Source organism: Yoonia sp. (genome assembly GCF_030731595.1).
Taxonomy (GTDB): Bacteria; Pseudomonadota; Alphaproteobacteria; order Rhodobacterales; family Rhodobacteraceae; genus Yoonia.
Map to the genome: position 1 here is coordinate 36,280 of NZ_JANQTS010000088.1, position 51,564 is coordinate 87,843.

The 51,564-nt window shown below is 57.0% G+C and carries 50 protein-coding genes; 24 read left to right on the forward strand and 26 right to left on the reverse strand.

What is annotated here, in order from left to right; all coding sequences use genetic code 11:
- From hisD to NWQ23_RS10280, 3 genes are all read right to left on the reverse strand, one after another.
- On the reverse strand, positions 1-1,311 hold the full coding sequence (hisD, locus tag NWQ23_RS10270; protein WP_306166239.1) for a histidinol dehydrogenase: 1,311 nt from the start codon (positions 1,309-1,311) through the stop codon (positions 1-3).
- 63 nt (positions 1,312-1,374) lie between these two features.
- A complete protein-coding gene (locus tag NWQ23_RS10275) occupies positions 1,375-1,869 on the reverse strand; it encodes an ester cyclase (protein WP_306166242.1) in 495 nt (164 codons plus the stop codon).
- Positions 1,866-2,918, reverse strand: a complete 1,053-nt coding sequence (locus NWQ23_RS10280) for an ABC transporter ATP-binding protein (RefSeq protein ID WP_306166244.1) — start codon at positions 2,916-2,918, stop codon at positions 1,866-1,868. The genes NWQ23_RS10275 and NWQ23_RS10280 overlap by 4 nt, the downstream gene beginning before the upstream one ends.
- 228 nt (positions 2,919-3,146) lie before the next feature.
- Between NWQ23_RS10280 and NWQ23_RS10285 the strand changes: the two genes are divergently transcribed.
- The 4 genes from NWQ23_RS10285 to NWQ23_RS10300 are packed head-to-tail and all read left to right on the forward strand — an operon-like array spanning position 3,147 to position 7,336.
- Positions 3,147-4,376 carry an ABC transporter substrate-binding protein gene (locus NWQ23_RS10285; RefSeq protein ID WP_306166245.1) on the forward strand — a complete coding sequence of 410 codons (1,230 nt, stop codon included), beginning with the start codon at positions 3,147-3,149 and terminating at the stop codon, positions 4,374-4,376.
- 57 nt (positions 4,377-4,433) lie between these two features.
- A complete protein-coding gene (locus tag NWQ23_RS10290; RefSeq protein ID WP_306166247.1) occupies positions 4,434-5,459 on the forward strand; it encodes a carbohydrate ABC transporter permease in 1,026 nt (341 codons plus the stop codon).
- 4 nt (positions 5,460-5,463) lie between these two features.
- Positions 5,464-6,342: a carbohydrate ABC transporter permease gene (locus NWQ23_RS10295; protein ID WP_306166249.1), complete on the forward strand. Its 879-nt coding sequence runs from the start codon at positions 5,464-5,466 to the stop codon at positions 6,340-6,342.
- Positions 6,343-6,346: 4 nt separating this feature from the next.
- Positions 6,347-7,336 carry a nuclear transport factor 2 family protein gene (locus NWQ23_RS10300; RefSeq protein WP_306166250.1) on the forward strand — a complete coding sequence of 330 codons (990 nt, stop codon included), beginning with the start codon at positions 6,347-6,349 and terminating at the stop codon, positions 7,334-7,336.
- A 55-nt stretch (positions 7,337-7,391) separates the two neighbouring features.
- Here NWQ23_RS10300 and NWQ23_RS10305 read toward each other — a convergent pair whose 3' ends face one another.
- From NWQ23_RS10305 to coxB, 9 genes are all read right to left on the reverse strand, one after another.
- Entirely contained in the window at positions 7,392-7,976 is a 585-nt protein-coding gene (locus NWQ23_RS10305) for a GNAT family N-acetyltransferase (protein WP_306166252.1), read from the reverse strand.
- Positions 7,976-9,244 carry a pitrilysin family protein gene (locus NWQ23_RS10310; RefSeq protein ID WP_306166254.1) on the reverse strand — a complete coding sequence of 423 codons (1,269 nt, stop codon included), beginning with the start codon at positions 9,242-9,244 and terminating at the stop codon, positions 7,976-7,978. The genes NWQ23_RS10305 and NWQ23_RS10310 overlap by 1 nt, the downstream gene beginning before the upstream one ends.
- A complete protein-coding gene (thrC, locus tag NWQ23_RS10315) occupies positions 9,241-10,626 on the reverse strand; it encodes a threonine synthase (protein WP_306166305.1) in 1,386 nt (461 codons plus the stop codon). The genes NWQ23_RS10310 and thrC overlap by 4 nt, the downstream gene beginning before the upstream one ends.
- 5 nt (positions 10,627-10,631) lie before the next feature.
- A complete protein-coding gene (locus tag NWQ23_RS10320) occupies positions 10,632-11,309 on the reverse strand; it encodes an SURF1 family protein (protein WP_306166255.1) in 678 nt (225 codons plus the stop codon).
- 93 nt (positions 11,310-11,402) lie between these two features.
- The gene (locus NWQ23_RS10325; RefSeq protein ID WP_306166257.1) at positions 11,403-12,212 is read right to left on the reverse strand and encodes a cytochrome c oxidase subunit 3; all 810 of its coding nucleotides are present in this window, start codon (positions 12,210-12,212) and stop codon (positions 11,403-11,405) included.
- A 26-nt stretch (positions 12,213-12,238) separates the two neighbouring features.
- The gene (locus NWQ23_RS10330; protein WP_306166259.1) at positions 12,239-12,853 is read right to left on the reverse strand and encodes a cytochrome c oxidase assembly protein; all 615 of its coding nucleotides are present in this window, start codon (positions 12,851-12,853) and stop codon (positions 12,239-12,241) included.
- Complete coding sequence (locus NWQ23_RS10335; RefSeq protein ID WP_306166260.1) at positions 12,850-13,053, reverse strand: hypothetical protein; 204 nt, start codon at positions 13,051-13,053, stop codon at positions 12,850-12,852. The genes NWQ23_RS10330 and NWQ23_RS10335 overlap by 4 nt, the downstream gene beginning before the upstream one ends.
- Positions 13,050-13,985, reverse strand: a complete 936-nt coding sequence (gene cyoE / locus NWQ23_RS10340) for a heme o synthase (RefSeq protein WP_306166261.1) — start codon at positions 13,983-13,985, stop codon at positions 13,050-13,052. The genes NWQ23_RS10335 and cyoE overlap by 4 nt, the downstream gene beginning before the upstream one ends.
- Before the next feature lie 87 nt (positions 13,986-14,072).
- Positions 14,073-14,897: a cytochrome c oxidase subunit II gene (coxB, locus tag NWQ23_RS10345; protein ID WP_306166263.1), complete on the reverse strand. Its 825-nt coding sequence runs from the start codon at positions 14,895-14,897 to the stop codon at positions 14,073-14,075.
- A gap of 181 nt (positions 14,898-15,078) precedes the next feature.
- Here coxB and tldD point away from each other — a divergent pair, with 181 nt between their 5' ends.
- The gene (gene tldD / locus NWQ23_RS10350; protein WP_306166264.1) at positions 15,079-16,500 is read left to right on the forward strand and encodes a metalloprotease TldD; all 1,422 of its coding nucleotides are present in this window, start codon (positions 15,079-15,081) and stop codon (positions 16,498-16,500) included.
- A gap of 24 nt (positions 16,501-16,524) precedes the next feature.
- On the opposite strand, the gene NWQ23_RS10355 is transcribed toward tldD, so the two are convergent.
- On the reverse strand, positions 16,525-16,953 hold the full coding sequence (locus NWQ23_RS10355) for a hypothetical protein (protein ID WP_306166266.1): 429 nt from the start codon (positions 16,951-16,953) through the stop codon (positions 16,525-16,527).
- A 292-nt stretch (positions 16,954-17,245) separates the two neighbouring features.
- On the opposite strand from NWQ23_RS10355, the gene dprA reads away from it, so the two are divergent.
- The 5 genes from dprA (at position 17,246) to NWQ23_RS10380 (ending at position 22,800) form a co-directional block, all read left to right on the forward strand.
- Positions 17,246-18,373: a DNA-processing protein DprA gene (gene dprA, locus NWQ23_RS10360; RefSeq protein ID WP_306166268.1), complete on the forward strand. Its 1,128-nt coding sequence runs from the start codon at positions 17,246-17,248 to the stop codon at positions 18,371-18,373.
- Between the two features lie 105 nt (positions 18,374-18,478).
- A complete protein-coding gene (gene topA / locus NWQ23_RS10365) occupies positions 18,479-21,073 on the forward strand; it encodes a type I DNA topoisomerase (RefSeq protein ID WP_306166270.1) in 2,595 nt (864 codons plus the stop codon).
- A gap of 122 nt (positions 21,074-21,195) precedes the next feature.
- Positions 21,196-21,891: a CoA transferase subunit A gene (locus NWQ23_RS10370; RefSeq protein WP_306166271.1), complete on the forward strand. Its 696-nt coding sequence runs from the start codon at positions 21,196-21,198 to the stop codon at positions 21,889-21,891.
- Positions 21,891-22,517: a 3-oxoacid CoA-transferase subunit B gene (locus NWQ23_RS10375; protein ID WP_306166273.1), complete on the forward strand. Its 627-nt coding sequence runs from the start codon at positions 21,891-21,893 to the stop codon at positions 22,515-22,517. Before NWQ23_RS10370 ends, NWQ23_RS10375 begins: the two co-directional genes overlap by 1 nt.
- A complete protein-coding gene (locus tag NWQ23_RS10380; RefSeq protein WP_306166275.1) occupies positions 22,510-22,800 on the forward strand; it encodes a GNAT family N-acetyltransferase in 291 nt (96 codons plus the stop codon). Before NWQ23_RS10375 ends, NWQ23_RS10380 begins: the two co-directional genes overlap by 8 nt.
- Here NWQ23_RS10380 and NWQ23_RS10385 read toward each other — a convergent pair.
- Positions 22,797-23,633, reverse strand: coding sequence for a lytic transglycosylase domain-containing protein (locus tag NWQ23_RS10385; RefSeq protein ID WP_306166276.1), 837 nt, complete (start codon positions 23,631-23,633; stop codon positions 22,797-22,799). The genes NWQ23_RS10380 and NWQ23_RS10385 overlap by 4 nt on opposite strands.
- Before the next feature lie 353 nt (positions 23,634-23,986).
- Between NWQ23_RS10385 and NWQ23_RS10390 the strand changes: the two genes are divergently transcribed.
- Positions 23,987-24,199: a Flp family type IVb pilin gene (locus tag NWQ23_RS10390; RefSeq protein ID WP_306166277.1), complete on the forward strand. Its 213-nt coding sequence runs from the start codon at positions 23,987-23,989 to the stop codon at positions 24,197-24,199.
- Between the two features lie 26 nt (positions 24,200-24,225).
- Here NWQ23_RS10390 and NWQ23_RS10395 read toward each other — a convergent pair whose 3' ends face one another.
- Positions 24,226-24,480 (reverse strand): hypothetical protein, encoded by a 255-nt coding sequence (locus tag NWQ23_RS10395; RefSeq protein WP_306166278.1) that lies wholly within the window; start codon positions 24,478-24,480, stop codon positions 24,226-24,228.
- 466 nt (positions 24,481-24,946) lie between these two features.
- Here NWQ23_RS10395 and cpaB point away from each other — a divergent pair, with 466 nt between their 5' ends.
- The 13 genes from cpaB (at position 24,947) to pdeM (ending at position 39,646) form a co-directional block, all read left to right on the forward strand.
- Positions 24,947-25,768 (forward strand): Flp pilus assembly protein CpaB, encoded by an 822-nt coding sequence (gene cpaB, locus NWQ23_RS10400; protein WP_306166279.1) that lies wholly within the window; start codon positions 24,947-24,949, stop codon positions 25,766-25,768.
- Between the two features lie 211 nt (positions 25,769-25,979).
- Positions 25,980-27,431 (forward strand): type II and III secretion system protein family protein, encoded by a 1,452-nt coding sequence (locus NWQ23_RS10405; protein WP_306166280.1) that lies wholly within the window; start codon positions 25,980-25,982, stop codon positions 27,429-27,431.
- A 15-nt stretch (positions 27,432-27,446) separates the two neighbouring features.
- Positions 27,447-28,100 (forward strand): OmpA family protein, encoded by a 654-nt coding sequence (locus NWQ23_RS10410; RefSeq protein ID WP_306166281.1) that lies wholly within the window; start codon positions 27,447-27,449, stop codon positions 28,098-28,100.
- Between the two features lie 246 nt (positions 28,101-28,346).
- Positions 28,347-29,594 (forward strand): AAA family ATPase, encoded by a 1,248-nt coding sequence (locus tag NWQ23_RS10415; protein WP_306166282.1) that lies wholly within the window; start codon positions 28,347-28,349, stop codon positions 29,592-29,594.
- Positions 29,595-29,605: 11 nt separating this feature from the next.
- A complete protein-coding gene (locus NWQ23_RS10420; protein WP_306166283.1) occupies positions 29,606-31,069 on the forward strand; it encodes a CpaF family protein in 1,464 nt (487 codons plus the stop codon).
- A 5-nt stretch (positions 31,070-31,074) separates the two neighbouring features.
- Positions 31,075-32,040 carry a type II secretion system F family protein gene (locus NWQ23_RS10425; protein WP_306166284.1) on the forward strand — a complete coding sequence of 322 codons (966 nt, stop codon included), beginning with the start codon at positions 31,075-31,077 and terminating at the stop codon, positions 32,038-32,040.
- Positions 32,041-32,050: 10 nt separating this feature from the next.
- Positions 32,051-33,019: a type II secretion system F family protein gene (locus NWQ23_RS10430; RefSeq protein WP_306166285.1), complete on the forward strand. Its 969-nt coding sequence runs from the start codon at positions 32,051-32,053 to the stop codon at positions 33,017-33,019.
- Between the two features lie 6 nt (positions 33,020-33,025).
- Positions 33,026-33,586 carry a tetratricopeptide repeat protein gene (locus NWQ23_RS10435; protein ID WP_306166286.1) on the forward strand — a complete coding sequence of 187 codons (561 nt, stop codon included), beginning with the start codon at positions 33,026-33,028 and terminating at the stop codon, positions 33,584-33,586.
- Between the two features lie 27 nt (positions 33,587-33,613).
- Positions 33,614-34,471, forward strand: coding sequence for a lipopolysaccharide assembly protein LapB (locus NWQ23_RS10440; RefSeq protein ID WP_306166287.1), 858 nt, complete (start codon positions 33,614-33,616; stop codon positions 34,469-34,471).
- A gap of 13 nt (positions 34,472-34,484) precedes the next feature.
- Entirely contained in the window at positions 34,485-34,970 is a 486-nt protein-coding gene (locus NWQ23_RS10445) for a prepilin peptidase (protein WP_306166288.1), read from the forward strand.
- Between the two features lie 127 nt (positions 34,971-35,097).
- Positions 35,098-36,408: an ATPase gene (locus NWQ23_RS10450; protein ID WP_306166289.1), complete on the forward strand. Its 1,311-nt coding sequence runs from the start codon at positions 35,098-35,100 to the stop codon at positions 36,406-36,408.
- A 148-nt stretch (positions 36,409-36,556) separates the two neighbouring features.
- On the forward strand, positions 36,557-38,962 hold the full coding sequence (locus tag NWQ23_RS10455; protein WP_306166290.1) for a ligase-associated DNA damage response DEXH box helicase: 2,406 nt from the start codon (positions 36,557-36,559) through the stop codon (positions 38,960-38,962).
- A gap of 39 nt (positions 38,963-39,001) precedes the next feature.
- A complete protein-coding gene (gene pdeM, locus NWQ23_RS10460) occupies positions 39,002-39,646 on the forward strand; it encodes a ligase-associated DNA damage response endonuclease PdeM (protein ID WP_306166291.1) in 645 nt (214 codons plus the stop codon).
- Here pdeM and folD read toward each other — a convergent pair.
- From folD to tolQ, 11 genes are all read right to left on the reverse strand, one after another.
- Positions 39,643-40,536 (reverse strand): bifunctional methylenetetrahydrofolate dehydrogenase/methenyltetrahydrofolate cyclohydrolase FolD, encoded by an 894-nt coding sequence (gene folD, locus NWQ23_RS10465; protein WP_306166292.1) that lies wholly within the window; start codon positions 40,534-40,536, stop codon positions 39,643-39,645. The genes pdeM and folD overlap by 4 nt on opposite strands.
- A 98-nt stretch (positions 40,537-40,634) precedes the next feature.
- Positions 40,635-42,311 (reverse strand): formate--tetrahydrofolate ligase, encoded by a 1,677-nt coding sequence (locus NWQ23_RS10470; RefSeq protein ID WP_306166293.1) that lies wholly within the window; start codon positions 42,309-42,311, stop codon positions 40,635-40,637.
- A gap of 143 nt (positions 42,312-42,454) precedes the next feature.
- Complete coding sequence (locus NWQ23_RS10475; RefSeq protein ID WP_306166294.1) at positions 42,455-43,033, reverse strand: MOSC domain-containing protein; 579 nt, start codon at positions 43,031-43,033, stop codon at positions 42,455-42,457.
- 128 nt (positions 43,034-43,161) lie between these two features.
- Entirely contained in the window at positions 43,162-45,060 is a 1,899-nt protein-coding gene (gene ftsH / locus NWQ23_RS10480; protein ID WP_306166295.1) for an ATP-dependent zinc metalloprotease FtsH, read from the reverse strand.
- A 97-nt stretch (positions 45,061-45,157) separates the two neighbouring features.
- A complete protein-coding gene (gene tilS, locus NWQ23_RS10485; protein WP_306166296.1) occupies positions 45,158-46,438 on the reverse strand; it encodes a tRNA lysidine(34) synthetase TilS in 1,281 nt (426 codons plus the stop codon).
- A complete protein-coding gene (gene ybgF / locus NWQ23_RS10490; protein WP_306166297.1) occupies positions 46,429-47,241 on the reverse strand; it encodes a tol-pal system protein YbgF in 813 nt (270 codons plus the stop codon). Before ybgF ends, tilS begins: the two co-directional genes overlap by 10 nt.
- A gap of 20 nt (positions 47,242-47,261) precedes the next feature.
- Positions 47,262-47,786 carry a peptidoglycan-associated lipoprotein Pal gene (gene pal / locus NWQ23_RS10495; protein ID WP_306166298.1) on the reverse strand — a complete coding sequence of 175 codons (525 nt, stop codon included), beginning with the start codon at positions 47,784-47,786 and terminating at the stop codon, positions 47,262-47,264.
- Between the two features lie 83 nt (positions 47,787-47,869).
- The gene (gene tolB / locus NWQ23_RS10500; protein ID WP_372340124.1) at positions 47,870-49,186 is read right to left on the reverse strand and encodes a Tol-Pal system beta propeller repeat protein TolB; all 1,317 of its coding nucleotides are present in this window, start codon (positions 49,184-49,186) and stop codon (positions 47,870-47,872) included.
- A 106-nt stretch (positions 49,187-49,292) separates the two neighbouring features.
- Entirely contained in the window at positions 49,293-50,411 is a 1,119-nt protein-coding gene (locus NWQ23_RS10505) for an energy transducer TonB (protein WP_306166300.1), read from the reverse strand.
- A 3-nt stretch (positions 50,412-50,414) separates the two neighbouring features.
- On the reverse strand, positions 50,415-50,891 hold the full coding sequence (locus NWQ23_RS10510; RefSeq protein WP_306166301.1) for an ExbD/TolR family protein: 477 nt from the start codon (positions 50,889-50,891) through the stop codon (positions 50,415-50,417).
- A 2-nt stretch (positions 50,892-50,893) separates the two neighbouring features.
- On the reverse strand, positions 50,894-51,564 hold a 671-nt coding region (tolQ, locus tag NWQ23_RS10515; protein WP_306166302.1), incomplete at its 5' end, for a protein TolQ.

Genomic DNA, 51,564 nt, shown 5'->3' on the forward strand with positions numbered 1-51,564 from the left:
TTACTCTGCCGCCGTACCATAGGCCACGTTCTTGCCGCCATACCGGCGCACGCGGATATTGCATTGCTCTGCGTGGCCCACGAACCCTTCGAGCATACACAACCGCGAGCCATATTCACCGACAAGGGCCGCCGCTTCATCGGTCAGGATTTTCTGATAGCTGTGCGTCTTGAGGAACTTTCCGACCCAAAGACCGCCAGTATAGCGCCCGGCCTTCTTGGTTGGGAGCGTATGGTTTGTCCCGATCACCTTGTCGCCATTCGCCACATTGGTCCGCGCCCCGAGGAACAGCGCGCCATAGCAGGTCATATGCTCCAAGAACCAATCGTCGCGGTCGGTCATGACCTGCACATGCTCAGAGGCGATATCATCGGCAACGGCCAGCATTTCGTCATAGGTATCGCAAAGGATGACCTCACCGTAATCAGCCCAAGAGGTTCGCGCGGTTTCGGCGGTCGGCAGAATAGCAAGGATCCGGTCGATCTCGGCCAATGTTGCCTTGGCCAGCTTTTCGGAATTTGTGACCAGAACAGCGGGCGAATTGTACCCGTGTTCGGCCTGCCCCAGCAGGTCGGTTGCGCAAAGTTCGGCATCCACAGTGTCGTCAGCGATCACCATGGTTTCGGTCGGGCCAGCAAACAGGTCGATCCCGACGCGGCCAAACAACTGGCGCTTGGCTTCCGCGACAAAGGCATTGCCTGGACCCACGATCATATGCACCGGTTCGATCGTTTCGGTGCCCAGCGCCATCGCTCCCACCGCCTGCATGCCGCCCATCACGTAAATCTCGTGCGCACCGCCCAACTGCATGGCCGCGACAATCGCGGGATGCGGCGCACCGTTCTGTGGCGGGGCCGCTGCGATGATGCGCGGCACGCCCGCGACCGAGGCTGTCAGGACAGACATATGGGCCGAGGCGACCATAGGGAATTTGCCACCGGGCACATAGCAGCCGACCGATTGCACAGGGATATTCTTGTGACCAAGGATCACACCGGGCAGGGTTTCCACTTCGATATCCGTCATCGAGGCGCGCTGCGCCTGCGCAAAGCCCCTGATCTGGTTCTGCGCAAAGCGGATATCATCCATATCACGGGCCGATACTTTTGACATAGCAGCTTCGATCTCGGAGGGGCTGAGCCGGAAGCTGGGCGGATCGTATTTGTCAAACTTGACGGAAAGTTCGCGGACAGCGGCATCGCCGCGCGCACCGATATCGGCCAGCGTTGTTTCCACGACTGCGCGGACTTTCGCATCGTCTTCGTCCCGCTCGGCCTGCGCCTTGCCGGTTTTCAAGTAAGTGACCGTCATTTCGTTTCCTCCGCGTCCCGGATATCTTGCGGGACTTGTTCCTTTCGTGGCGTCACTCTGGCATTAATCCGGATGCGCTGGTGTGGCAGTTCCGTTGTCGTAACTTTCCCACCCTTGTCCGCCAAAAACATCGACCCCCAGTTGCATCATGACCGATGCAAAGTCGACCGATACAGGATTGTCGGCAATCCGCCCATCCTCGATCCGCCAGAAATCCATATACGGGATCCTGACCCGCTTGCCCGTGGCAGGAATGCCCATGAAGGTGCCAGAATGCGTCGCTTCGATATGTCCGAAACAAGAGGCCCAGGCACCATCAGCCATGAAATGTTCAGTGATATAGTCCCTGTCAGTGAAAGCGGCACGCAAGGGAAACTGCCAGTTGCGCTGAAACTCCGCGATGCCTTTCTTGGTGCCGCAGCCCTGATTGCCGCGCCACAGGAAATCGGGCGTGAAATAGGGTGTCATATCCATTTCACCCGCAGCAAGTCCGGCTTCCATGCGTTTGACCGCAGCAAGCGAGGCCGCAGTTTGGCTGGCGTGGTCTGGAGTGTTCATTTGCTCAGCCTTTGCCCTGTGTCCTTGTCGAAGAGATGGCAAATCGCGGCAGGGATATGCGCATGGACGGGATCGTCAATTTCGACACGGTAGTCCTTGCCCGATTTCACCGACACGATTGTGCCGCCGATCCGCATCGTGACCATTGTGGCCTCGCCCAGCAGTTCCAGTGAATAGACTTTGGAATTCGCCTCGGCAGGACCAGTAGCAACACTGGCATCCTCTGCGCGAAAACCGAGTGTGACAGGACCGTTATGCTGTGACGGCAGGCCGGACACGGTGATCTTGTCTGCGGTGAAGGTGCCACCCGAAATCTGCCCATCGACCAGATTCATCGCTGGCGAGCCGATAAATCCCGCCACAAAAGTGTTGGCGGGATTGTCATAAATGTCGGTAGGGGTGCCGACCTGTTGCACCACGCCTTTGCTCATCACCACGACACGATCAGCAAGGGTCATGGCCTCGATCTGATCGTGCGTGACATAGATTGTCGTGACCTTGAGTTCGTGGCTCAGATTCTTGATCTGCGCGCGGGTGGAAACCCGCAGCTTTGCGTCAAGGTTCGACAGGGGTTCGTCCATCAAGAACACATTGGGTTCGCGCACGATCGCGCGGGCCAAGGCCACACGTTGTCGCTGCCCGCCCGACAATTCCGCAGGCTTGCGGTGCAGAAACTCGTCCAGTTCGACCATCGCTGACGCGCGCATGACCCGCTCTTTGTGTTCGGACTGCGGAACGCCGCGCACTTTGAGCGGAAAGCGGATATTGTCGTAGACGTTCAGGTTGGGATAAAGCGCGTAGCTTTGAAACACCATCGCCACATCGCGATCTTTTGGATCAAGATCGTTAACACGCTTGCCATCAATCAGAATATCACCGCCCGATGCATCCTCGAGCCCCGCGATCATCCGCATCGTTGTGGTCTTGCCGCAACCCGAGGGCCCCAGCAGCACCAGAAATTCCTGATCGGCAATGGTCAGATCGAACCCTTCAACCCCGACAAAGGAGCCCCAGCGTTTGGATACATTGCGCAGCTGAATTTCGGCCATCGGACGCCCCTTGCATACGTTTGCAAAAACTTTCGCCTGATTCCTAATCTCTCGCAAGGGCTAAAGCGGCGAATGCATAAATCTTTGGCATTTCACGGCAAAATGCTTGCGTCATGATAGACCTTCGCGGTTAAATTGCAAACGTATGCAAAACCGTCGCGATTCGCAGATGGTAGAAAATCAGACCGGTCAAAACCGGACCATGAGAACAACTGGGAGGTTCTTGAAATGAATATCTTGAAATCGGCTTTGCTGGGAACTGCGGTTGCAGCCTTGACGGCCACCGGTGCTTTGGCTTGCGAGGCCACAGGCCGCGTCAGCATCATTGGCAATGAATTCCCCGCGATCCAGACGGTCGCCGCAAATGCCGGTGCCTGCACAGGGATCGACTTTTCCTCGAACCTGACGGCTGACCACCAGACGCTGAACGTTGCCGGCATGTCGGGCAACCCCGCCGAATATACAACGGCCATTGTTGCGAACTCGTCCATCGTGGCGCTGATCAACGAAGACGTCATTCGCCCGCTGGACGATCTGGTTGCAACCTATGGCGCCGACATTCCCGCCCGCCAGTTGATCACCGTCGATGGTCAGATCATGGCCGTAGCGTTCATGGCCAACGCGCAGCACCTGGTCTATCGCGGTGACGTGCTTGAACAGGTCGGCCTCGATGTGCCGACCTCCTATGAAGAAGTCCTTGCCGCTGCCGAGGCGATCCGCGCTGCTGGCATTATGGAGTATCCGGTCGGTGGGGCCTATGCGGCCGGTTGGAACCTCGCGCAGGAATTCATCAATATGTATATCGGCACCGGTGGTGAATTCTTTGTGCCAGGGACTGCACAGGTCAGCATTAACAACGCACAAGGCGTTGAAGCGCTGGAGATGATGAAAGCGCTGACAGAATACATGAACCCCGATTTCCTCACCCACGACAGCAACGCAACATCCGCTGAATGGGAGGCAGGAAACGTTGCCCTCATGAATATGTGGGGCAGCCGGACAGGCGTGCTGATGGACGCAGAGGGCTCCGAGCCCGTCGTCTATGAGAACACAATGGTTTCTGGCCCACTCACCGTTGGTGATAGCGGCACGCCTGCAACGACTCTTTGGTGGGACGGCTGGACCGTCGCCAAGAATATCAGCGATGAAGACGCCGCTGCGACTTTCATTGCGATGGCCAATGGCGTATCGCCCGCAATCCTGGATGATGCGACAATGGGACAGGCTGTCTGGCTGATGGAAGGCTATACGCCGGCCCCCGTGAACGAAGGCGTCTTGGCCTCTGTTGCTGCAGGCTCCACCCCTTACCCGATGCGGCCGTATCAGGGTTTGTTGCACACAGCGCTGGGTGACAATATCGCCGACTTCCTGCAAGGCAACGAAAGCGCAGAGCAGGCGCTGGCCGACATCGAAGCAGCCTATACTGCTGCCGCGATTGAAAAAGGGTTCCTGCAGTAAGGACCTTCGGGGAAGGCGCATGCCGCCTTCCCGCTCCGCCAGTTCGGGACAAGACATATGAAACATGCTTCATTCTTTTGGTTTGTCCTGCCCTCGTCCCTGATGATGCTTTTGTTCATTGCTTTCCCGATCGTTTCGGTCGTGACGCAATCGCTGTACCAAGCCCACGAACAGGTCATCATCGAGGTCGAGAACTGCGGCCCCTTTGGCTGCACCACCGAAACCGCCGTTGATACGCAAGCAACCGCCGCCCTGCGCGAAGCAGAGCCTTTGGGCCAATGGGCCGGTCTGAACATCTACAAAGACCGCAACCATCTTGCCGTGGACGAGGTGACTGCGGCCTGGGTCAATGCCGACGGGTTACCCGACTTTGGCCGCGCCTTGATGAACCTGCCCTTTTACAAGGCGATGGCCTTTACGCTGACCTATACGGCCGTGGTCACCCCGCTCACGATCATTCTGGGCTTTATCATCGCGATTGCTGTCAATGCCGTCGCCCGCAGTCTGCGCGGGCCGACGATCTTTTTCTCGCTTTTGCCGATGATCGTCACGCCGCTTGTCGGTGCGCTCATCCTGTTCTGGATGGTTGATGCGCGCGGCATTCTGGGCACCGCGCTGCAATGGCTGGCCGATGATCCCAGCCTTTCGGTCAAGGCCTCGACCCCGCTGATGTGGATCATGCTGATGGTCTACGGAGTATGGAGTTCGGCCCCTTTCGCTTTCATCGTCTATTATGCAGGGTTGCAGACGGTGAATACCGACACACTCGAAGCCGCGATGATCGACGGGGCAAGCCGCTGGCAGCGGATCCGCTATGTGGTCATTCCGCATCTGGTTCCGTTGACGACCTTTATCGCGCTGATCCAGCTGATGGATAACTTCCGCGTCTTTGAACCCATCGTCAGTTTCAGCGCACAGGCCCATGCGACCTCGTTGTCTTATGCGATCTTTAACGATCTGGGCGGCGAAACACGGCTGCTGTCCTCTGCCGCTGCAACATCGGTGCTGACAATCATCGGCGTTGCGATCCTTTTGTCCCCCGTTCTTGTGCGCACATGGCGCGAATTCGGCAGCCCGAGGTAAGCCCATGTCAGTTGCCACCCGTCGCTCTCCTGCCGCCAACACACTCGCCTACGGGTTCATCATCATCTGGCTGATCATGGCCGCCTTTCCGTTCCTGTGGACCCTTTGGGGGTCCTTCAAGGTGGAAGGCGATTTCTTTTCCAAGGCCGACTGGGCCAATTCGATCTTTGGCACGCTGACCGTTGTGGAAACAGGGAGCAGCTTTACCGGCGACGGCTATTACGGCGCATGGGTGCAAGAAGAATTCTGGCGCGCGGCGCTGAACACCACAATTGTCTGCGTCTGTGTGGTGACGATCTCGCTGACCTGCGGGACGCTGGGAGGCTATGCCTTGTCACGCTCGACCTACCGTTATGCCTTCTGGTTTCTGATCTGCGCGCTCATGTTTCGGGCGATGCCGCCGATCACCTTGGTGTCCGGCTACCTTTTGCCCTTCTTTGAATGGAACCTCTGGGGGCATCTGAGCACCACGATCATCGTGCTGGTGGCGATCAACCAGCCTTTTACACTGTGGATGCTGCACGCTTTCTTCAAGAACATCCCCAAAGACCTTGACGAAAGCGCCATGGTCGATGGCTGCACCCGTTTCCAGGCTTTCCGCCATGTGATTATTCCGGTGATGTGGCCGGGCGTGATCACGACCGGTTTGTTCAGCTTCCTTTTGGCCTATAATGATTTTGCGGTCACCTCGATGCTGCTGAGCAAGGACAACCAGACGATGGTGCCGAAACTCGCCAGCTTCCTTGGGACGACCCAAACAAAGGGCAACGTGATGTTTGCGGTTTCGGCTGTGGTTTCGGTGACGGCACCGCTTTTCGTGATGATCATTTTCTTCCAGCGCCAGATCGTCTCTGGCCTGACCGCAGGGGCAGTGAAGGGCTAATCAAATGCGCTATCAATCCGAGAAAGCGCTGGTGCGCGCCCATTATGATGCGTTGGCGAAAGCCACGCCAGAGACAGTCGCGCACGCCTTGGGTGAACACACGAGCGCCGATTGGCATTGGCGCGGGATGCATCCCTTTTATGAACAACACGGCGCAAAGGCTGTCGCTGACAGCTTCTGGGCGCCATTCCTGCGTGCGATGACCAATGTCCAGCGGCGGCAGGATATGTTCTTTGCAGGCCACAACGAGATTGATGGCTTCGCGTCCGTCTGGGTCGTGTCGATGGGTCATCTGATGGGGCTCTTCGATGCGCCCTTCATCGGGATCAAACCCAACCGCCGGATCGCGATGCTGCGATATGCGGAGTTCCACAAGGTGGTGGACGGCAAGATCGTCGAGACTGCGCTCTTCTGCGATCTGCTCCATCTGATGCGCCAAGCGGGGCAATACCCGCTGCCGCCGCAGACAGGCATGCATCTGGTCCAGCCCGGACCTGCGACCCATGACGGCCTGCTGTTTCAGGATGCGCCCCAAGACGAGGGCATCACGACTTTGGCGCTGATCAACAGCATGATCGGCGATATCAACGCGCATCAGAAATACGCCACACCACAAGAGGAACTGGCACGCTGCTGGCACGACGATATGCTGTGGTGGGGGCCAGAGGGGATCGGGGCCACCTATACCATCGACCGCTATGTCGAACAGCACCAACGCCCGTTCCGGACCCAGATCAAGGACCGCGTCTTTAACGGCCATATCTGCAGGCTTGCCGAAGGCAATTTTGGCGGGTTCTTCGGTTGGGCCAATCTGACAGTCACGAACGCGGGCGGCTATATGGGCCTGCCAGCGGGCACCCCCGCCGAGATGCGGGTGGTCGATCTTTACCGGCGGGACGGCGACAAGCTGGCGGAAAACTGGATATTTATCGACATGCTGCATTTTCTGTCGATGCAGGGACTGGATGTGCTGGGACGCATGCGGTCCAAGTAATGACATGCAAATTCTCATCGAGAATTTGGAAACAAACTTTCGGTGAAAGTCTGCCCTACCCCACGTCCGTCTTGCCCCGCCTGTCGTGGCGCAGGTTGGCATAAAGGACATGGTTGCGCCAACGTCCGTTGATTTGCAGATAGCTTTGCGCAACGCCCTCGTATTTATAGCCGCATTGTTCAAGCAAGCGCCGTGACGCTGTGTTCTCGGGCAGGCACCCTGCCTCGATCCGGCTAAGGTCCATTACGCTGAACGCATGGTGCACCACGGTCTGGATTGCTTCGCGCATATAGCCCTGCCGCGCAAAAGGTGCACCGATCCAATAGCCTGTGATGCCGGACTGGGCTGGCCCACGCTTGATGTGATCCAAGGTGATCGCCCCGATCAGCGCGTCATCCTCGCGCCGGATCAGAAAAAGCGGCATCGCCGTGCCATTGGCAATCGAGCGTTGCGCCCAATAGACCCGATTGGTGAAAGCCTTGCGCGACAGATGGTCCGGCGCCCAGGTCGGCTCCCAGGGCTTAAGGAAATCGGCACTGTCTTGGCGCAGGGCCGCCCAGGCCCGAAAATCGCCATGTGCCGGTGGCCGCAGGGTCAACCGATCACTGTCCAGCCGAACCTTGCGTTTGCTCCCCAGCATCAGGCAGCGAGCCGGGCTTTCAACGCCTCGAGCGTCGGGGCGGCCTCTGCCGGGCCATAAAGCGCCATGGCCGTGCCCGCCTGCCCTGCCATCTGACCGGCAAAAGCTTTGACATCGCCGGTCGTGACATCATCAATATGCGCAATCGTTTCTTCGATGCTGGGAATACGGTCCCAGATCGAGAGCAGACGCGACAGACGTTCGCCACGATTGGACGGGCTTTCCAGCCCCATCAGCAAACCGGCCTTCATCTGCGCCCGCGCACGGGCGACTTCGGCGGCGGTCATATCGTCGGCGGCGCGCTTCATCTCGTCGATCGTGATATTGGCAAGCTCTGCGATCTGTTCCGCGCTGGTCCCTGCATAGATCGTGGTCAGCCCCGTGTCTTCGTAGGCCCCCGCCTGCGCAAAGATCGTATAACAAAGCCCACGGTTCTCGCGCACCTCTTGGAACAGGCGCGAGGACATCCCACCACCCATCGCACTGGCGTAAATCTGCGCGGTATAGATCGCGGGGTCGCGGTAGGTCGGCCCTTCGAGAGCAAGGGCGAAATGCACCTGCTCCAGCGCTTTGTTCTCGCGCCGTTCGCCGCCACCAAAGCGGGCAGGTTGCAGCAGTTCAGGCGCGCGCGGCACGGCAGGCAGATGACCGAACAAAGCTTCGGCCTGACGCACGATGGCGTCGTGATCAATCGCCCCGGCCGCAGAGAGGATCATCTGGTTCGGGCCATAGTGTTCAGCCACGAAGCCTTGCAAATCGGCTCGGTTGAAGGCGCTGACCCGATCGGCCGGACCAAGGATCGTGCGGCCAAGCGCCTGATCAGGATAGGCCACCTCTTGCAGCCAATCAAAAATGATGTCGTCCGGCGTATCCATCGCCTGACCGATTTCTTGCAGGATCACGCCACGCTCGACCTCGATCTCGGCAGGGTCAAAGGTGGAATTAAGCAGGATATCCGCAATCACATCGAGGCTCAGCGCCACATCCTCTTGCAGGACCCGCGCGTAATAGGCGGTCATTTCGCGGCTGGTATAGGCGTTCAGATAGCCGCCCACGTCTTCGATGCTTTCGGCGATTTGCAGGGCGCTGCGGGTCTTGGTGCCTTTGAAGGCCATATGTTCCAGAAAATGGGCGATCCCGTTCTCTTCGATCCGTTCATGACGTCCGCCAACTTGCACCCAAATCCCGATGCTGGCGGATTTCAGGCCCGGCATATTCTCGGTTACGATGCGAAAGCCGTTCGCCAGCGTATGCAGTTCAATCGTCAATGCGTTATCCGTTCCTTGATGACGGCTTGGATCGCCGCCAGATCGTTCGCCACCCGTGTGACACGCTCTGGTCGGTCATACAGGTCCGCCATGCGCGGGGGAAGAGGGGCCGCAACGCCGGATGCCGCTTTCACAGCATCGGGGAATTTTGCGGGATGGGCTGTGGCCAATGTGACCATCGGCGTCGTGCCCAAATAGGCCTCGGCGACATGGACGCCAACAGCCGTATGCGGGCAGAGCAATTCGCCGTGCCTTGCCAGATATGTCTTGATGGCAGCGCTGGTTTCTTCTTCCGAGGCGCGGCCCGATTTGAAGGTGTCCTTCAGCATCTGATAGGCCCCCTGACTGATCTGGAATCCCCCTTTTTTGAGGTCCTCCATCTGGGCGGCAACAGCAGCCCCGTCGCGCCCATAGGCATCGAACAGGGCGCGCTCAAAATTAGAGCTGACCTGAATATCCATCGAAGGGCTGATCGTGGGTTCCACACCTTCCTTGGTATAGGCGCCCGTTTGCAGCGTGCGGTGCAGAATGTCGTTGCGGTTGGTGGCGACCACCAGATCGGCGATGGGCAGACCCATTTGCTTGGCGATATAGCCTGCAAAAATATCACCGAAGTTGCCCGTGGGCACGGTAAAGCTGACCTCACGGTGAGGTGCGCCAAGCGAGACTGCGGCGGTAAAGTAATAGACCACCTGTGCCAGCACCCGCCCCCAGTTGATAGAGTTGACGCCAGCCAGCTTCACATCCTCGCGGAAGGCGAAATCGTTGAACATGTCTTTGACTGCTGCCTGACAGTCATCGAAATCACCATCCACCGCCAGCGCATGCACATTGCCTTCGGTGGGCGTGGTCATCTGGCGGCGCTGTACTTCGGAGACCCGACCATGCGGATACATGATAAAGACATCAACGGCCTTGAGGCCACGAAAAGCCTCGATCGCGGCAGAGCCGGTGTCGCCAGAGGTGGCACCCACGATGGTCACACGGCTGCCCGAGCGGGTCAGCGCCGCCTGAAACATCTGCCCGATCAATTGCATGGCAAAGTCTTTGAAGGCCAGCGTGGGGCCGTGGAAAAGCTCGAGCAGGTAGTGGTTGCTATCAAGCTGCACCAAAGGCGCGCGCGCGGCATGTCCAAAGCCTGCGTAGGCTTGATCAATCAACTTGCGGAATTCCGCATCGGTGAAGGTATCGCCGATGAAGGGGCGCATCACATCAAAGGCGACCTCTTCATAGGATTTCCCTGCCATATCAGCGATTTGCGCATGGGCAAGGGTGGGTACCTCTTGCGGCACATAAAGCCCACCGTCACGGGCCAGCCCTGTCAGCATCGCCTCTTCAAAGGTCAGAACCGGGGCAGTTCCACGGGTCGAGATATAGCGCATGGGGCTCAGGCGTCCTTTGGGCGTATGGTGCGAGCTATCAAGAACAGGGTCATAATCGCCCAGACCAGTGCCAGCAAGAACCATGTGACCGCATATTCGAAATGGTCGTTCTTGATAGTGGCTGTATTCACGGGCAACGGGGTCAGGCGCGGGTCTGCGGGGACAGTGGTGGTCGTGACGACCATCAGCGGCAGGGTTTCCAAGGACGCCGACATCGTGTCGATATTGCGCGCAAACCAGATATTTGCAGCCAGATCAGGGGCTGGCGTGTTGCTGTTCTGGTCATCGGGCCAAAGCAGCGTGCCCGTGATTTCCATCGGGGCCGACAGCGGGGCTGCCTGTTTGGCATCCAGTGCCAAGAGCCCTTGATCGACGAGAATCGGGCCAAGCGGCGTGTCGACTTTGGAAATGACGCGGTAGCCTGTGCCGGCTTCAGTCCCCGAAACCAGCACATGCAGTTCCTCTCCGGTAGGTGTGCCGGTCAGGGTCACGCGCGTGTACTCATCTGCGGCTTCGGTCACATCAAGGGAAAGCGGGACAGGCGCGGCGGACAGGCGGCTGTTGATGTCGGCAAGGATGCCTTCTTTCCACGCCAAACGCTCGACCTGCCACAGGCCAAGGCTGACCAGCACGCCGCAGCCAGCCACGCCAAGGATCAAAGGAAAGAGTATCTTACGCAGCATTTTGCGCCTTTGACGGTCAAAACGCGCGGGATTGCCCCCGCGCGTCTGTATTCAGGTGGGGTGGATCAAGATCCACCTTACGGATGATGCCGCTTAGATGCCCCAGATATAGACAGCGAAGAACAGGAACAGCCAGACCACGTCAACAAAGTGCCAGTACCATGCTGCGGCTTCGAAACCGACGTGACGCTCTGGTGTAAAGTGCCCTGCCCGCGCCCGCAAGTAGCAGACAAAAAGGAAGATCGTTCCGATGATCACGTGGAAACCGTGAAAGCCTGTGGCCATGAAGAAGTTCGAGAAGAACTTGTCACCACCGAATGTCCAGTCCTGCGCGACCAGCAAGTACCAGTATTCATAGGCCTGCAGCCCTGTAAACGCGATCCCCAGAACCACAGCCAAAAGCAAACCGTGCTCAAGGTCTTTGCGATTGTTTTCGTGTACCAGTGCGTGGTGCGCCCAAGTGACGGCCATGCCGGAACACAAAAGGATCAGAGTATTCATCAGCGGCAGGTGGAAGGCGTCAACCTGATAGAACTCTGGCGGCACATAGGAGGTGCCGACATATTCGTTCATCGGATAGATCGTGTGCTTGAAGAATGACCAGAACCATGCAGCAAAGAACATGACCTCGGACATGATGAACATGATGAAGCCATAGCGCAGACCGATCCGCACGACAGGCGTGTGGTCGCCGGCATTGCTTTCGGCAACGACCTCGGACCACCACGCGAACATGACGTAAAGCACCATCGCAAGGCCGATCAGGAACATGTACGGGCCGCCGCCATGATTTGGCATCCACAAGACGGCCCCGAAAAGCATGATAAACGCGCCCAGACCGCCCATGAATGGCCAAATTGACGGTGGCAGAATGTGAAAATCGTGGTTTTTTGCGTGCGCCATGTGGTGCGTTCCCTATCGGCTTGTCGTTAGTTCGTTTCTATGCCGCCTTGCGGCGCGGTTGTCAAAGTCTCGGGGGCCAGTGCGGCCTGGATTTCTTCCTCGGGGAGGTCGATCTGGTAGAAGGTGTAGCTTAGCGTAATCGTATGCACGAACTTGCCTTCGCGATCATCAACGATAGCAGGATCAACAAAGAAGCTGACTGGCATCATCACTGTCTCGCCGGGCATCAGAACTTGCTCTGTAAAGCAGAAGCACTCGATTTTATCAAAGAAGACGCCTGCTTCGTAGGGTGTGACGTTATAAGCGGCTTGACCCGCAACAGGCACATCCAGCGGATTATGTGCCTCGTAGAAGGCCAGTCCGGTTTCCCCGATCCTGATTTCCATCTCGCGCACTTCAGGTTTGAAAGTCCACGGCATGTCCCTTTCGAGCGAGGCATCAAAGCGGACCTTGATCGTCTGGTCGAGAATCACATCGCTGCCGGTTTCGGCGACATTCGTGGCGCCGCCAAAGCCTGTGACCCGGCAAAACCAGTCATAGAAAGGGACCGAGGCCCATGCGAGCCCACCCATGAAAACAACGACTGAAACCGTTTGCGCGACGGTTCTTTGAGGTCCTTGGAGCTTGGGAAAAAGTGTCATTCGCTTGCACTTTCCTGCGGGATCAACTGGGGCCGAACCACGTGATCGAACTTTTCAAACTGGGCCGCGTCTCCCAGTTGCAAGACCTTCACCACGGTCAGCCCGAAGATAATCGCGATAAAAGACAGCAAGATCAGCCCAAGGCCATAGTTGCGGCCTTTGCGGCGCTCGTGCAGTTCATGCTCGACTTGCAAAGTCATGACCATCCTCCGATGCCATAAAGACGCAGCACCGCTTCGACCAAGAGTGCGCCGAAGTGTGCAAACAGATAATAAAGCGAGACCTTGAAGACCTTGATCTCGACCTTGTGCCTGTCAGCCTCACAGGCCGCATCGTCGCGCCGCCAGATGTCATAGGCCCCTTTGAGGAACCATGCGTTCATGATCACAGCGACAGCCATATAGAATGGACCGCCAATTGACGTGAACCCCAACCAGATCGCGACCGGCACCAAGAAAAGCGTGTAGACCAGCACATGCTTGCGGGTGGCATCCCGACCATGTGTTTCGGTCAGCATCGGCACGCCTGCGTTGCCGTAGTCAGATTTGACAAACAGGGCCAGCGCCCAGAAATGCGGCGGCGTCCACATGAAGATCAGCGCAAACATCAGGACGGATTCGATGCTCACCCCGCCCGTTGCCACCGCCCAGCCGATCATCGGAGGGAAAGCCCCCGCAGCGCCACCAATGACGATGTTCTGCGGTGTGGCCCGCTTGAGCCACATTGAATAGATCACCGCATAAAAGAAAATTGTGAAAGCGAGCAGGAAAGCCGCCAGAAAGTTGGTGGCAAGGGCCAGCAGGACTGTCGCAAAACCAGAAAGCGCCAAGCCGATGCCCAAGGCTTCGCCCGGCTCTACCCGGCCAGAGGGGATCGGGCGGCCTGCTGTGCGCTTCATCCGCGCATCAATATCGGCATCCCACCACATGTTCAGCGCGCCAGACGCCCCTGCGCCCACGGCGATGCAAAGGATCGCCACGAAGCCGATGAAAGGATGGACCGGAACAGGTGCCGCAAGCAGCCCGACAAGTGCGGTGAACACGACAAGCGACATCACACGCGGTTTGAGCAGGGCAAAGTAATCGCCCATACCTGCCTCGTAGGTTCTGTCGCTTGCGCTGATATCGCTCATTGCAGACCTTATAAAATTGGGCAGGTCACCAAGACCCGCTTTGCAGTGTTAAACAGGCGCAAGGTGGGCCTTGACCCACCTTACCTCTTAGGACGTTCCGATCGCTTCGGCGAGCCAAGCATCATAGGTTTCCTGGCTGACCACTTTCACTGTGATCGGCATATAGGCATGATCTTTGCCGCAAAGTTCAGAGCACTGACCAAAGTAGATGCCCTCGCGCTCTGCCGCGAACCACAGTTCTGCCAGACGACCAGGGACCGCATCTTGCTTCACCCCGAAAGCCGGAATGGTCCAGGAATGGATCACGTCCGCCGCTGTGACCTGCATGACAACCGTCGCACCGATTGGCACAACAACGGCTGTGTCCGTTGCCAGAAGATATTCTGCCTGGCTGTAACCATTCTCTTCAAGCTCGTCGCGTCCCAGCATGTAGCTGTCGAAAGCGACGCCATGATCCACGTATTCATAGCCCCAGTACCACTGATAACCGGTGACCTTGATCGTGATGTCGGCCTCGGGGATTTCCTGCTGTTTGAAAAGCACTGGCAAAGAGAAGGCCCCGATAAACACCAAAATTACGACAGGTACGACTGTCCATGCAATCTCGAGCGGTGAGTTGTGGGTAAAGGTCGCAGGCTCTGGCTGCCGTTTGTGGTTATAACGGATCACTACCCATGCCATCAAAGCCGTCACAAAAAGCGTGATCGCAGTGATGATGATCAGCAGAAGATTGTCCAACCAAACCACATCGCGCGCCAATTCCGTCGCGGCTGGCTGAAAGCCCATCGCGCCGTTCACAGGACGTCCGACAATTTCAAGCTCTTGATTGACGTCTTGTGCAAAGACAGAAGATCCCGCCATCACAAGACCAGCCGTGGCCCAGAGCGAGGTCGCAAAGGTTTTCAAACGCATATCTTACCCTATCATCATTGCGCCGTCTGGCGCGTCTCCCTGGTTCTTCCGCACGGGCTGCGAACGGAATCCCATTGTATTCGTTGGACCGTGTCCCATATCCTGATGAACAACTCAAGAACCGCAGTTGCGTCAAACAGACGCTTTCGCCACAAAATTGACCGCCGTGAAGGAAAAATCCATGTCCACTGATCCATTTCGCCCGTTCGAAACCAATCTGGACCAAGATACCGCGCTTGCGCTCTTGCGCGAGGCGACAGCGGGCGCGGACGACGGAGAGCTGTTTCTGGAACGGCGCAAATCCGAAGTCATTTCCTTTGACGATGGCCGCATCAAGACCGCAAGCTTTGATGCTTCCGAAGGATTCGGCCTGCGCGCCGTGCGCGGCGAGACAGCGGGCTATGCCCATTCCACGACCATCGACGAACATGCCCTCAAGCGCGCGGTCGCTACGGCCCGCCTTGCTGTGGGCGATGGCGGCGGGACGATGGCCGCGGGTCCTGCTGGCACCAATCGCAAGCTTTATTCCGATGACGACCCGATGTTGCAGGCCACGTTCCCTGCAAAGATCGACCTGCTGAAAGAAATTGATGCCTTTGCCCGTGCGCTGGATCCCCGTGTGGTGCAAGTTTCAGCAACCATCGCGGCCTCGCATCAAGAGGTGCTGATCCTGCGCCCCGAAGGCACTTTGGTGACAGATACCCGCCCGATGTCCCGACTGAACATCAGTGTCATCGTCGAAGAGAACGGCAAGCGGGAAAGCGGCGGCATGGGTGGCGGCGGCCGAGCTGGCCTCATCGGCTTGATCGGCCGTGACCATTGGGAGCCTGTCACCCGCGAAGCTTTGCGCATTGCCTTGGTCAATCTGGATGCAGAGCCTGCACCTGCAGGCGTGATGGATGTGGTCCTTGGCCCCGGCTGGCCGGGCATCTTGTTACACGAAGCGATCGGTCACGGGCTGGAGGGTGATTTCAACCGCAAAGGCTCCAGCGCTTTTGCTGGATTGATGGGCCAGCAGATTGCGGCCAAAGGCGTAACCGTGCTGGATGACGGCACGATCCCGGATCGGCGCGGCTCGATCACCGTGGATGATGAGGGCACGCCCAGCGCCAAGAACACACTGATCGAGGACGGTGTTCTGGTGGGTTATATGCAAGACCGCCAGAACGCCCGATTGATGGGTGTGGCACCCACAGGCAACGGTCGCCGCGAAAGCTTTGCCCATGCGCCGATGCCGCGCATGACCAATACCTATATGCTGGCGGGCGATACCGCCCCAGAGGCTTTGGTTGCCGACCTCAAGGACGGGATCTATGCAGTCGGGTTTGGTGGTGGGCAGGTCGATATCACCAACGGCAAATTCGTGTTCAGTTGCACAGAGGCCTACCGTGTCAAGAACGGTGTCATCGGTGCGCCTGTGAAGGGGGCGACGTTGATTGGCGACGGCGCGACAGCGCTGAAGCAGATCCGCGGGATCGGCAATGATCTGGCCCTTGATCCTGGCATTGGAAACTGCGGCAAGGCCGGGCAATGGGTTCCGGTTGGTGTCGGCCAGCCCAGCCTGCTGATCGGCGGGCTAACGGTTGGCGGTGCTGCGGCATAGGTCCATAGGTGGAAGCCCAGCCACTTAGGGCAGGGTTTCAGGTGGCATACCAATGGCCATGGCAGACCCGTTGGAAAGGTGGAACAAACAGCGTGCCGCGACAAGCTGGTAGGCGCGCTTTTCCCAGCCGTCTTCGTCTTGAAAAAGGCGTCTGCGCCACGCGCCTTCAATTTCGGCTTGCAGTCTGATCCCATCAAGATCGGGGACTGGCAGCTGGCTTTGCACCGCAGCCTTGTAGGCGCGGGTCTTGAGGTCATTGAGTTCCTGCACAAGCGGCTTGGTCTCACGGACGCGCCGCCCCGCAAACAAAACTTCTGCGCGCAGATTTGCCTTAACAAAACACCGGATAATGATATCGCCACGCCGATTGAAATTGATCACGGGCACCAAGTCGAGACGCACTGTGCAAATCTGGGTCTTGAACAGGCCAGCATCCTCGTATTGAGGGGTCACGTCCTTAGGATCTTTCCGTGCCTGCTGCAGTACATGCTTCAAATGAAATACTTTGGGACTGGCACCCAACTCCTCTGATGTGCTGTCTTCAAACTTCTTCGGTCCTAAATCACAAAGACCTAAGAAATCATTGAGAACAGAGCGGCGGCGGGATGCTGGTGGCGATGCCGAATGCACCGCCAAAACGGTCTTTTGAAAGGTTCCAGTTTTTTTGAAAAGGCGCGGATTCTGGTTACGACTCGTTAACCTCGATCTTCTAAGCCTGTCGTAGCAATATGGCGGAGCTCACAGGATGACCGGAAACAACACATCTTCCACTCACCCCCAACTCCCCCCCACCACGGAAGAGGATACGGTCAACCGGCTCCGCCTATTGCGATCACGTCGGGTTGGCGTGGCGACCTATCATCGGCTGATCGCAGAACATGGCACTGCGGCGGACGCGCTGCGCGCCCTGCCGCTGATCGCGCAGGCGGCAGGCGTTTCTGACTATACGGTCTGCCCCGAAGGCGTAGCACTTGCAGAGCTGAAGGCGGGCAAATCCGCAGGTGCCCGTCTGCTGATCGCGGGCACTCCGGACTATCCTGCGTCGCTGGCGCAGATCGATGACGCGCCGCCCATGTTGTGGGTAATGGGCAAGGTCAGCCTCCTGCAGCGCCCTATCATCGCGCTTGTGGGCGCGCGTAATGCCTCATCTCTTGGAACGCGCATGGCCAAACGTCTGGCCGAGGATTTGTCTTTGGCGGGCTATGCCGTTGTATCCGGCCTCGCGCGCGGCATTGATGCGGCAGCGCATCTTGGTGCACTGACGCATGGCACCATTGCGGTGCAGGCGGGCGGTGTCGATGTCATCTATCCGTCGGAGAATGCGCAACTGGCGCATGATATCGCAAAATCCGGCTTGCGCTTGTCGGAAATGCCGATGGGCCTGCAGCCGCAAGCGCGCCATTTTCCGGCACGGAACAGGATCATCTCGGGTCTGGCGCAAGCTGTTGTCGTGGTCGAGGCTGCGGCCAAGTCAGGTAGCCTGATCACCGCGCGCAATGCCCTTGATCAGGCGCGCGATGTTCTGGCAGTCCCCGGACATCCTTTTGATGCGCGCGCGTCGGGCTGCAACATGCTGATCCGCGACGGTGCGACATTGGTGCGCAATGCCGCCGATATTATTGAAACCCTGCAACCTGTCGCTGAACAAGAACCGACGCTTGACGTTGTCGTGCCGCAAACCCGCGGTTTGCGGGACACAGCAGCACTCCATTCCGAGATTCTGGCGCGGCTTGGGCCTGCGCCCATCGCCGAAGACCAGCTTTTGCGCGACATCAAGGCCAGCGCGATGGACGTGGGTCCGGTGCTCGTTGACCTTGAACTGGATGGTAAAATCATACGGCAGGCCGGTGGTTTGCTGGCCCGCGCGATCTGAAATCGACCTGCATTTTTGCAAAGATTTTTCCCCTCATTGACATTCCGATGACAGACGCCACATCTTGCCCGACTTAAGGAACCGTATTTTCTGTAAAGGATTCTCATGCCCGTCGTTGTTGTCGAATCCCCCGCTAAGGCTAAGAAAATAAACGGATACCTTGGCAGCAACTACACTGTTCTGGCGTCTTATGGGCATGTCCGTGACCTGCCTCCGAAAGATGGATCGGTCCTTCCCGACGACGATTTCGACATGAAATGGGAGATCGCGGCAGACAGTAAAAAGCATATCAAGGCCATTGTTGACGCGCTGAAAAACGACAACGAACTGATCCTTGCCACCGACCCCGACCGCGAGGGCGAGGCGATTTCCTGGCACCTGACAGAGGCGCTCTTGGCCAAGAAGGCGATCAAGAAAGACACGCCCGTCAGCCGCGTCGTTTTTAACGCGATCACCAAGGCTGCCGTGACCGACGCGATGAAGAATCCCCGTCAGGTGGACCAGCCATTGGTCGAGGCTTACCTTGCCCGCCGCGCACTGGATTACCTTGTCGGCTTTAACCTGTCCCCTGTCCTCTGGCGCAAACTGCCGGGTGCCAAATCGGCGGGCCGTGTGCAATCGGTCTGTCTGCGCATCATCGTCGAGCGCGAGATGGAAATCGAAGCCTTCCGCAATCAGGAATACTGGACCGTCAAGGCCCTGCTGCAATCCGCACGCGGCCAGACCTTCGAGGCACGGCTGACAACGCTGGCTGGCAAGAAGCTGGACAAATTCGACCTTGCAAACGCAACACAGGCCGAAATGGCCGTTCAGGCCATCAATTCGCGCGATCTGGTGATCACTTCGGTCGAGGCGAAACCTGCGACGCGGAACCCTTCGCCGCCCTTCATGACCTCGACCTTGCAACAAGAGGCAAGCCGCAAGTTCGGCATGGGTGCCAAACAGACCATGTCCGTGGCCCAGCGCCTTTATGAGGCCGGTCTGATCACCTACATGCGGACCGACGGGATCGATATGGCCCCCGAGGCCGTGACAGCGACCCGCGATGCGATCACCGCAAAGTTTGGCGCCAAGTATCTGCCCGATCAGCCGCGCATGTATAAAAACAAAGCCAAGAACGCGCAGGAAGCGCACGAATGTATCCGCCCGACGGAAATGGACGTCAGCACCGAGGAGGCTAAGATCTCGGACGCGGACCAGCGCAAGCTTTATGACCTGATCTACAAACGCACCATGGCCAGCCAGATGGCCGCCGCCAGCTTTGAGCGTACTGTCGTAGATATCGCCAGCAAAGATGAGCAGGTGATCCTGCGCGCCAACGGGCAGGTCATGGTCTTTGACGGCTTTATCGCGATCTACGAAGAGGGCAAGGACGACAGCGTCGTTGATGATGACGACAAGCGTCTGCCGCAACTGGCCGAGGGCGAGAAAGCAGAGAAGAAATCGGTTGATCCAGAACAGCACTTTACCCAGCCCCCGCCCCGCTATACCGAGGCGACGCTGGTCAAGCGCATGGAAGAACTGGGCATTGGCCGCCCGTCCACCTATGCCTCTATCGTCACGACCATTCAGGACCGTGGCTATGTCGAGAAAGACAAGAACCGCCTGATCCCGCAGGATAAAGGGCGGCTCGTGACCGCCTTTCTGACCAATTATTTCCAGAAATATATCGGCTATGATTTTACCGCCGATCTGGAAAACCAGTTGGATGAGGTCAGCGCTGGCGACGCTGACTATAAGAAAGTGCTTGGCCAGTTCTGGCGCGATTTTTCAGCGGCGATTGCGGAAACCGCCGATTTGCGCATCACCGAGGTGCTTGAGAAAATCAACGAAGTGCTGGAGCCGCATCTGTTCCCGCCCACCGAAGACGGCAGCGATCCGCGCCTTTGCCCCAACTGCGGTGCTGGGCGTTTGTCGATGCGCACAGCCCGGTCAGGTGGCGCGTTCATCGGCTGCTCGAATTACCCCGAGTGCAAATACACCCGCCCCTTCGGCCCTCCCAACCCAGAGGCAGAGGCGTCCGCCATTCCGCCAGAAGGGAAATTGCTGGGGGTGGATTCGGGCGATGAGATTCGCATCTTCAAGGGCCGTTTTGGGCCATTTGCCCAGCGCGGTGCTGTGACGGACGAGAACAAAAAGCCCCCGCGCCAGAGCATCCCCGCCGATTGGGAACCAGAAGAGGTAACGCTGGAACAGGCTGTCAGGCTACTGTTGCTGCCGCGCGAAATTGGGCCTCACCCCGAGGATGGCGTGGCAGTCTGGGCCAACATCGGGCGTTATGGACCTTATCTCAAACATGCGGCAAGCACCTCGGATCGGGGCGGCACGAACGCGAACCTAGAAAGTATTGACGAGGTTTGGACTGTTGGGATGAACCGTGCCGTGCAGCTTCTGGCGGAAAAAGTCGCATCACGCGGTGCGCGCGGCAAGGCCGCTGCTCCGATCCGCGCATTGGGCGAACACCCAGAAGCAGGCGGCCCCGTCAATATCTATGACGGCAAATACGGTCCTTACGTGAAGTGGGAAAAGATCAACGCGACGATCCCCGATACGATCGCACCGGACGATCTGACCTTGGCGCAGGCTGTGCATCTGATTGATGAACGGGCCGAAAAAGCGGGAAAGAAAAAGCCCGCTGGCAAAAAGGCCCCCGCAAAGAAAGCCGCAGCCAAGAAGAAACCGGCCGCCAAGAAAGCGTGACACCGGGGGCGGGGATTGCCTTGCTTTCATTGGTCCCGTCACTGTCCCGCTGCAATGCGGCAATTTATTGACTCTGTTACGGTTGGACGCCACAAGTTGCCAACACCATCGGGAGAACATGCATGAAGAAAATCTATCCCAACGCCGCCGCCGCCCTTGATGGGCTTTTGCATGACGGCATGTTTATTGCTGCAGGCGGCTTTGGCCTGTGTGGCATCCCAGAGCTTTTGCTGTCTGCGATCAAGGACGCGGGCACCAAGGATCTGACCTTCGCCTCGAACAATGCGGGCGTTGATGACTTCGGCATCGGTATTTTGCTGCAAACCCGTCAGGTCAAGAAGATGATCAGCTCTTATGTGGGCGAGAACGCAGAGTTCATGCGCCAATATCTTTCGGGCGAGCTTGAACTGGAATTCAACCCCCAAGGCACTCTGGCCGAACGTATGCGTGCCGGCGGGTGCGGCATCCCGGGGTTCTATACCAAGACGGGCGTGGGTACGGTCATCGCCGAAGGCAAGGAACATAAAGACTTCAATGGCCAGACCTATATTCTGGAAGAAGGTATTTTTGCCGATCTCTCGATCGTGAAAGCTTGGAAGGCGGACGCGACCGGAAACCTTGTGTTCCGCAAGACTGCGCGCAACTTCAACCCGCCTGCCGCCATGTGTGGCAAGGTCTGTGTTGTCGAGGTCGAAGAAATCGTCCCCACAGGCAGCCTTGATCCTGACAGCATCCATTTGCCGGGTATCTATGTGCATCGCCTCATCCAGGGTGATCACGAAAAGCGGATTGAGCAACGCACAGTGAGGGCAGCATAATGGCTTGGGATCGCAATCAAATGGCGGCACGCGCCGCCCAAGAGCTGCAGGACGGCTGGTACGTCAACCTTGGCATCGGCATTCCGACCTTGGTGTCGAACTATATTCCTGAAGGAGTCGAGGTAACGCTCCAGTCCGAGAACGGCATGTTGGGCATGGGACCCTTCCCGATTGATGGGGAAGAAGATGCCGATCTGATCAATGCGGGCAAGCAGACAATCACCGAACTGCCCCAGACGGCCTATTTCGATAGTGCGACCTCATTTGGCATGATCCGTGGCGGCAAGATCGCCATGGCGATTTTGGGTGCGATGGAAGTTGCCGAGAACGGCGATCTGGCGAACTGGATGATTCCCGGCAAGCTGGTCAAAGGCATGGGCGGTGCGATGGATCTGGTCGCAGGTGTTGGCCGCGTCGTCGTCGTGATGGACCACACCAACAAACATGGCGAAAGCAAAGTGCTCAAAGCCTGTACCCTGCCGCTGACTGGTCAGGGCGTGGTTGACCGGATTATCACGAACCTTGGTGTGCTGGATGTCGTCGAGGGCGGCTTGAAGATCGTAGAAACCGCTGAAGGCGTCACCGAAGCAGAACTGCGCGCCGCGACAGAGGCCCATATTGTCTGACCTGACGGTCATGCACGAAGAAAACGGCAGCAAGGGTCGCTATTATATCGTGCATCCGTCGGGTGAGAGTGAGATGACCTATTCCGTCATGTCGCCAAAAATGGTGATTGCTGACCATACCCAAGTCGCCAGCGGCCATGAGGGCGAAGGCATCGGGCTCTTGATGCTGCGCGAATTCATCGCGGATGCGCGCAGCAAGGGTTTCCAGATTGTCCCGCTCTGCCCCTTTGTGAATGCACAACGGCGCAAACACCCCGAATGGGCCGATGTCTTTTCTGTCTAGATACCGTTGACGTTAAAGACGCAGGCATCCGTGATCAACTCGGGTGGTGTGCGGCAAAGCCCCTTTGCAACTTGCCATGCTGCCAGCACTTTGGGCACATAGGCGCGTGTCTCGCTGAAGGGCGGCACGCCATCGTAGCGGCGCACATTCCCCTCGCCAGCATTGTATCCGGCCAAGGCCAGCAGCGGGTCATTCCCGAAATGATCAAGCAGCCAAGCCAGATAGGCAACGCCACCTTTGATGTTTTCTGCAGGGTCCATGCTATTGGTGACGCCAAACCGCGTTGCCGTATCCGGCATCAATTGCATCAGACCTTCCGCACCGGCCGAACTTACGGCTTGGGTACGCCCCGCGCTCTCGACTGCGATCACCGCAAGGACGAGTGCGGGTGAAACCCGTGTCCCGACAGTCTCGCGCAGGATATGGAGCCCGTGCTCGGACGCAATATCCTGAAGCGCCTGCAAGCGCGGCGCTGCTATCGCAGATCCTCGTGGTGGATTATTGATTTGCTCCATCGCCCTTTGAAGCCTGACAGGGCTTGGATCATCCATCGCAGGCGAGACTGTCGTCCAAAACCACTCCAGCCCCGAAGGTTGCGGCAAAACGATCGCCCCGCCAGCAACGATAGGTTCCGGCTCTGGCTCTGCATAGACCGGGCCGAGGCGCGGCGCTGTCGGATCGATCTGGACAGTAATACGATTGGTCGTGTTCCCAGTAGGGACCGTCACGCGCTTAAAGGTAAAGTCAGGCTGAAGACGCTCGACTTCGGCCACTGCGCCAGACGCAGCGAAGATCGCGATCAATGCCGCTATGCTTATGATTTGACGATTCATTTTTGGGGCCTGCTCGCCGATTGTTGTTCATTTAAAGATGGCAGAAAACTGCCAACAATCCAAGTTTTGGGGAACAATGATCGTCGATTCACCGCAATTACCGGCATTTCAGCAACGAAAACGCTCGAATATTAACGAGAGATGAATATTTCTTTCATTTAAAATCAATACTTTATAGTGATTTAAGCGAGAATTCCACTTTCTACGCAAAAATTTCTCTACATGCCAAACTCCCGCCCCATTCCGCAGGCTATATATGTTCATCCAAGACGGGGATGGCGCTTTTGAAAGATGGTCCCAGACACCGGCGAGGAACGAAACAAACTCTGCTAATACCCTGAGGAGGGAATACAATGCTTAACTTTATCAAAAATTTCCGCAACGACGAAGACGGTGCTGTCACTGTTGACTTCGTAGTTCTGACAGCTGCAATCGTTGTTCTCGGCCTGGCCGTTGGCGGCGTTATCTCCCGCGGTGCGCAGGACCTCGGCAACGAGATCGAAACATCTTTGACAACACAGAGCGCGCCAGCGACTGTGACTCTGCCAGGTGCGCCAGCAACCTAAATGCATTTGTCTAGAAACCCTGATTTCTAGAGAGTGAAAGAAAGCTGCGCCTGATAATCTTGGCGCAGCTTTTTCTGGTTTAGTGCCGGAACAGTGTTCGTAAGTGGTTTTGCAGCGAGGATCGTTTTGACATCAATTGAGGGAGTCAGCGGTCTGGGAAATAGGCTTGCAAGGCTTTCCTGCACACAGACAGAAAGAAAAACGAAGGTGGACAGGATGAAAAGTCGCTTCGCGAGTTTTGCCAAAAACGAAGATGGCGCGGTCACCGTCGACTTTGTCATAATCACAGCCGCTATCTGTGTACTCAGTCTGACCGTCGGACTTGTGATAACCCGAGGCAGCACCGATTTGGGTAACGAAATCGAAACATCGCTGACAACGCAGAACGTGCCAGCAACTGCCGCGCTACCTGCAGCGCCCGCAGACTGACGTGTTGGGCAAAGGGTCGGTGACTGGATCGACCTGTTGAAGTCTTTCTCTCGCGACGCAAGCAATCCTGTCAGCGTGCGCAGTTCCCGGAACGTTCTACACGATCGGACCTGTACGCATTTTGGACCTTGACCAAGCCATCGCGACCGCGGGCGTCACAGCGCCTGGACGGTGCAAGCAAAAGTTGATCGACCTTTGGCTTGTGCGATACCAATGCAATGCATTAGAACCGCCTCGAGTACTCAAGTGCTGATTGACCAGTGTTAAAGAATATTATGTGTTGTCCGAACAATTGGGCACAAAGTGAGGATAGAAGTTATGCGCGGAGTTTTTGGACTAGTCCTTTTGATCGGCATGGGCTTGGCGGGTTTTGCTGTGTACATGGTCAATCAGTATATGGACACGCAGTCGGCTGCCCTCCAGCGCGAACGAGAGCGGGCATCAAATGTCGTGCAAACAATCGACATCTATGCGCCGTCCCGTGATCTAACCTATGGCGAACGGTTGACGATTGATGACGTGAAGATCATCAAATATGCGGTCGACAACCTCCCCGATGGCTATTTTCAGACAGAGGAAGGCCTCTTTCCTGAAGGCGTGAATGTTCCTCGTGTTGTCCGGATCCCGATGCGGATCAACGAACCAATCTTGATTTCAAAGGTAACGGAGGCCGGTGCAGCTCAGGGTATTACAGCACTGCTGGACCCCGGGATGCGCGCATTTCCCCTGCCGGATGAACTTACCCGTTCTTTCTCTGGCGAATTGCGCAACTCGGATGTGATTGATCTTTACTGGTCGGGTCGGGTCGGCGACGGCCAGCAAATTTCACGCCTGGTAAAGAGCCGTCTCGAAATCATTTCGATCGATCAGGGTGGCAATGGTGTTGTCGTTCAGGTCTCGCAGGAAGACTTTGCTGATCTTCAGGTTCTGCAATCTGCAGGATCACTGTCGCTGACGCCGATTGGTCGCAATGACGACGAGATCGGGACGGAGACGATTGAAACCAATATCCAGGATGTATTGGGGATCGAGGCTGTCGTTGTCGAGGAAGCGCCAGAAGTGGTTGAAGAGAGAATTTGTACGCGACGCGAGCGCCGTGGCGTTGACATCGTAACACTTCAAGTGCCTTGCGAGGACTAAACTCTTAACGAGCGGGACCAAAAAGCGCATCGAAAAATTGCCTTATTCAGTTGGTCGTTTTTTGTCTTGGATCGCAAGTGTTGCCAGTTGTCCACATACGCTTTGCCTTCCAACCTCTTGATTCTTGCAATAAATGGCGATCTGCCGCATGGTTATCACGTGAGGGCACTAAGACCCATTAATGAGGCGTGATCGGAGAGGCAGGTCACTTATGAAATATGACAGATTTTTGAAGGCAGCTATTGCTGGCTTAGCGTTGTCGTTTACCGCGGCAGCACCAACATTTGCACCGGCCGAAACGTTGCGCGTCTTGCGCGGCGCAGCGTCCAGCGCACTCAGCGTTCCGATGAACCGGGCCGTTGTCGTGGAGAGCGACGTCCCCTTCGCGGAACTATCTATTGCAAATCCCGGGATCGCTGACATTTCGTCGCTTTCCGATCGGACAATCTACGTGCTGGGTAAAGAACCCGGCCGCACGACGATGACTCTTCTTGGCGCTGATGGGCGCCTTATTACGAACGTGGAGGTCCATGTTTCTCCTGATGTTGCCGAGTTCAAAGAGCGTCTGACCCAGATTCTACCTGGCGAGAACATCGAGGTTCGCACAGCGAATGACGGGATCGTTCTGTCGGGCACAGTAAGCTCGATCGCGCGTCTAGACCGTGCGCTAGAGCTTGCTCAGCGGTATGCACCTGATCGGGTTTCGAACTTGATGGTTGTTGGCGGAACACAACAGGTCATGTTGAAAGTGCGGTTTGCCGAAATGCAGCGCTCTGTCAGCAAAGCGCTTTCTTCGTCACTTTCTCTCTCCGGTCTGGCATTTAACGATGATGTACGGGTTGCGGGCGGAACTGGGATCGGCGGCGTTGGTTCTATCCCGAACCCAGATGTGTCGGGGGCTGTCATTTCCGTACCAAATGCCCTTACATCGTCACCTGACAGCAATGGTGCATTCCTCTTTGGGTTTGGCGCTGGCGGTCTTGAGGTCGGTATCCTGTTGGAAGCGTTGGAATCCCAAGGGGTTGTGCGCTCGCTTGCAGAACCCAATCTGACAGCATTGAGCGGCCAGGAGGCAACTTTCCTTGCTGGTGGCGAATATCCTGTACCCGTTTCGAATGCAGACGGTGCCATCTCGGTTGAATTCAAGCCATTCGGTGTAGAGCTTAACTTTATCCCTCGCGTGGTTGATCAAGATATCATCAATCTGGAACTGACTGCTGCTGTTTCGGCAATTGATACGTCAAACAGCTTCCAGGCCGATGGCTTTGCGATTGATGCCTTTAGTCGGCGTGAAACATCCACAACAGTCGAGATGCGTGATGGCGAGAGCTTCGCGATTGCCGGTCTGTTGTCAGATGACTTCACAGACCTGAAAGGTCAGGTGCCTTGGGTCGGTGACATTCCAATTCTTGGAGCTCTCTTCCGTAGTTCCGAGTATGCACGTCGCCAAACCGAACTGGTGATCATCATCACACCACACCTTGTCTCACCAACGCGCGGTGAAGCATTGGCATTGCCAACTGACCGTGTCCGCCCACCGACAGAGCAAGACCTGTTCTTGTTTGGCCGCGTTGCCCGGACAGGTGCACCTTCTTCCGGTGCAGCAGGCGAAGTAGCACGACAGGACTTTAGCGGGTCCTACGGCTATGTTCTTGACGAATGAATGGAGCGTAAGTCTATGAAATATTTTATGACCACGGCTATCGCTGCCGCAACACTTGCCGCCTGTTCGCCGACAGATTCATCCTTAGGGTCTTTCTACTCTGAAGCTGGCTCTGTCATCGATACCGGTGATTTTGGTGAAGCGACTATGAACAATCGGTTGGTTCAGACCGGTCAGCAGGATTATACGATCAACCTTGCTCGCCGTTTTGCATCGGACGTGAATTCAACAGTCAACTTTGCGTTCAACTCGAGCGTGCTTGATGCAGATGCGCGCGCCACATTGATGCGCCAAGCAGATTGGATCAAACAATTCCCTGAAGTTCGCTTCACGGTCTATGGACACACCGATCTGGTCGGAAGCCAGGCTTACAATCGCGCTCTTGGTTTGCGTCGTGCGCAAGCAGCGGTTGCTTTCCTGACGTCGCAAGGGATCGATCGTAGCCGACTGGATGCAGTAGCTTCCTTCGGTGAAACCCAACCGCTTGTTGTCACTGAAGGTCGCGAACGTCGGAACCGTCGTACTGTAACAGAGGTCTCTGGTTTCGTCGAAAGCAACCCGCTTGTCCTAAACGGAAAGTATGCGCAGATCATCTTCCGCGAATACGTTGGCAGCGCGATTCCCCAATCTGGCGTCACCGGTGCCCAGATAACGACCGGCGAAGGCTAACTTACGCTTATCAAGTTGACGCCGGATTTATCGTCCGGCGTCAACATTCTCAGAGGTTTATCAAGATCGTCGCAATAATTCGCACAATTACGATCTTTTGGTCCTAATCTCGACAAGATTCCCTAAAATAGTGATATCAGTATCAGCGTCCTGCCACTGGGCTGTAGGCAATTCTATCGCTTGTGTTAGGATGACTTTCTCAGTTGGCATAATTGAGTGTGATCAAAGTGATGGGGACATCTATAAATGAGTACTAGCCCGGTTGTACAAAGCGACCCGCCACAAATCGTGGCATGCACAATCAGCCGCGACGTCCAGAACTTCGATCTTCTGATCGAAGATATGGAGGCCGCACTTGGTGACGCTTGGGGTGATCTCAGTTTTGACGATGCAGCAGCATTCCTTGCGCAGCCTGATGCAAAAGGCCTTCAGTTCGTGACCATCGCCATGGATGCGGAAGACGAAGACAACCTGCCCAATATTTCACGGGTCATCGCAAGTGCGAAAGCCGCCAATATAAAAGTCATTTTGATCGCGGAAGATGTCAGCCCGACCGCTTTGCACCAATTGCTACGCGAAGGTGGTGACGAATTCGTCCCCTACCCTCTGCCAGAAAACGAGCTCGCGCGCGCAATTGAACGGGTCTTGACCGCTCCGGATACCCCGCTGCCCACACAGACCACGGCAACGAAGTTCCAGGCAACAGGTGATCGCTCTGGCGTCATCATCCCCGTTCATGGCATTGCAGGCGGAACGGGAGCGACCTTGTTTGCTGTGAACATGGCATGGGAATTGGCCAATATCGACAAAGATGACCCTCCCAAGGTCTGTTTGCTCGACCTCGACTTTCAATTCGGCTCGACCTCGACATATCTCGATCTGCCGCGTCGTGAAGCTGTCCTTGAAATGTTGACCGACACAGAAGCTATGGACAGTGAGGCTTTCCAGCAGGCCCTGCTGACATTTGGCGACAAGATGCATGTGCTGACCGCGCCGATGGATATGATACCACTCGACATGATCACGCCGCTGGATATCTCGCGGGTGATCGAAATGGCGAGCAAGAACTTTGACTACGTGATCATCGATATGCCTTCAACGATGGTGGAATGGTCGCAAACCGTTCTTGAGATGGCCCATGTCTATTTTGCGATGATCGAACTGGATATGCGGTCGGCGCAAAACACGCTGCGCCTCAAGCGCGCTTTACAGTCAGAAGACCTTCCATTTGAAAAGATACGGTTTGTGTTGAATCGCGCACCCGGCTTCACAGACCTCAATGGGAAAAGCCGTGTTAAGCGACTGTCTGACAGCCTTGGCATTTCAATTGAAGTCTTATTGCCGGACGGCGGCAAGCCAGTGATGCAAAGCGCTGACCATGGCACGCCAATGTCAGAAACTATTCCAAAGAACCCTCTGCGCAAAGAGATCATGAAACTTGCGAAATCAGTCCATGATGTCAATCTGGATGCAGCAACCACAGCGAGAGCTTAAGAGGTAACGCTATGTTTTCGAAATACAAAAAACCAACGATTTCCAAAGATGTTGCAACTGCAACGCCCGCAGCCTCCAATCCGAAAGTGAACGTCGCAGCGATTGCAGCGGCGCCACAACAACCAGCACGTCAATCCATGATGAAACCAAAGCCGAGCCCGCGTCCCGGTGAAGTCGCGCCAATGGATAAGGACAAACGCCGCAAGGAACGCTTGGGAGAGATCAAGCTGGAACTGCACAAGGCGCTTTTGGACAACCTGAACCTTGCCGCGCTTGAAACTGCGACAGAGCAGGAACTGAAGTCCGAGATCAACGCCATTGCGAACGAAACCCTCGAGGAGATGGGAATTGTCCTGAACCGCGATGAGCGCCAAACCCTTAGCCAGGACTTGTTCTTTGAAGTCACAGGCCTTGGCCCGCTCGAGACACTCCTGAAAGATGATACCGTAAACGATATTCTGGTGAACGGCCCGCAACAGATCTTTGTGGAGCGTGACGGCAAACTCCAACTGACTGACGTAACTTTCAAAGATGAACGGCACCTTCTGCGGATCATCGACAAGATCGTATCTGCTGTGGGTCGCCGCGTGGACGAATCAAACCCCTATGTTGACGCGCGTCTGGCAGATGGATCGCGTTTCAACGCCATGGTTCCACCGATTGCCGTAGATGGTTCACTCGTTTCCATTCGTAAGTTCAAAAAGGACAAGCTTGGTATCGAAGATCTGGTCAATTTTGGAGCCTTTACCGAAGAGATGGCCGCTTATTTGCAGGCCGCCGTATCGACCCGTCTGAATGTGATCGTGTCCGGTGGTACGGGTTCCGGTAAGACAACCACTCTTAATGCCCTATCCAGCTTTATCGACGACTCTGAGCGCATTCTGACGATCGAGGATACTGCGGAACTTCAACTGCAGCAGACACACGTCGGTCGTATGGAAAGCCGCCCACCGAATGTTGAAGGCCGCGGCGGTGTTTCTCAGCGCGACTGTCTCAAGAACGCTTTGCGGATGCGCCCTGACCGGATCATCGTGGGCGAGACACGCGGCGAAGAAGTCATCGACATGCTGCAAGCGATGAACACGGGCCACGACGGTTCCATGACAACGATCCACGCCAACAGTGCCCGCGACGGCATTTCACGTTTGGAAAACATGATTGCGATGGCCGGTATCGACATGCCGATCAAGGCCATGCGCAGCCAGATCTCATCCGCTGTGAACCTGATTGTGCAAGCGTCCCGCCTACAGGACGGATCGCGCCGCATGACCTCGATCACAGAGATCACCGGTATGGAAGGTGACGTCATTTCTATGCAGGAAATTTTCCGTTATCAGCGTGTCGGTCTTACTCCTGACAACAAGATCATCGGTCACTTTACAGCAACCGGTGTCCGCAGTCACTTCTCGGAGCGGTTCAAGCTTTGGGGTTACGACCTGCCACCTGCAATCTTTGAACCTATGGTCGCGGAGTAATATCAATGATTTCTGCGGAACCACTTATCTATATCTTGATCTTTGTCGCCGTGCTGGCGCTGGTCCAAGGTGCGTATCTGGTCATTTTTGGCAAATCCATCAGCATGGACGGCAAGGTAAACCGTCGTCTGGACATGCTCGACAAGGGCGGCTCTCGTGAGCAGGTTCTGGATCAACTCCGTAAGGAGATGACCCAGCACATGAAGTCACAGAGTATCCCGATCTACTCTTTGCTGGCTGATAAGGCGCAGAAAGCAAACATCGCGTTTACACCGCTACAGTTGATGATGTTGATGGTTGTGCTGAGCGGTGTTTCCTTCATTCTTCTCACTTTCATGACCGCTGTCGGCGTGCCGATCAGAGTTGTCGTTGGTACCTTGATGGGTGTGGGCGGCGTCTATGTTTGGGTGAACGGCAAAGCGAAAAAACGCATGAGCATGATCGCAGAACAGCTTCCTGAGGCAGTAGAGCTGATGGTCCGGTCGCTGCGTGTGGGCCATCCTTTCTCTTCTTCTGTTGCGATTGTAGCCCGGGAAGTTCCCGATCCGCTTGGAACAGAGATGGGCATGATTTCGGACGAAGCCGCTTATGGTCGAGATATGGGTGAAACGCTCAAGGCTATGGCAGAGCGCCTCGACAACCAAGATATGCGTTTTCTTGCGGTTGCTGTGACGATCCAACAGACATCTGGCGGTAACCTTGCCGAAATCCTTGACGGTCTGGCAAAGGTGATCCGGGCACGGTTTCGTCTGTTTCGCCGGGTTGCCGCGATTACGGCTGAGGCCAAATGGTCCGGCAATCTGCTTTCGGCATTTCCTGTTGTCGCCCTTCTGGGGATCAACCTCGTCAAGCCCGACTATTATGACGAGGTGATGCTAAGCCCCCTCTTCATTCCGGCGGTGCTGGTTGTTGTGGCATTTCTTGTGATGAACATCATTGTGATGCGCTCGCTCGTTAATATTAAGGTTTAAGGGGACGACTATGGAGAACATACAAAGCATGATTGTTGAGTTGCTCGGACCTTCTGGGCCTCTCATGATTGTTGGCCTTCTGGGCGTATTTCTAATCCTGATAACACTCCCTGTGTTGCTCAAGCGTGAAGTCGATCCTCTGGACAAACTCAAAGCTGCCGGTCGCGCGGCCGAAGCAAGTGCGTCAAAGGGGGAAAAGCTCCGGAGTGCCACCCGCAAAGACAAGCTGGAAAAATATTCCAGCTTCCTCGAACCGCAGAATGCGGATGAATACTCCGCAGACAAACTAACGCTCTTGCAGGCTGGCTACAGTGGCAACAACGCGGTTCGGATTTTCCACTTTTCGAAGTTTGCATTGGGACTCTTCGGTCTGGTCTGCGGTGGCATCTTCGCGATGGTTCAGATGGCCCAAGTCGAAGTGACGGCCCAGGATCTGGTTCTGTGGATCATGGTGCCAGGAGGCGTAGGCTACTTCCTTCCAAAGTATTGGGTGTCACGCCGCAAGCAAAAGCGGATCGAAGCAATCACCAACGCCTTTCCTGACAGTTTGGACATGATGCTTGTGTGCGTTGAAGCGGGCCAATCACTGGACCAGTCTATTCTTCGTGTCGCACGGGAATTGAAGTCCGGCTTTCCGGAACTTGCGTCAGAATTCGAGACTGTCAGCCAAGAAGTGAAGGCGGGTAAGGACAAGAACACTGTTCTCAAGGACATGTCTGAACGCTGCGGTGTCGCGGATATTGCCAGTTTCGTGACCGTTCTTGTACAGTCATCGCAATTCGGCACATCAATCTCTGACGCGCTTCGTGTCTACTCTGCGGAAATGCGCGACAAGCGGGTCATGCGGGCCGAAGAAGCCGCGAACAAACTGCCGACCAAGATGACATTGGCCACAATGATGTTGACGGTACCGCCACTGATGGCGATGCTCATCGGCCCATCAATCTATGCGATCGCAACAAGTCTTGGCGGGCGCTGACACACAATGAAGATATGGCCATTTGCTTTGGCCATTCTTCTGACAGGGTTTGCCGCTTGTACCTCAGGCGACCTTAATCGTTCAGGAGATGGTGTTTTTGCGCCGGGTGTTGCCGGGCCAAGTGATGTTGACGGTTTGATCGTCGGGCACCGCCTGATGGAAGCCGGCGAGTTTGAACTCGCACTCAGCGCCTACAACCGTGCCGCCGCGCAACAGGGACTGAATGTCGATACGATGTCGGCCATCGGTTCTGCCAATCTTAGACTTGGGCGCCTGGGTCAAGCCGAACGCTGGCTGCGCCGCGCTGTTGAAGAAGACCCCAGTTTCCCCGCGGCATGGAATAATCTGGGCGTCATTTTGATGGAAAAAGGCGAAGTCGCTGAGGCGAGTGAGGTTTTTCGACGCGCTTTTGCCGCAGATAGCGGAAATTCGGATGAAATTCGCGACAATTTACGCTTAGCGCTCGCAAATTTTGAAAATCCTGACAATAATGCGGTACAAGAAAATCAGAACTTTAGTCTGATCCGGCGAGGTGCAGGCGACTTCGTACTTATGTCGGACCTATAGGTAAGAGCAGCAAAAGGACGCAGAAAAATGCGCCATCGAATCTTTATGACGCTTTGTGTGGCGGCCGTTGGCTTGTCCGCATGTGAACAACCAACCGGTGAAGCCGAGGTCGAACGGGCATTGAAAGACCTCAATGTCATCGACGAAAGCAACCTCAACGACGTTATGCTGACAGTCGGTGATCCGAATGAGGCCGTTCGCTACTTTGCAAGCGCAAACGCCAATGATCCCGGCCGGATCGACTTGCAACGTGGCTTGGCAAAATCGCTGGTCCGCGCAGGGCGCAACGCAGACGCAGTAGATGCATGGCAAGTTGTGGTCACCAATCCAGAGGCAACCGACACAGACCGTGTCGACCTGGCGGATGCTTTTGTACGGAACAATCGCTGGGACGAGGCTGCGGCGACGCTGAACACGATCCCACCGACATATGAGACATTCAAGCGCTATCGTTTGGAAGCCATGGTGGCAGACAGCCGTCAGCAGTGGGAAAAAGCCGATAGCTTTTACCAAACGGCTGTTGGCCTGACCACACGCCCTGCAACGGTCTACAACAACTGGGGCTATTCAAAGCTCACGCGCGGCGAATATAGCGAAGCCGAACGTCTGTTCTTTGATGCATTGCGGTTCAACAGCAACATGTTTACCGCAAAGAATAACCTCGTTCTGGCCCGCGGAGCGCAGCGCAACTACACCTTGCCAGTCGTTCCAATGACCCAAACCGAACGGGCCCAGTTGATGCATACGATGGCTTTGGCAGCGATCAAGCAAAACGACGTATCGATGGGAAAATCGCTGTTGACGGACGCAATCAGCACTCATCCACAGTATTTCGAAGAGGCCGCACGCGCTTTGGAAGCACTTGAAACGAACGTTGTGAACTAAAAGCAACATGGGGATGACTGCACAAGCCGCGTTTTGGTTCTTGCCAGCCGTCATCCCCATCGCGATCTACATTTCATGGAACGATATGCGTTCCATGAAGATCACCAATAATTCGATCATTGTCCTCATGGTGGCTTATGCGCTGCTGGGCCCATTTGCCTTTGGGCTCGAGATGTATCTGTGGCAATGGCTGCATTTTCCGATTGTCCTTGTCGTTTGCATGGCTCTTTGGAGCCTGAGAACGATGGGGGGCGGAGATGCAAAAATGATCGCCGCTATGGCCCCCTTTTTTGTGGTTGCCGATCTCGAACTGATTCTGCGGCTCTTTGCGGCCAGTTTGCTTGGTGCCTTGGCCGTGCATTCGCTCTTTCGGTTCACCCCGCTCAAAAAACCTGTCGCGGAATGGCAAAGCTGGAATGCAGGACGCTATTTTCCAAAGGGTTTTCCGCTGAGTATGACCCTTGTGCTCTATCTGGCTTTTGCGGCGGTTTATCGCTGAATAAGCTTGCAATGCCTTGGACTGGCGCAGGTTTATTCACGATTTCGCCATAAATGAATGTAAATTAAACAACAGATGCCGCAGTATCGTCGGTATCAATCTTTTTTGGTGATGGACGGAACCCGATATGAACGTGCAAGCAACCAGTGTAATGGCGCCCCCCGCGCCGCGCGGTCTCGATGGCATGCTGCTGCCAATGGCCATGATGCGGGACATCCTCATCAAGACAATGTTCCGAATGAACCTTGATCTGGTTTCGACCATCAGTCGTGCGGTCTGCCTTCCTGTCCCGGTGACGCAAGAACTGGTGGACATGGCGCGCAGCCAGCTTTTGCTCGAGGCCACCGGTACTCTGAACGCCAATAACGGCAATGAGATGGGATACCAGCTGACAGATGCCGGACGTGCGCGTGCGCTCGATGCCTTGGCGCAGTCAGAGTATTATGGCGCAATGCCTGTCCCCCTTTCAATCTACAGTCAGCAGATCAAGCGCCAGTCAATCCGCAATATCCAGATCACCCGTGACCAGTTGCAGACCGCAATGGGCCACCTGGTCCTGCCCGATGACCTGCTTTCGAACCTGGGCCCCGCAGTCAGTGCCGGCCGGTCCATCCTGATGTATGGCCCTCCGGGCAACGGCAAATCCTCGATCTCGAACGGTATCAGGGATGCTTTGGGTGACAAAATCTATGTGCCACGTGCAATCGAATATTCCGGTCAGGTGATCACCGTCTATGATCCGATCGTGCATTCAGCCGCCGAAGATGACGTGGACGACCCCAACAGTCTGCGCCGGACCTCTGGCCGCTTTGACACGCGCTATGTGCGCTGCGAACGGCCGACCGTGATCACCGGCGGTGAACTTTCACTTTCCATGCTTGATCTGGTCTATAACCCGACAGCACGCACATATCAGGCACCTTTGCAGCTCAAGTCGACCGGCGGCATCTTCATCGTGGACGACCTTGGCCGTCAGGCGGAACCGCCGCAGACCCTTGTGAACCGCTGGATTGTGCCCTTGGAAGAAAACAAGGACATCCTCGCCCTGCAATCCGGCGAAAAGTTCGAAGTCCCTTTCGATACGCTTGTTGTCTTTTCGACCAACTTCCACCCCAATGCGATCTTCGATAAAGCGGCGCTGCGTCGTATTTTCTACAAGATCAAGATTGACGGCCCGAACCAAGAAGACTTCCTCAAGATTTTCGCCATGGTCGCACGCAAGCGCAAGATGCCGCTGGACGAAGATACGCTGGTTCACCTGCTGAACGTGCGCTACCCGGAAATCGACAATATCTATGCCAACTATCAGCCGATCTTTTTGATCGACCAGATGATCTCGATCTGTGAATTCGAAGGCATTCCTTACCAGATGTCGCCAGAACTGATTGACCGCGCCTGGGCCAACATGTTCGTCAAGGACGAAGACATCGTCCGCTGATCCGGCAGATCGTTGAAAAAGAACGGCCCCCCATTTCAACGGGGGGCCTTTTCCTTTTGCGATGAAGACAGAGGTGACTTGCACCAAAGTGCGATCGCGCGTTCTTCTTTCGCCTTGACGCACCCCGCCGATAAGCCACTTTAGCGCCATGAGCGCGCTTCCCCCAATTTTCGAAAACTGGTTCGCCACGCGCGGTTGGGATATCCATCCCCACCAAAAAGCCATGCTTGACCGGGCGTCAGAGCCCGCCTTGATGCTGATCGCGCCCACCGGGGGCGGCAAGACGTTGGCGGGGTTTTTGCCCTCGCTCATCGCGCTGTCAGAGGGGAATCATGCAGGACTGCATACGCTTTATGTCTCACCGCTCAAGGCTTTGGCCGCCGACATCAAGCGCAACCTGCGAACCCCTGTTGACGAGATGAACCTGCCGATCCGGATCGAGGACCGAACAGGCGACACCACCTATACGCAAAAACGCAGACAGCGCGCCGACCCGCCGCATATCCTGCTGACCACGCCAGAATCGCTGGCCTTGCTGACCAGCTACGAAGATGCACCTCATATCTTCAAGGGGCTGCAACGGATCATTATCGATGAAATCCACGCCCTCGCCGAAAGCAAACGCGGGGACCAGTTGATGCTGGCGCTCAGCCGCCTGCAAACCCTTGCACCGGGTCTGCGTCGGGTGGGCCTGTCGGCAACGGTCGAAGACCCCGCCGCCATCGCCCGCGAACTCGCCCAGCATCCCGACCCATGCGCCATCATCAACGCAGACCCCGGCCCCGATCCCGACATCGCGATGCTGGTGACCGAAGAACGCCCGCCGTGGACCGGTGGCGGCGCGAAGTATGCAATTCCTGCCGTGCTGGACGCGGTCAAGAAACATAAAACCACCCTCATCTTTCACAACACCCGCGCGCAGGCAGAGATTTTCTTTCACAACCTGTGGCTCGCCAATACCGACGATCTGCCCATTGGGATTCACCACGGCAGCCTATCCCGCGAACAACGCGAAAACGTCGAGGCGGCGATGGTTGCAGGTGATTTGCGGGCCATCGTCTGCACTGGCAGCCTTGATCTGGGGATCGACTGGGGCGATGTCGATCTGGTGATACAGGTGGGTGCGCCCAAGAACGTCAAACGGCTGGTGCAGCGGATCGGGCGGGCCAACCACCGCTATAACGCGCCATCAAAGGCGCTTCTGGTACCTGCCAACCGGTTCGAGGTCGTTGAATGCGTGGCAGCGCTCGAAGCGGTGAAAGCCCATGATCTAGACGGTGATCCCAAAGGTGCCGGCCCCCGTGATGTGCTGTGCCAGCATATCCTGATCACCGCATGCGCCGGTCCTTTTGACGCGGACCAGCTTTATCAAGAGGTCACGACCGTCGGGGCCTACCACAGCCTGACCCGCGCTGATTTCGACGACTGCCTCGATTTTTGCGCCACAGGCGGCTATGCCTTGCGCGCCTATGACAAATGGAAGCGGTTGCTGCAAAGGCCGGATGGCAAGTGGCAGTTGCGCGACCCGCGCGCAGCCCAACGCATCCGTATGAACATCGGCACGATCCAGGATACCGACACGCTCAAGGTCCGGCTCAAGGGCAATTTCAAACCTTTGGGCGAGGTCGAAGAGGCCTTTGCCGCAACCCTCACGCAAGGCGATACCTTCCTGATCGGCGGGCAGGTTGTGCGCTATGAAAACCTCAAGGACATGACCGTCGAGGTCAGCCGCCGCGCTGACAAAACCCCCAAGATCGCGACCTTCATGGGAACCAAGTTCGCAAACTCAACCCAGCTGTCACAACGCATCCTGCGCATGTTCGACCAGCCCGATTGGCCCGCCCTGCCCGGACACACAGCCGAATGGCTGGGCTTGCAGCGCAAATACTCAAAACTCCCCGAGGCCAACCGCATCCTCGTCGAAAGCTTTCCCCACGAAGGGCGGCATCACATCTGCGTTTACGGCTTTGCGGGCCGCAATGCGATGCAGACACTGGGCATGCTGCTGACCCAAAGGATGGAAGAGCTTGATCTGCACCCGATGGGCTTTGTCGCCAGCGACTATGCTACGCTGATCTGGGGGCTGGACCCGGTCACCGACCCTGTCCCGCTGTTCAAACCCGACAACATCCGCGCCGATTTCGAAACATGGCTGTCGGGCAATGCGGTGATGAAGAAAACCTTTCGCGGGGCCGCGACCATCGCCGGGCTGATCGAACGCAACCTGCCACAGGCCCGCAAATCGGGGCGACAGGCCACGTTTTCCTCGGATATTCTTTATGACACGCTGTCAAAATACGACCCCGACCACCTGATGCTGCGGATCACACGCGAAGAGGCCTTGCGCGGGCTGGTCGATTTTGGCCGGATCGAAGAAATGCTGACCCGCACCGCAGGCAGGATTGATCACCTGATCCTTGATCGGGTGACGCCACTTTCCTTGCCCATGTTTCTGGAACGGGGCCGCGTAGCCGTGGCGGGGGCAGCACAGGACCGCATCTTGGAAGAAGAAGCTGCGCGCCTGATGGAACAGGCCGGTGTGGCCGCACTTTGAGCCTTGATCCGGCCCGTGGTTTGGCGCAAAGAACAGAGCATGAACAACTTTGATTTCACTCTTTGCGGTACGCGGTGCAGCGCCCTGCCCTCTGGCGCGCTTTGGCTGCCCGATTACGCCACGCTCTGCGTCTCGGACCTGCACTTGGGCAAATCCGAACGGATCGCGCGGCGCAGCGGCGTGATGTTACCCCCTTACGAAGTGCAGGAAACGCTGGGAAAGCTGGCGCGCGATATCGACTCCGCAGCACCCGCCTGCATCATCTGCCTTGGCGATAGTTTCGATGATCTGGATGCGGCAACAGGACTGAACGACGCCATGCGCCTGTGGCTGGCACGGTTGCAAGCGGGACGCAAATGGGTCTGGATCGAAGGCAACCATGATCCCGGACCGATTGATCTGGGCGGCACGCATCTGTCCGAAACAGTGGTCGGGACCCTGTCCTTTCGGCACATTGCAACAACGGCCAGCGCCGAAGTGTCCGGCCACTACCACCCCAAACATCGGATTGCAGGACGCAGCAGGCCGGCATTTCTCTATGATCAAGAGCGACTGATCCTGCCCGCATATGGGGCCTATACTGGTGGGCTGTCCAGTCAGGCGCCCGATCTGCGCAAGCTCTTCCGCACCTCTCCGATGGCTGTTCTGACAGGGCGCAAGGCGATCCCCGTACCCGTAGCCTAAGCCGTCAAGCCTTCCGGTTCGGGCAATCCATTGGCACGACAGCACGCCGTCAGCGTATTGGCCAGCAAACAGGCAATCGTCATCGGACCAACGCCACCGGGCACCGGCGTAATTGCGCCGGCAACAGCAGCACAGCTGTCATAATCCACATCCCCGACAAGGCGGGTACCACCATCGGGTTTTTCAATCCGGTTGATGCCCACGTCAATCACCGTGGCCCCCGGTTTGATCCAATCCCCCGGCACCATCTGCGGACGACCCACCGCCGCAACAACGATATCCGCCTGACGGACCACATGGGGCAAATCCTTCGTGCGACTATGCGCAATCGTCACCGTACAGCTATCACCCAGCAAAAGCTGCGCCATCGGTTTGCCCACGATGTTCGAGCGGCCAATGACCACCGCGTTCATCCCTGACAAAGACCCGTGATAATCGCGCAGCATCATCAAACAGCCCAGAGGTGTGCAAGGGACCATGCTTTTCTGTCCTGTCCCCAGCAGTCCGACGTTGGAGATATGGAACCCGTCCACATCCTTGGCAGGATCAATGCTGTTGATCACCAGATCGCTGTCCAGATGGTCAGGCAGGGGCAGTTGCACCAGAATACCGTGAATGGCAGGATCGTTGTTCAACTGATCAATCAGGGCCAGCAAATCCGCCTCTGATGTCGCCACATCCAGCTTATGCTCGATCGAGTGCATGCCGACCTCTACGGTCATTTTCCCTTTGGAACGGACATAGACCTGACTGGCCGGATCTTCACCCACGAGGACAACAGCAAGACCGGGGGTGATGCCATGATCCGCCTTCAGCTTGGCCACACCTTCGCCGACCAGACCACGCACTTTGGCGGCAAAGGCTTTTCCATCAATCACTGTCGCTGTCATATCCGTCTTCTTTTGTTCAAAAATACCTTCGCGCGAAGCGCAAACGGGAGGGTGGGCGGGGCGTCGACGCAGTCGCGCGCCGTCCCGCCCGATGACGACTAGAACAAGCCTTCAATCTGGCCGTCCGCATTCAGCATGATCTGCTCTGCCGATGGGACACGTGGCAAGCCCGGCATCGTCATGATCTCACCGCAGATTGCGACGATAAAACCAGCACCGGCGCTCAAACGCACCTCGCGCACCGGGACCGAGAAACCGGTGGGCGCACCGCGCACCGTTGGATCAGTGGTAAAGCTGTATTGCGTCTTCGCCATACAGACCGGCAGATGGCCATAGCCTTGCTCTTCCCACTGCTTGAGTTGATCGCGGATCTTGCCATCGGCAATCACCTCGTCGGCGCGGTAGATCTTCTTGGCGATGGTATCGATCTTGTCAAACAGGCTCATGTCATCAGGATAGAGCGGGGCAAAATCCGCCTCGCCTTTATCGGCAATCTCTGCCACGCGGGTTGCCAGATCCTTGATCCCTTCAGACCCCAATGCCCAGTGCTTGCACAGGATCGCCTCGGACCCTTGGGTCGCCACATAGGCTTTGACCGCCGCAACTTCAGCATCCGTATCCGTGACAAAGTGGTTAATCGCGACGACCACTGGCACGCCAAAGCTTTTGACGTTCTCGATGTGGCGTCCGAGGTTGGCGCAGCCGGACTTCACCGCATCCACATTCTCTGTCCCCAAGTCGGCCTTGGCGACCCCGCCATTCATCTTCATTGCCCGCACCGTGGCCACGACGACCACACAAGAGGGTGCAATCCCCGCCTTGCGGCATTTGATGTTCATGAATTTCTCGGCACCCAGATCGGCCCCAAAGCCCGCCTCGGTCACCACATAGTCAGCCAGTTTCAGCGCGGTCGTTGTTGCCGTGACCGAGTTACAACCATGCGCGATATTGGCGAAAGGCCCACCATGCACAAAGGCAGGGTTGTTTTCCAACGTCTGCACAAGGTTCGGCTGCATCGCGTCTTTCAGCAGAACAGTCATCGCGCCATCAGCTTTCAGATCGCGGCAATAGACGGGGCTGCGGTCGCGGCGGTAGGCCACGATGATGTCGCCCAGACGCTTTTGCAGATCGTCCAGATTGCGCGCAAGGCACAGGATCGCCATGACCTCGGAGGCCACCGTGATGTCAAAACCGGTCTCGCGGGGGAACCCGTTGGCGACACCACCAAGGCTTGTCGTGATCTGGCGCAACGCACGGTCATTCATATCCAGCACACGCCGCCAAACGACGCGGCGGATGTCGATATCAAGGCCATTGCCCCAATAAATGTGGTTGTCGATCATCGCGGACAGCAGGTTATGCGCCGATGTGATCGCATGGAAATCGCCCGTGAAATGCAGGTTCATATCTTCCATCGGCACAACCTGGGCATAGCCACCACCCGCAGCGCCGCCCTTCATACCAAAGCACGGACCCAGGGATGCCTCGCGGATACAGACCGCCGCCTTCTTGCCAATCGCGTTCAAACCATCGCCCAAGCCCACGGTCGTGGTGGTCTTGCCTTCACCGGCAGGCGTGGGATTGATCGCTGTCACCAGGATCAGTTTTCCATCGGCTCGGTCTTGCACGCTGTCGATCAGGCGCTGGCTGACCTTGGCTTTGTCATGGCCATAGGGCAGCAGATCGGCGCTATCGATGCCCAGTTTCGCACCGATCTCCTGAATGGGGCGCTTGGAGGCTGCGCGCGCGATCTCGATATCAGACTTATATTCCATGAAAGATTTCCCTGCCCTTTGGCAAATGCCGCTGTTGTTCTCGTGTCGCTTCTATCGGGCGGATGCTATGGGCTGCGACGTGATTGCGACATATTCACCGCTGGAATCGGCGGGACGCGCATCTGGTGTTTCGCATGGGAAACCTATGACCGCCATGGGCGTTGACCGGGCACGTGCAGACGCACCGCATCGCCAAGATGGATCACGCCCTCGCGCTCGACCCAAGCGGTGACACCGCGTTTGTCTTTGGCGGCAGCTTTGAACTTGTCCCCTGCCCCCGGATGATCGGCATTGATGCCCTTGGCAGGCAAATGACAAGGCTGGTTTTCCATATCGACGACAAGGCTGGAACCGTCAGGAAACTGGAGCCGTGATGACGGCGGAACATGGGTGAAATCAGGAATACCCTTGATCACCAAAGACGCACCCGCAAAGCTGGGCTCCAGCGTCGCAAGCCCGCAAGCGGCAGCAATCTCTGCCAGCTCTTCGGCGGACATGACGGAAAGTTGCCGCACGTTGCGTATATCCGTCCCTTTGGGGTACTGGCTGACCACCCGCGAACAGGAAGGGCGGGTCAGTCCGCCATGAATTTCGCCGGGGATGCCTGCATAGGTCAGCGTGGCCTCGGATAGGGGTTCAGACTTCAATGAGGCTTCCCGATCAGGCACCCGCCCGATCCAGACGATTTCGCCAATGATGTCGGTGGGGATCAATGCGGGCATGGTCTGGTCTCCGAAACTGCTGCACGCCGTTCGCGGCGCTGGCGCCACAAAGCGTCAAATGACAGCAAAATTCAACCCGGTTTGACGCAGAAAGAAAAACGCCGCCCCGAAGGGCGGCGTTGATTTCGTCAGACCGATGGTTCCGGCTCCATGCCGCCATCAGGCGCACGGGGCTTTTTCGGCTTGGTCTTGGGGATCGCAGTGACCGAGGGCGTCCCACCAGAGGGTGGTGTCTTGTCGACATCATCGCTGACATGCGGCAATTCACCGGCCATCACGCGCTTGATCTCGTCACCGGTCAGCGTTTCATATTCCAACAGACCTTGGGCCAGACGCTCGAATTCCTCATTCTTTTCCAGAATGATTTCATGCGCTTTTTCATAGCCGGCTTGGATAAAGCTGCGGACCTCTTCCTCGATCAACTCTTTGGTATGCGCCGAAACCGACAGACCGGCCGTATTGCCCTGATAGCCTTCATGGGCTTCGGCGTAGTCGATATTACCGATCTTGTCGGACATGCCCCAGCGCAAGACCATCGCACGGGCCAATTGGCTGGCCTGCTGGATATCGCCCGCAGGGCCATTGCTGACCTGATCCGCGCCGTATTTGATGACTTCGGCTGCTTTGCCCGCCATTGTCATGGCAAGCCGCTGGTGGCATTCGTCCTTGAACATGTTCAGACGGTCCATCTCGGGCAGGCTCATCACCATGCCGAGCGCACCACCACGCGGAATGATCGTGGCCTTATAGACCGGATCACATTTCGGCAGGGTAATGCCCACAATCGCGTGGCCTGCTTCATGATAGGCAGTCATTTCTTTTTGCTCGGCGGTCATCACCATCGACCGGCGCTCTGCGCCCATCATGACCTTGTCCTTGGCAGATTCAAAATCCACCATCGTCACAAAGCGCCGCCCGACACGGGCCGCCATCAAGGCTGCCTCGTTCACAAGGTTTGCCAGATCAGCACCCGAGAACCCGGGAGAGCCGCGCGCGATGATCCTCAGATCGACATCAGGACCCAGCGGGATTTTACGCGCATGCACGCCCAAAATCTTTTCGCGGCCTTTGATATCGGGGTTCGGTACCGTGATCTGACGGTCAAAACGACCGGGACGCAACAAGGCAGGGTCAAGCACGTCACGCCGGTTTGTTGCAGCCACGATGATAACGCCTTCATTGGCCTCGAAACCATCCATCTCGACCAGAAGCTGGTTCAATGTCTGTTCACGCTCGTCATTGCCGCCACCGATGCCGACACCACGGGACCGGCCCACGGCGTCGATTTCGTCGATAAAGACGATACACGGCGCGTTCTTTTTGGCTTGCTCGAACATGTCGCGGACACGGGAAGCACCGACACCGACGAACATTTCAACAAAGTCGGAACCAGAGATCGTGAAGAAAGGCACGCCGGCTTCGCCAGCAATGGCGCGCGCCAGCAAGGTTTTACCTGTACCCGGAGGACCTACAAGCAACGCGCCTTTGGGGATCTTACCACCAAGGCGGCTGAATTTTTGCGGGTTACGCAGGAATTCGACAATCTCTTCCAGCTCTTCTTTGGCTTCATCAATACCTGCCACATCGTCAAAGGTGACGCGGCCATGCTTTTCGGTCAGCAGCTTTGCACGCGATTTGCCAAAGCCCATCGCACCGCCTTTGCCGCCACCTTGCATCCGGTTCATGAAATAAACCCAGACGCCGATCAACAGCAGGAAGGGCAGCAGGCTCAGCAGGAACGACTGGAAAGCCGATGTTTCCTGGCTGCGCGCCTCTACAGGCACACCTGCCGCGATCAGCAGGCTCGTGATTTCGGCATCTTGCGGCCTGATTGTCAGATAGGTGCGGCCACCTTCGACATAGCGCACCTGCTCGCCGTCAATGACGACATCTGTTACACGCCCGCCTTCAACGGCGCCGACGAAAGCTGAATAGCTGCGGGTCTCGCCGCCTGTTGTACCGGGAGGTGTACTGAAAAGATTGAACAGAGCCAGCACCATCAGGAACAGGACGACCCAAAAAACCATATTACGCGCGTTGCCCAAGGGGAGGACTCCTTTGAAATGGGGAAGTGGCACGACAGAGTCGCGGCACAAGCGTTTCCTCTAAAATAGACGTTAAACCTTAATCTTCAATGGCAAAGGCCACGGAATGGAAATCCGCGACAATCCGCGCGGACCAGCCGCTTGATAATCCCGCAAGCGGGGCGGCGATCAAGCTGTCACCGCGCCAAACAGAAGGTGACGCAAGCAGCGATGTTCGTGGTGTGCCGCTGGTCCGCCAATCAGGGCAATGTCGGATGCCCTCACCCAAAGCCCTGAAACACAGATCAGGCCCAAGCGGCCCCTCAAGAAACCAGCGCGTGTCCCAAAAAACACCCATCGCATCAGTCAAAGGATGATTTGAGCGGATAACGTCCACGGTTGCTGCCGCTTCGCGCGTCAGGCGCACCCGACCATCGCTTTCTGGCGACATGATGCATCCACCCAAGGTGACAGTCAGACCTTTGCGCGCCTTGCCCACGACTTCCAAAAGCTGTTCGAACCTTGGGCGATATGTCTTGCTTCCGACCCATCCGAACGCGGCCGCCATCACGCGACGCGGCGCATCCTCTTTTTCAAGGTCCAAGGCTGGTTGCGAAAAAATAAGGTCACCCGCATCCTGCTGAACATGGGCGCGGGCGAACTGTCTGGCTGCAATTTGCAAGGACATATGGGCCGCTTGCATATGATCGACCGTCTGCAAAAGCCGTTTACGGGTTAAGCCCAATTCCTCCAGTTTCCCGAACATCTGGCGGGCACGGACCCGATCAAACCGTGGATCGTCATTGCTGGGATCGTCGGCCCAAGCGATCCTTTCGGCCTTCAGCCATGTCCGCAAGTCCGAGCGCGCAATGCCCAGCAAAGGGCGCATCAGGGTCAATTCATCACGCTGTGTCACCTGCGCCATGGCCATCAGACCATCAATGCCAGAACCACGGGCCAACCGCATCAGAACGGTCTCTAGCTGGTCGTCTTCGGTGTGGCCCAGCCAGACCGACCGGATGTTATAGGCAAACGCCCATTCGCGGATCGCGGCCCAGCGCCCGTTACGGGCGGCAGCCTGCAAGTTTCCGGTGCCGTCCCAAGTCCATTGAACGACGGTATGTGGCACGCCCAGCGCTTGGGCCTGCTTGGCAACCAAGGCGATTTCATCCACGGCTTCCGGGCGCAAACCATGATTGATCGTGATTGCACGAAAGGCCTGCGGGCCAAGCGCCTTCACCGCCAAATGCATCAACGCAATGGAATCGCCCCCGCCGGAAACCGAAAGACCAATGGGGTGTTTTGCAAAAGTATCGGCATGCTGCGCCAGTGCTGCGCGAAAACGGGCACTGGTTGCGGCGGGGTCAGAACCTACCGACATCCCAAAATTTGCATTTCCCTCTGTGCATCGGTCACAGTGGGGTTGCCGGGAAACCGCACATTGACCTCGGCCAATGTCAGGCAAGCATCTTGGGTCTGGCCGATTTTGCCCAAGGATGATCCCAACTTGAACAGCGCATCGGGTGCTTTGGGGCCATTGGGATCGCCCGAAAACGCCTCTAGATAGGCGCGCGCGGCATTGGTCGTTTCGCCCAACCCCTCCAAAGCCTCACCGCGCAGATAATTTGCGTCGGCTGTCAGCGGACTACCTGGGTAGGTCGTGACAAAGGCCGCAAGCTGGTCAGCGGCGCTGCGAAAGTCACCAGCTGCGAGCGCCGCCTGCGCCCGCTCAATATCGCCCTGTTCGCCAATTGCCAAAGCCGGGCCACCGGTCGTGCTGCCGGTCCCCGCATCCGGCACCGCCGGAATTTCCAGACCACCCAGAGGTGTGTCGTCCAGCTGACCTATGTCACAGGCCGCCTCAAGCTCGCAAAGGCGGAAGTTCAGATCGCCAATGCGATTATTCGCATCGGAGGTGATGCGATTGACCCTAAACTCCAACTGCTCGGCATTTGAGGTCAGGCGCTGCAACTCCGCCTCGATCGCGTTGAGACGATCAAGGGGCGTACTGCCAATCGTGCCTGTATTCAAACCACCGGTTGTTGAAAGCTCACGGCGCAACCGCTGCACATCCACATAAAGCACCGTCAGTTGTTGGCGAATGTCTGCAAGGGTCTCTTCCTGCGCGATGGCAGGCAACGGGGCCAACAGCAGGGCAAAGACAACAACGACACGGTGCAACATGGAACTTCCTTTGGTCTTGATCAGCTTGTGATCGCCGAGAATGAAAGGACCGTAACAGCCCGTCGGTTCTGCGAATAGCACGATTCATTCGAACACACTTGAACCGGGCGTTCTTTGCCGAAGCTTGTTACCTGAAGGCGTTGCGATGGCACACCGCGCGACACCAGATATTCACGCACGGCATTGGCACGGCGTTGACCCAAAGCCAGGTTATATTCGCGTGTGCCCTGCTCGTCGGCATGGCCTTCGATAACGGCGCGGTAATCGGCATTGGCCAAAAGCCACTGCGCCTGGCCGTTCAAAATCGTCTGGCCTTCGGGAGTGATGGTGGAGGTATCGACTGCAAAGAGAACACGGTCACCGATGGTCTGATTAAAGAACAAGGGGCTTGCGGGGTCGTTTGCGGACCCAGCCAACGCGCCATTTGCGCCCAATCCGGCGCCTGCGCCATCCGCGCCGCCGTTGCCACCAAATCGATCAGGGTTCGTACAGGCCGTTGTAGCCAGCATCAAAAGCACTACCGCCGCTTTTTTAAAGAGTGTCATAGGTTTTCATCCTGTTTTTATATGTCTGCTCAGATTTTCTTCTGTGTATAGCACGGCTTTCGCTACAAGGGAATCACGCTTAATCACGGTTGCAACGGTCCCCATGAGGGGTCGGATGCGCCACCCTGCAATGGCAGAGCCTTCAAATTGCGGCCCGAAATATCGACCGAAAACATCGACGATGTGCCCCCCGCCCCTTGGGTTTCACGGCTGAACATGATCACACGCCCATTGGGCGACCATGTCGGGCCCTCATCAAGGAAGGATGAGGTCAACAGGCGCTCTTCGGACCCATCGGTGCGCATGACACCAATATGGAACCGACCGGCGTTTTGCTTGGTGAAAGCCACCAGATCACCGCGGGGCGACCAGACAGGCGTGCCATAGCGACCATCGCCAAATGAGATCCGGCGCGCCTCGCCGCCGTTGGCAGACATGATGTATAGCTGCTGCGTACCAGAGCGGTCGCTCTCGAAGACGATCTGGCTGCCATCAGGTGACAGACTGGGTGCGGTTTCAATGGAAGGTGCCGTCGTCAGTTGCATATGCTGACCCGTTGCAAGATCGGTGCGGAAGATGTCGGTATTGCCGCCATTGGACAGGCTGTAGATCACCTGCCGCCCGTCACGCGAGAACCGCGGGCTAAAGGCCATCTCGCCCGGTGCGGTCTGCAACTGCTGACGTCCGACGTTGGCCACGTTCAACACATTAATGCGCGGGAACCCTGATTCAAAGCTGGTGTATAGCACGCGGTCGCCGCTGGGCGAAAAGCGCGGGGCCAGAACGATGCTGCTGCTGTCAGTCAGAAACTGCACGTTCGCGCCATCGTAGTCCATGATGGCAAGACGCTTTTGCCGGTTATCCTTTGGGCCGCTCTCAGAGACAAAGACGACGCGACTGTCAAAGAAACCACCTTCGCCGGTGATCCGGCTATAGACCGCATCAGACACCTTGTGCCCCATGCGCCGCCAGCCGGCGACAGTGCCTGCAAATTGGAGCCCTTCACCAAGTTCCTGCCCCGAGAACACATCATAAAGGCGGAACTTCACGGTCAACTGGTTCCCGCTGACGTTGACTGCACCAACGATCAAGGCCTGCGCATTGATCGCACGCCAGTCGGCAAAGGCGACAGGCTGCGCGAAAGAACTGATCTGCGAGATAAAGGCGGCGGCTGGTACTTCACGGAACAGACCGGTTCCGGCAAGGTTTTGCGCCACGAGCCGCGAAATATCCAAGGCCGCTTGCTGCGCCTCGAAAGTTTCAGCCTGGAAACTGGGGACGGCGAAGGTAATGGGCTCGATCACCCCGTCCGTGATTGTCAGTCGCAAGGGGCCATTTTGCGCCAAGGCAGGTCCTGCCAGCATCAGCGTCACCAAAAGTGTCAGAATTCTTTTCATCATCTTTGCCTCACTCCGCCAGTTCGGATTCTTGCCCGAAACTTGCTCTTTCTTATTCATTTATAGCAGGGGGAAAAAACCTTTTCACCTCACCTACGCGTGTCTTTGCCTACCTCAGGCGCATCCCGCTGGGATCAAACGTGATCACAACATCCTTCCATTGGTCGTATTTGTCGGCAGGCAGTTGGTAGCCACCTGACTGGCAACGCAAAATTGCGCGCCGTGCAGCTTCAAACGCGATATTTGTAGCACTTTGATCTCCATCGGACGATAGCAACCGGACCTCGCTGCCGATCACAGTGCCATCGCGGTTCAGGCTAAAGCCCACATCAACAGTCACACGCGCAGCAATCGAACCAGGATCGACGTTCCAGCAGCGGTTCACCGCAACGCGGAAACTATCCCGCTCGGATCCCGTCATGGGCGGTCCGGCCGCAACAGCCGGAGCCTCGGTTGCACCAAGTGCCGCTTCCAAGGCTGCCGCCACATCATTTGGATTGACCTCTGGCGTGGCGGGGGTTGAGGGCGTCGTGGCAGGTGCCGGATCATCCTGTGCGGTCTGCGTCTGTGGCTGCGGTGCCGGACGGCTTGGCCGCGTGACAGGACGTACAGAGGTGGTCGGCGCGAGGTCCTCAATCACGATCTGTGTTGTGGTCTCTTCGGGCGCTGTGGCTTCTTGCTCTTCAGCCACGACGTCTGCCTCGGCGGAATTATCCGGCACGACCTCTTCGCGAACAATGTCATCCACAACCGCGTCCGGCGGCGGCGGCGCCGTAATTGTCGAGGCCACAGTGGGGGCCTGCGGTGGCGTTGGCTGCGGGCTGATCTCCAACTCTGGGGTTGGCGGCGGGGCTTCCGGCACAGCGGGCGCGGGCGGCGGCTGATCCTCTGCTTCGGTGACCAACGGGGGCGGCGGTGGCGGCGGTGGCACTTCGACGACCGGTTGCTCTACCGGGTCGGGAGGCGGTGCTGTCTCGGGCGGCTGCTCTGCGGCGGGTGGCGGTGGTGGTGTTTCATCAACGACAGGTGGCACCGGAGCCGCCGGATCAGCATTGCCGGGCACGGGCGTCGTGCGCGCGCGCATCTGGTCAAACTCTTCCCCCGAAATCACCGAGACATCCATCGTTTCAATGCGCAAAGGCTCGGCATTGAATCCCCAGCCGACAATCAGCCAGCCAATCAGCCCCACGTGGCCAATTCCTGAAATGATGGTGCCCGGCGTTGCCATGATCTAGCCGTCAGTACCGCCCGACACGGGAGGCGCGATATCCGTGACAAGGCCGATGTCCGAGAAACCGCCGGCATTCAGCAGACCCATGATCTGGGCCACGCGATTCCAATCGTTGCGGCCATCGGCACGCAGGAAAATCTTGTTGCTTGTGCGTTCAGCAGCAATCGCTTGCAGGCGTTGCACAAGGACATCCTCGGGCGTCTCGGACTCTTGGATCATGACGCGGCCATCGTTGGTGATTGTTACCGTCAGCGGCTCTTCTTCATCGCCTGCCAAGGCCGTCGCAGAGGTTTCAGGCAGTTGAACCGGCACACCGACGACCGAAAGCGGGGCTGCCACCATGAAAATAATCAACAATACCATCATCACGTCAACAAAGGGCGTGACGTTGATTTCAGACATCGGCTGCGCGCGCCGCGCGCGACGACGCCCACGTCCCCCTTCGCCTCCACCCGGATTGGCTGAAACCGGACCCATGATCAGCTATCCAACTGGCGACTGAGGATCGTCGCAAACTCGTCGGCGAAGGCTTCATAGCCGCGCAGGATGCGGTCACTGTCGGACGACAGCTTGTTATAGTAGATGACGGCGGGAATAGCCGCGATCAGGCCAAGGCCCGTTGCAAGCAAGGCTTCCGCGATACCGGGTGCCACGACGGCAAGGTTCGTGGTTTGGGCTTCGGCGATTTCGATAAACGCATTCATGATTCCCCAGACTGTCCCGAACAGGCCGACAAAAGGCGCCGTTGATCCAACCGTTGCGAGCACCGAAAGGCTCTTTTGAAGCTCTGCGGCTTGTTTGGCGATCGCTACGTCCATAGAGCGGTCTATCCGCGCGGTCGCTCCGGCAATCAGCCCACCATCCTGCCTGTGTGACCTGCGCCATTCAAGCATGCCTGCGGCGAATATCTTTTCGGACGGGCCTTCGGGATCAGCGCCAATCTGATCGAAAAGCGTATCCAAAGGCTCGCCTGACCAGAAGGCGCGGTCAAATATCTCCGCCTCGGCCCGCGCTTTGCGATACTGGATGGTTTTGTCGATAATCACGGCCCAGCACCACACAGAGGCTGCCATCAACATGATCATGACGATTTTAACGGTAATTGTCGCGCGCGCGAACAACGCCCACATTGTGAATTCGTGTGCTGCTT

Bases quoted from the DNA above. Each gene is read 5' to 3' on its own strand.
- hisD (WP_306166239.1), bottom strand. From the start codon at position 1,311: ATGACGGTCACTTACTTGAAAACCGGCAAGGCGCAGGCCGAGCGGGAC.
- NWQ23_RS10275 (WP_306166242.1), bottom strand. From the start codon at position 1,869: ATGAACACTCCAGACCACGCCAGCCAAACTGCGGCCTCGCTTGCTGCG.
- NWQ23_RS10280 (WP_306166244.1), bottom strand. From the start codon at position 2,918: ATGGCCGAAATTCAGCTGCGCAATGTATCCAAACGCTGGGGCTCCTTT.
- NWQ23_RS10285 (WP_306166245.1), top strand. From the start codon at position 3,147: ATGAATATCTTGAAATCGGCTTTGCTGGGAACTGCGGTTGCAGCCTTG.
- NWQ23_RS10290 (WP_306166247.1), top strand. From the start codon at position 4,434: ATGAAACATGCTTCATTCTTTTGGTTTGTCCTGCCCTCGTCCCTGATG.
- NWQ23_RS10295 (WP_306166249.1), top strand. From the start codon at position 5,464: ATGTCAGTTGCCACCCGTCGCTCTCCTGCCGCCAACACACTCGCCTAC.
- NWQ23_RS10300 (WP_306166250.1), top strand. From the start codon at position 6,347: ATGCGCTATCAATCCGAGAAAGCGCTGGTGCGCGCCCATTATGATGCG.
- NWQ23_RS10305 (WP_306166252.1), bottom strand. From the start codon at position 7,976: ATGCTGGGGAGCAAACGCAAGGTTCGGCTGGACAGTGATCGGTTGACC.
- thrC (WP_306166305.1), bottom strand. From the start codon at position 10,626: ATGCGCTATATCTCGACCCGTGGAACTGCCCCGGTTCTGACCTTTGAA.
- NWQ23_RS10320 (WP_306166255.1), bottom strand. From the start codon at position 11,309: ATGCTGCGTAAGATACTCTTTCCTTTGATCCTTGGCGTGGCTGGCTGC.
- NWQ23_RS10325 (WP_306166257.1), bottom strand. From the start codon at position 12,212: ATGGCGCACGCAAAAAACCACGATTTTCACATTCTGCCACCGTCAATT.
- NWQ23_RS10330 (WP_306166259.1), bottom strand. From the start codon at position 12,853: ATGACACTTTTTCCCAAGCTCCAAGGACCTCAAAGAACCGTCGCGCAA.
- NWQ23_RS10335 (WP_306166260.1), bottom strand. From the start codon at position 13,053: ATGACTTTGCAAGTCGAGCATGAACTGCACGAGCGCCGCAAAGGCCGC.
- cyoE (WP_306166261.1), bottom strand. From the start codon at position 13,985: ATGAGCGATATCAGCGCAAGCGACAGAACCTACGAGGCAGGTATGGGC.
- coxB (WP_306166263.1), bottom strand. From the start codon at position 14,897: ATGCGTTTGAAAACCTTTGCGACCTCGCTCTGGGCCACGGCTGGTCTT.
- tldD (WP_306166264.1), top strand. From the start codon at position 15,079: ATGTCCACTGATCCATTTCGCCCGTTCGAAACCAATCTGGACCAAGAT.
- dprA (WP_306166268.1), top strand. From the start codon at position 17,246: ATGACCGGAAACAACACATCTTCCACTCACCCCCAACTCCCCCCCACC.
- topA (WP_306166270.1), top strand. From the start codon at position 18,479: ATGCCCGTCGTTGTTGTCGAATCCCCCGCTAAGGCTAAGAAAATAAAC.
- NWQ23_RS10370 (WP_306166271.1), top strand. From the start codon at position 21,196: ATGAAGAAAATCTATCCCAACGCCGCCGCCGCCCTTGATGGGCTTTTG.
- NWQ23_RS10375 (WP_306166273.1), top strand. From the start codon at position 21,891: ATGGCTTGGGATCGCAATCAAATGGCGGCACGCGCCGCCCAAGAGCTG.
- NWQ23_RS10385 (WP_306166276.1), bottom strand. From the start codon at position 23,633: ATGAATCGTCAAATCATAAGCATAGCGGCATTGATCGCGATCTTCGCT.
- NWQ23_RS10390 (WP_306166277.1), top strand. From the start codon at position 23,987: ATGCTTAACTTTATCAAAAATTTCCGCAACGACGAAGACGGTGCTGTC.
- NWQ23_RS10395 (WP_306166278.1), bottom strand. From the start codon at position 24,480: ATGACAAAGTCGACGGTGACCGCGCCATCTTCGTTTTTGGCAAAACTC.
- cpaB (WP_306166279.1), top strand. From the start codon at position 24,947: ATGCGCGGAGTTTTTGGACTAGTCCTTTTGATCGGCATGGGCTTGGCG.
- NWQ23_RS10405 (WP_306166280.1), top strand. From the start codon at position 25,980: ATGAAATATGACAGATTTTTGAAGGCAGCTATTGCTGGCTTAGCGTTG.
- NWQ23_RS10410 (WP_306166281.1), top strand. From the start codon at position 27,447: ATGAAATATTTTATGACCACGGCTATCGCTGCCGCAACACTTGCCGCC.
- NWQ23_RS10415 (WP_306166282.1), top strand. From the start codon at position 28,347: ATGAGTACTAGCCCGGTTGTACAAAGCGACCCGCCACAAATCGTGGCA.
- NWQ23_RS10420 (WP_306166283.1), top strand. From the start codon at position 29,606: ATGTTTTCGAAATACAAAAAACCAACGATTTCCAAAGATGTTGCAACT.
- NWQ23_RS10425 (WP_306166284.1), top strand. From the start codon at position 31,075: ATGATTTCTGCGGAACCACTTATCTATATCTTGATCTTTGTCGCCGTG.
- NWQ23_RS10430 (WP_306166285.1), top strand. From the start codon at position 32,051: ATGGAGAACATACAAAGCATGATTGTTGAGTTGCTCGGACCTTCTGGG.
- NWQ23_RS10435 (WP_306166286.1), top strand. From the start codon at position 33,026: ATGAAGATATGGCCATTTGCTTTGGCCATTCTTCTGACAGGGTTTGCC.
- NWQ23_RS10440 (WP_306166287.1), top strand. From the start codon at position 33,614: ATGCGCCATCGAATCTTTATGACGCTTTGTGTGGCGGCCGTTGGCTTG.
- NWQ23_RS10445 (WP_306166288.1), top strand. From the start codon at position 34,485: ATGACTGCACAAGCCGCGTTTTGGTTCTTGCCAGCCGTCATCCCCATC.
- NWQ23_RS10450 (WP_306166289.1), top strand. From the start codon at position 35,098: ATGAACGTGCAAGCAACCAGTGTAATGGCGCCCCCCGCGCCGCGCGGT.
- NWQ23_RS10455 (WP_306166290.1), top strand. From the start codon at position 36,557: ATGAGCGCGCTTCCCCCAATTTTCGAAAACTGGTTCGCCACGCGCGGT.
- pdeM (WP_306166291.1), top strand. From the start codon at position 39,002: ATGAACAACTTTGATTTCACTCTTTGCGGTACGCGGTGCAGCGCCCTG.
- folD (WP_306166292.1), bottom strand. From the start codon at position 40,536: ATGACAGCGACAGTGATTGATGGAAAAGCCTTTGCCGCCAAAGTGCGT.
- NWQ23_RS10470 (WP_306166293.1), bottom strand. From the start codon at position 42,311: ATGGAATATAAGTCTGATATCGAGATCGCGCGCGCAGCCTCCAAGCGC.
- NWQ23_RS10475 (WP_306166294.1), bottom strand. From the start codon at position 43,033: ATGCCCGCATTGATCCCCACCGACATCATTGGCGAAATCGTCTGGATC.
- ftsH (WP_306166295.1), bottom strand. From the start codon at position 45,060: ATGGTTTTTTGGGTCGTCCTGTTCCTGATGGTGCTGGCTCTGTTCAAT.
- tilS (WP_306166296.1), bottom strand. From the start codon at position 46,438: ATGTCGGTAGGTTCTGACCCCGCCGCAACCAGTGCCCGTTTTCGCGCA.
- ybgF (WP_306166297.1), bottom strand. From the start codon at position 47,241: ATGTTGCACCGTGTCGTTGTTGTCTTTGCCCTGCTGTTGGCCCCGTTG.
- pal (WP_306166298.1), bottom strand. From the start codon at position 47,786: ATGACACTCTTTAAAAAAGCGGCGGTAGTGCTTTTGATGCTGGCTACA.
- tolB (WP_372340124.1), bottom strand. From the start codon at position 49,186: ATGATGAAAAGAATTCTGACACTTTTGGTGACGCTGATGCTGGCAGGA.
- NWQ23_RS10505 (WP_306166300.1), bottom strand. From the start codon at position 50,411: ATGGCAACGCCGGGCACCATCATTTCAGGAATTGGCCACGTGGGGCTG.
- NWQ23_RS10510 (WP_306166301.1), bottom strand. From the start codon at position 50,891: ATGGGTCCGGTTTCAGCCAATCCGGGTGGAGGCGAAGGGGGACGTGGG.